This is a genomic window from Acidovorax facilis (assembly GCF_023913775.1).
Classification (GTDB): domain Bacteria; phylum Pseudomonadota; class Gammaproteobacteria; order Burkholderiales; family Burkholderiaceae_C; genus Acidovorax; species Acidovorax facilis.
The window spans coordinates 1-56,490 of the sequence record NZ_JAMXAX010000021.1 but is presented as its reverse complement, the minus strand read 5'-3'; the positions used below and the strand labels follow the sequence as shown (position 1 = coordinate 56,490).

The following is a 56,490-nucleotide window of genomic DNA, read 5'->3' as shown; positions in this document are numbered from 1 at the left end:
GCAGTATGAGCGCAACTCCGGCTACACATTGCAAGAGGTCCGTGGCAAGAAGCCGTCAGTGGTGTCCAGTGGCCAGACCCCGGCGCAGACCTACCAGGAGATGTGGTCCACGCTGCTTTCGGGCCGCTCGTGGCAAGGGCAGTTTGTCAACCGCCGCAAGGACGGAAGCCTCTACCACGACGAGGCTACGCTCTCGCCCGTGTTTGACGAGCGTGGCAAGCGCATTGCCATCGTCGGCCTGCACGAAGACGCCTCGGGGCGTATCCAGGCACAGAAGGAGCTGGAGCGGCGTGAGCGTCTGCTCAACGAGCTGCTGGAGCAGCAGACCGCCATCTTTGACAACGCGCCCCCCATTGCGCTGGTGGGGGACGGGAAGTTCCGGCAGTTCAACCCGGCGTTTGTGGAGCTGATGGGCAGCACGGCGTCCGAGCTGCTGGGGCTGGACGTCGGGGTGTTGCTGGGTGGGGAAGACCGCGCAAGGCAGTTCTACGGCCAGGTAGGCCCCGTGCTGAACGCCGGGGGCGCCGTGCGGCAGGTGTCGACGCTGTTTCGCCTGGATGGCCACAGCTTTGAGGCACGCATGGCAGGACGCAGCGTGCAAATGGAGGGGTTCAAGAACGCATCCCTCTGGGTGATCGAGGACGTCAGCGAGCAGCGCCGGGCCGAGATCGCCATGCAGCAGGCCAAAGACCGGCTGGAGCTGGCGCAGGAGGCCGGCAAGATCGGTGTGTTCGACATTGACCTGCTCACCTCCCAGGTGCTGTGGAGCGAGAAGCTGCTGGCGTTGCTCGGCCTGGCGCCGGGCACGGAGGTGCGCTCCCAGCGTGACTGGCAGGCGGTTTTGCACCCCGATGATCGCGCCCGCGCGGTGGCCGCCTTTTCGAGTGCCCTGGCGGGCGGCGAGACCCACCTTCGCGATTCCTGGCGCATCGTGCGGCCGGACGGTGAGGTGCGATGGTTCCTGTCGGCGGCCCGCATATTTCGCGATGGCGACGGGCGGGCGGTGCGGGTGGTGGGCGTCAACGTGGATATCCACGAACAAAAGCTGCTGGAACAGCAGGTGGCCGAGCAGCTGGATTTTCAGCAGGCACTGATTGACGCCATCCCCGTGCCGCTGTTCTACAAGGGCGCGGACGGCCGGTACATCGGCTTTAACCGTGCCTACGAGCAGGCCTTTGGGGTGCAGCGCGAGGCACTGATCGGCAAGACCGTGCGGGACCTGGCGTTCCTGCCCGAGACCGAGCGCGAACGCTTCGATACGGACGCGCAGGAGGCCTTGCACGGGGTCCAGTCGGTGCACAAGGAGGTGGACCTGCCGTATGCCGACGGAAAGGTGCACCACACGCTGTTCTGGCTGCACGGCTTCTCGCGGCCCGACGGCTCGCCGGGCGGGGCCATCGGGACCTTTGTCGACATCACCGACCGTCAGCGTGCCGAGCAGGACCTGCGCCGCGCCAAGGAGCTGGCCGAGGAGTCCACCGCACTCAAGTCCAACTTCCTGGCCAACATGAGCCACGAGATCCGCACGCCGATGAACGCGATCATCGGCATGTCGCACCTGGCGCTCAAGTCGGGCCTGACAGCACGCCAGCACGACTACGTGAGCAAGATCCAGCAGGCCGGCCAGCACCTGCTGGGCGTGATCAACGACATCCTGGATTTTTCCAAGATCGAGGCGGGCAAGCTCATGGTGGAGAAGCAGCCCTTTGTGCTCGACCGCATGCTGGAGAGTGTGTCTGACGTGGTGGGCTACAAGGCCGGTGCCAAGGGGCTGGAGCTGGTTTGCGATGTGGCGGCCGACGTGCCCCCCAACCTGGTGGGTGACTCGCTGCGCCTGGGCCAGATCCTCATCAACTTTGCCAACAACGCCATCAAGTTCACTGAAACGGGCGAGATCAGCATTGCCGTGCGGCTGCTGGAGGCAGAGGGCAACCGGGTGATGCTGCGGTTTGAAGTGCGTGACACCGGTATCGGACTTACGCCCGAGCAGATGGGGCGGCTGTTCCAGAGCTTCCAGCAGGCAGACACCTCCACCACGCGCCGCTATGGCGGCACGGGCCTGGGCCTGGCTATCTGCAAGAGCCTGGCGGAGCTGATGGGCGGCGAGGTAGGGGTGCAGAGCACCTATGGTCAGGGCTCCACGTTCTGGGTCACTGTGCCGCTCGAACGCGGTGCACCCGCGCGCGTGCTGCTGCCGCCCCCGGACCTCCGGGGCCGCCGTGTGCTGGTGGTGGACGACAACCAGACAGCGGCCACCGTGCTGTCCGACATGCTGCTGGCCATGGGTTTTGAGGTGGAGCAGGCCCACTCCGGCCTGGAGGCACTCGACCGGCTGCGCGAGTCCATGGCACGGCACCAACCGTTTGGCCTGCTACTGCTGGACTGGCACATGCCGGGCATGGACGGTGTGGAGCTGGCCGGCCACATCCGGGGCCTGGGCATGGCGCAGGTGCCCAAGATGCTCATGGTCACGGCCTACGGCCGCGAGGATGTGATGCGTGCCGCCCGCGTTCAGGGCATCGACACGGTGCTGATCAAACCCGTCAACGCCTCGCTGCTGTTCGACACGCTGATGCAGCCGCTGGAACACTCCACCTACAGCCCGCGCCGCGCGGTCACCCCCGCGCCCGCTGCTGACGAGCTGCCGCTGGAGATCCGGGGAGCGTCGGTGCTGCTGGTGGAGGACAACGAGCTCAACCAGATGGTGGCGGTCGAACTCTTGCTCGAAGCCGGTTTTGCCGTGGATGTTGCCGAGAACGGCCAGATCGCCCTCGACCGCATCGAGCGCAATGCTTATGACGTGGTGCTGATGGACATGCAGATGCCTGTCATGGACGGCGAAACGGCCACGCGGCAATTGCGCAGCAATCCGCGCCATGTCCACCTGCCCATCGTGGCCATGACGGCCAACGCGATGGAGTCTGATCGCCAGCGCTGTTTTGCGGCCGGCATGAACGACCATGTGGCCAAACCCATCGAGCCTGCGGCGTTGTGGGCCGCCCTGAGCCGCTGGATTCGACCCCGGCCGGGGCTGGGCAAACCGCCTGTGGAGGGGGTGCCCCGCGCAGCAGGCGCTGGTGCCAGTTCGGGTTGGGGGACTGATGGGATGGCGCCGGAGGGGGCTGACGCTGCGGTGGCAGCGGCTTTTCCCGCAGTTGCCGGGCTGGACACCCGCCTGGGTCTGCAGCGCGCCTTGGGCAAGCCGGGCCTGTACGCCGAGATGCTGCGGCGATTTGTGCAAGGCCAGTCGTCGGTGATTGCGCACCTGGAGCAGGCCATTGCCAGCGCAGATGTGGTGCTGGCCGAGCGGCTGGCCCACACCCTGCGCTCGGTCGCGGCCAACATTGGCGCGCAGGAGGTGTCGGCCCATGCACAAGCGCTGGAGCAGGCGTTGCGCAGTGGGGCGCATGCCGAAATGTCCGCGGGACTGACGGCCTCCCTGGGCGCTGCGTTGCAGCCCCTGCTGACGGGATTGCAGGCGTGGATGCAGGGGCAGCAAACGGGGCGGCCGGAAGGCCTGGAAACCCCTGCTGGGGCCGCGCTGCAGGGAGTGGGCGCCACGGCGGTCCTGCAAAAGCTGCGCACTCTGCTGGAGCAGGACGACCCTGCAGCCCCCGAGTTTTTCCAACACAATGTCCAGGTGCTCCGATCCGCGCTGGGGAGCAGCTTCACGGTGGTCGAGATGCACACCCAGAATTTTGATTTTGAGCAAGCACTGTCGGCAATGGCCGCCGTGTCAGGCCCCGAACACCCTGCCGTTCACACCCCTTGAGCGGCACAACACCCAGGAACTTCCATGGACAACGCGCCCTTTGCCTCCCCACAGGCCGCTCTTGTTGACAAGCCGATCGCCACGGTGCTGGTGGTGGACGACACGCCGGACAATCTCACCCTCATGGGCAGCCTGCTGCGCGAGCATTTCCTGGTGAAGGTGGCCAACCATGGCGAGAAGGCCCTGAAGATCGCGCAGTCCGACACCCCTCCCGACCTGATCCTGCTCGACATCATGATGCCCGAGATGGATGGTTATGAAGTCTGCCGGCGCCTGAAGGCTGCGGCGGCCACGCGCGACATCCCGGTGATCTTTCTCACGGCGCGTTCCGACACTGACGACGAGCGCGCGGGCCTGGCCCTGGGGGCCGTGGACTACATCACCAAGCCCATCAGTCCGCCCATCCTGCTGGCGCGGGTCAATACCCATCTGGCGCTCAAGGCCACGGCGGATTTCCTGCGTGACAAAAGCTCCTACCTGGAGCGCGAAGTGGCCATGCGCACGCTTGAGGTGCAGGCCATCCAGGACGTGACCATCATGGCCATGACATCGCTGGCCGAGACCCGCGACAACGAAACCGGTAACCACATTCGCCGCACCCAGCTGTACGTGAAGACGCTGGCCGAGCGGCTGCGCCACCACCCGCGTTTCGAGCCGGTGCTCAACGACCGCATGATCGAGCTGCTCTACAAGTCCGCCCCGTTGCACGACATCGGCAAGATCGGCATCCCCGACAGCATCTTGCTGAAACCCGGCAAGCTCACGGTGGAAGAGTTCGAGATCATGAAAACCCACACCACCCTGGGCCGCAACGCCATCGACGAAGCCGAGCGGCGCCTGGGCATGCGCGTGGCGTTCTTGAGCGTGTCCAAGGAGATCGCCTACAGCCACCAGGAGAAGTGGGATGGCTCAGGCTACCCGCAGGGTCTGGCGGGCGATGCCATCCCGGTGTCGGCGCGCCTCATGGCCGTGGCCGATGTGTACGACGCACTCATCAGCAAGCGCGTCTACAAGCCCGCGTTTTCGCACGACCAGGCCTGCAACACCATCATTCGCGGCAAGGGCACGCACTTTGACCCCGATATGGTGGATGCGTTTGTGGACATTGCGGAAGACTTCCGCAGCATTGCCCAGAAATACCCCGACCCTGGATAAAGGACAACCCCCTGAGCGACTTCGTCGCTTCCCCCTTCTCTCGAATTGCTGCGCAATTCGGGAAGGGGGACGCAGCCAGTGCACGCAAGTGAAACGCCGCACATTCGGCTTGGCGGCCCTTGCACGGCTGCACTGGTGTGCGTCTCGCCCGCTGCACGGTTCAGCTAGGAGATCTCACCATTGGTCATCGTGTGCTGGCCTAACTGCCGTGCGCGGTGGATGGGTTTAGAACGGCGCGTCTTCGCTCTTGGGGGCGTCGGCCTGTGGGGCGGCACCCGTGGTGTCGGACTCCACTTCGGCTGCAGCCTCGGCTTCAGCGCTGACGGGTGCATCTGTCGCAGCCGCCTGGCGCACAGCCGCCTTGTCGCCAGCGCTCGCAAACTTGCTGTATTTGCCCAGAATAGGCACCAGCTGGCCGTAGATGCGGGGGCTGCCGGCCAGGCACTCGCGCTGCTCCAGAAAGTCCGCTTCGCCCGTGAAATTGCCCACCAGACCACCAGCCTCGGTCACCAGCAGCGAGCCCGCAGCCACGTCCCAGATCGACAGGCCGGTTTCAAAGAAACCATCGGTGAAGCCCGCAGCCACATAGGCCAGGTCCAGCGCGGCGGCACCGGGGCGGCGCAGGCCGGCGGTGCGCTGCATCACGTCGGCCATCATGTTCAGGTAGCTCTTGAAGTTGTCGCCCGGGCGGAAGGGGAAGCCGGTGGAGATCAGGCAGTCCTTGAGCTGGGTGCGCTTGCTTACACGAATGCGGCGCTCGTTCAGGTAGGCCCCACGGCCCTTGGTGGCGGTGAACAGGTCGTTGCGCGAGGGGTCATAGATGACGGCCTGCTCGACCTTGCCGCGCACAGCCAGCGCGATGCTGATGCAGTACACGGGAAAGCCGTGGATGAAGTTGGTGGTGCCGTCCAGCGGGTCGATGATCCAGACAAATTCCGAATCCTTGGCGCCGTATTCGCTGCCCGACTCTTCGGCCAGGATGCCGTGGCCGGGGTAGGCCGTCAGCAGCGTCTCGATGATGATTTTTTCGGACGCGTGGTCCACTTCGGTCACAAAGTCGTTGATCTGCTTTTGCGAGATCCGCACCGATTCCACGTCAAGGGCCGCGCGGTTGATGATGGCGCCGGCGGCGCGTGCGGCCTTGATGGCCACGTTAAGCATGGGGTGCAGGTTGGACGACATAAATTGTGGTGGTGAGCAGGGCGCCGTGCGTCAACAATGAAGCGAGGCAGCCTGCGAATCAGGAGCGGTGCGATCCGACCCGGCGATGCGGGCGGCGACAATGAGGGCAGGATTTTACCCGCAGAGCCTCTTTTTCGCCTAACCGCTTGCCTTTTCCCTTGTCCTGCACCTGCCCATGAAGACCCGTTTTGTCCTGATCAACACCAGCCACGCCGGCAATGTGGGCGCTGCCGCCCGCGCCATGAAAACCATGGGTTTTGATGACCTGGTGCTGGTGGCCCCGCGCTGGGCCAACGTGCTGCGGCGCGAGGAAACCATCCAGCGTGCCAGTGGCGCGCTCGACGTGCTGGAGAACGCCCGCATCGTGGCAACGCTCGATGAGGCGCTGGACGGCATGAGCCACCTGTGCGCCACGGCGATGACTCCGCGCGACTTTGGGCCGCCTACGGCTGCACCGCGTGCCCATTTCGAATTGCTATTAAAACAAGAGCTGCTAGCGCTTGATGGAAAGGCGCTAGAGGTCAAAAACACCTCAAATCCAGAAGATCCATCGGCTGCGGCAGCCGGCCAGGCCGGTGTCGCCTTCCTGTTTGGCTCCGAGCGTTTTGGCATGACCAACGAGGATGTGTACCGCTGCCACGTAGCACTGTCGATTCCGACCAACCCCGGCTTTGGCTCGCTCAACCTCGGCGCCGCCATCCAGGTGATTGCCTACGAATGGCGCATGGCGCTGGGCGGGTTCCCGGTGCTGGATGCCACACCACAGCGCGCCCTGGCCGACGCCGCGCAGGTAGCGGGCATGCTGGGCCACTGGGAGCAGGCGCTTACCACCATCGGTTTTCTGGACCCCGCCGCACCCAAGAAGCTCATGCCCCGCCTTAACCAGCTTTTCAATCGCGCGCAGCTCAGCCCTGAAGAAATCCACATCTTGAGAGGTGTCGCCAAAGCCATGATCGAGGCCACAGAGGCGAAACGCTAGACTGTGCAGCCCATAAACACATAACCAAAAGAAACGAGCCACGATGTTCGCCCGCCTGCGCTCCGATATCCAGTGCATCCTCGACCGCGATCCTGCCGCGCGCAGCACGTGGGAAGTGATCACCTGTTATCCGGGCCTGCACGCGATCTGGCTGCATCGCCCCGCCCACTGGTGCTGGCACCACGGCCTGAAATGGCTCGGTCGCTTTATTTCGCATTTTGCGCGCTGGTTCACAGGCATCGAGATTCACCCCGGTGCGAAGATTGGCGAGCGCGTGTTCTTCGACCATGCGATGGGCGTGGTGGTGGGCGAGACCGCCGAGATCGGCGACGGCTGCACCATCTACCAGGGCGTCACGCTGGGCGGTACCTCGCTGTACAAAGGTGCCAAGCGCCATCCCACGTTGGGCAAGGACGTGGTGGTGAGTGCGGGCGCCAAGGTGCTCGGCGGCTTTGAAGTGGGTGACGGCGCGAAGATCGGCAGCAATGCCGTGGTCATCAAGCCGGTGCCTGCGGGCGCCACGGCGGTGGGCATTCCGGCCCGGATCATCCCGTCCAAAGCTGGCGAAAGCGCGGACGTGACCGAGCCGCAGCAGGCGCGCAAGTTCACGGCCTATGGCATCACGCAGGAGGACGATCCGCTCTCGCAGGCCATGCGCGGGTTGATCGACAACGCCTCGTCGCAGGAGCACCAGATCGCGCTGCTGTGGCAGGCCATCGAGAAGCTGTCCACCAACCCGCAGAACAAGGACTGCGTGCCGTGTGATGCTGCGCTCAAGGAGCAGTTCGAGGCGGGCAAGCTGAACGAACTGGTGGGCAAGTAGCGGCGTGCCTGCGCTGCCCTGTTTTATTTTGTTGCTATGAAAAATATAGCTGCTTGCGCTTATCGAGTAAGCGCTAGCGGCTCTATTTGCTTCAGATTCTGAAGTATCAAGCTGGGCGAGTTGCCCGCACAGCGCTCTTGGGGCGGAACGCTTTGCAGACCTCGTCCCGCGTTTCCAGATACGGCCCGCCAATCAGGTCCACGCAGTAGGGTACGGCCGCAAAGATGCCGGGCACGATTTGCTTGCCGTCGGCCTCCTTCAGGCCCTCCAGCGTCTCGGCAATGGCCTTGGGCTGGCCGGGCAGGTTGATGATGAGGCTCTGGTCGCGCACCACGGCCACCTGGCGCGAGAGGATGGCGGTGGGCACGAACTTCAGGCTGATCTGGCGCATCTGCTCGCCAAAGCCCGGCATCTCCTTGTGCGCCACGGCCAACGTGGCCTCGGGCGTCACGTCGCGCAAGGCAGGGCCCGTGCCGCCGGTGGTCAGCACCAGGCAACAGCCTGCGTTGACCAGTTCGATCAGCGCCGCGCTGATGCCTTCCTGCTCGTCGGGGATCAGGCGCGATTCGAAGGTGATGGGGTTGTGCAGTGCGCGCGTGAGCCAGTCCTGCAGCGCGGGCAGGCCCTTGTCTTCATAGACACCGCTGCTGGCGCGGTCGCTGATGGAGACGATGCCGATCTTCACCGGGTCGTGCAGGGCGGAAGGCTCACTCATCGCCGTGGTCCTCATCGATATCGCTGGCGTCGTCTGCACCCGTGCCGCCCAGGTGCTCGCGCACCAGCTGGAACAGCTCGCGGTAGGCGCGGCCCTTGCGCGGGGCCAGGCCTTGCGAGACCTGGACATTGGCCTCCTTGCCCGCAGGCTGTGCGTCCTTGCGGGCTTGGCGGATTAGCGCGCGCAACTGCTGCGTGTCGGTGGTGGGGTGCTCGGCCATCCAGGGGGCCAGCGCGTCATCGTCGGCAATCAGGCGGTCGCGCCAGTGTTCGGCCAGGTGCAACTGCATCTTTTCGGTGGCCGAGCCCTTGTGCTGCTCTTCCAGCGCCTGGCGGGCGGCCTGCACCAGCTCGGGTTCGAGCTTGCGCATGATCTTGCCCACGTACTGCATCTGGCGGCGCTTGCCTTCAAAGTTGGTGATGCGCTTGGCCTCCGCCAGCGCGTCCACCAGCTTGTCGGGCAGTCCCACCGCCTCGAACAGGTCGGCGCGCAAGCTCAAAAGCTCTTTGCCCAGCTCCTGCAGTTCGTCGCTTTCGCGCTTGAGATCGGTGCGGCTGGCATCGGGCGTGCCTTTGAGTTCGGCCTTGAGCTGAATGTCCATTTCGCTGCCTTCGGCAACGAACTGGCCTCGCACAAAGTAGCCTTTTTTGGGTTTGCGTGACATGGGTGGGGGCAAAAAGAGAAGCGGCGCAGAGCGCGCCACAGCGGCAAGTATCATAGCTGCCGCTATGAATAAACCCTCCACCCACGCCGCGCGCGCCCAAAGCGCGGCTGCCGCTGCGCCCGCGCCTGCCACCTCCCGCACCCCTGACAACGGCTTCAGCTACAGCCGCGCGTTCTTTGAAGACCTCGTGGACCGCGCCCTGGCCCATGCCAAAAAGCTCGGCGCCACCGACGCAGGCGCCGAGGCGTCCGAGGGCTGCGGCCTGTCGGTCAGCGTGCGCAAGGGCGAGCTGGAGAACGTGGAGCGCAACCGCGATAAATCCCTGGGCGTGACGGTGTACCTTGGCAAACGCCGTGGCAACGCCAGCACGTCCGATTTCTCGAACAAGGCCATCGAGCAGACCGTGCAGGCAGCCTACGACATCGCCCGTTTCACGGCCGAAGATCCCATGGCAGGCCTGCCGGACGCCGATGACATCGCCCCGGCCGACACGCACCGTGACCTGGACCTGTTCCACCCCTGGGCCATCACCAGCGAAGAGGCCGCTGAAATCGCCAAGGCCTGCGAGGCCGCCGCGCTCAAGACGCACCGCCGCATCACCAACAGCGAAGGCGCGGGCGTGTCGGCCCAGCAAAGCCACTTCTTCAGCGCCCACACACGCGGCTTTCGCGGCGGCTATGCCAGTTCGCGCCACAGCTTCTCCGTCGCACCCATCGCCTCGCTGCCCGGCCGCAACGCCGAGATGCAGCGCGATGCCTGGTACAGCTCCATGCGCGACGCCACCGAACTGGCATCGCCAGAGGCCGTGGGCCGCTACGCCGCGCAGCGCGCGTTGAGCCGCCTGGGCAGCCGCAAGATCCCCACCACGCAATGCCCGGTGTTGTTCGAATCCACCCTGGCCGCCGGCCTGCTGGGCGGCTTTGTGCAGGCCGTCAGCGGCGGCTCGCTGTACCGCAAGAGCAGCTTCTTGCTCGACTCGCTGGGCAAGATGGTCTTCCCCAAGCACATCGACATCCTGGAAGACCCCTTCATCCTGCGCGGCAAGGGCAGCTCGCCGTTCGACGAAGAAGGCGTGCGCGTGGCGCTGCGCAAGGTGGTCAAAGGAGGGCGCGTCGAGGGCTACTTCCTGTCCAGCTACTCGGCCCGCAAACTGGGCATGAAGACCACGGGCAATGCGGGCGGCTCGCACAACCTGGTGATGACCTCGCGCCTCACGCAAGCCAGCGACAACCTCGACGCCATGCTGCAAAAGCTGGGCACGGGCCTCTTTGTGGTGGAGCTGATGGGCCAGGGCGTGAACTACGTGACCGGCGACTATTCGCGCGGCGCGAGCGGCTTCTGGGTGGAGAACGGCAAGATCGCCTACCCGGTGCACGAGATCACCATCGCGGGCAACCTCAAAGACATGCTCAAGGGCATTGAGGCCGTGGGTGCGGATGCCTACAACTACGGCGCCAAGACCGTGGGCTCCATCCTGGTCAACCGCATGAAGGTGGCGGGGAGCTAACGCCTGGTCCGTAGCGCAGCCGCCGCAAAGGGCCGCGCTGATGCAAAAAAGGCCCTCGCGACGAGCGAGGGCCTTTTTGTTTTTTGAGCAGCTGTTGCGCTACTTGTTGCCTGCCCGCGCACCCGCCAGCAAGGCCTGCACCGCGGCCTGCAGCACGGGTGTCGCCTCCTCGCCGCTGAGCAGGCCTGAACTCACAAAAGCCCCATTGATGAGCACAGCCAGCTGGGCCGCCAGGGCCTCGGGCCGGGGCACGCCCAGCCGCTCTGCAATACCGTGCAGGCGGCCGCGCAGCGTCACCATGTGCTGCTGCGCCACGCGGCGGGCAGGGTGGTCCTGCTCGGCAAATTCGGCCGCCACGTTGATCTGCGGGCAGCCCCGGTAGTTGGAGCGGCCCAGCCGCTCGCCGATCCACTGCATGTGGGCCTGCAACTCGCCTGCGGGGTCCTCGGCATGCTGCGCCGCCACCGCATCCCACAGGCCCCAGAAGTCCACGTCTTCACGCTCCAGAAACGCCACGATGAGGTCGTCCTTGGTGGGGAAGTAGCGGTACAGGCTGGTCTTGGCCACGGCCGCTTCGGCCACCACCAGGTCCACCCCCACGGCGCGCACACCGCGTTGGTAGAACAGGCTCGACGCCGTGTCGAGGATGCGCTCGCGCACGTCCTGCACGGGCTCGCTGGAGGCCGTCGCAGCGCGCCGCGACGCGGGCCGTGATTCGGGCTTGGGGCGGGGGCCTGGCGTGGTTGCCGGGAGGGGATGGGAAAAAGAATGTGCAGCCATGCTTGACATGATACAGACCTGTCTGTAATCTTCAAAGAACAGACAGGTCTGTATCGTTAATTTTTCCCTCCACTTCTTTCCCGAAAGGTTCTCCATGACATCCTCTGTTTCTTCCATCGCGGTGTACGGTGCCAGCGGCCATACCGGCCAGTTTGTGGTGCAGGAGGCCTTGCGCCGTGGCCTGCGCGTGGTGGCTGTGGGGCGCAATGCCGTCCGGCTGGCTGCGCTGTTTCCCTCGGGGGTGGAGTGCCGCGTGGCGGCGCTGGACGACCCGGCGGCGCTGGTGCAGGCCTTTGCCGGTTGTGGCGTGGTCATCCACTGCGCGGGGCCCTTCATGGACACGGCCGCCCCGGTGGCGCAGGCCGCGCTGCAGGCGGGCGCCCACTACATCGATGTGACCGCCGAGCAGCCCAGCGCCCAGGCCACTTTTGCCGATCTGCAGGCGCCCGCCGTGGCTGCCGGGCGCGTGGTGGTGCCCGCTGCCGGTTTCTACGGTGGCTTGGCCGACCTGCTGGCCAGCGCGCTCGCCGCTCCCGGCCCCATCGACGAGATCACCGTGGCCATGGGGCTGGACCGCTGGTGGCCCACCGAAGGCACGCGTCTGACGGGCGAGCGCAACAAGGCGCAGCGCCAGGTGGTACAGGGCGGGCGCCTGGTGCCGCTGGTGCCCGCCGCCGACGTGCCCGACTGGACCTTTGCCGCGCCCCTGGCGACCTATGCCATGGTGGAACTGCCGTTCAGCGAGACCATCACCCTGGCCCACCACCTGCAGGCCGATACCATCCGCTCGCTCATCAACCGCTCGGCCCTGGCCGACATCCGCGATGCCAGCACCCCGCCGCCCACGGCGGTGGATGGCAGCGGCCGGTCGGCCCAGCGTTTTGAACTGGTGGTGCGGCTGGTGCAGAACGGCGTGGTGCGTACGGCCGGTGTGCGCGGCCAGGACATCTATGCCGTCACGGCGCCCCTGGTGCTGGAGGCCGCGCAGCGCCTGATGGCCCCGGCGTACCAGCGCAGCGGTGCGCTGGCCTTGGGCGAGGCGGTGGACTCCATGGACACGTTGCGGGCGCTGAACGGCCAGGCGCTCGAAGTCTTTGGCGATGTGCAGGTAGCCTGAAAAGCGGCTCCGAGTGTGTGTGCCAGCAGCAGTCCCTGCCCGGGAAAATCGGGCGGGTCGCCAGAACCCAAGGCGATATGCTTCGCGCATGCCGTTTGAGCGCCCGCACCCATTGCCCTCCAGCGCGCCCGCCGCGCCGTCGAAACAGACGTCGGGTGCGGCTATTGCGCCGCAGGACCCGACCCTGTTGCGCCGCCTGCTGCGCGCCAAGGACCGCATGGACGCCGCATCGCACGAGGCCTGGCCCGTGCAGCGGCTGGCCGAGGTCAGCGGGGTGTCGGAGGCGCACTTCGCCCGCTCGTTCCGGCAGGCGTTCGGCATTCCGCCCCACCGCTACCTGCTGACCCGCCGCATCGAGCAGGCCACCACGCTGCTGCGCGATACGAACTTGCCCATCACCGAGATCGCCTTTGCCACCGGCTGGGAGAGCCTGGGCACCTTCGGGCGCATCTTTCGCGACATCACGGGGATGAGCCCCAGTGGGGTGCGCAGGGAGGCCCAGGCCAATGCCACGCCACTGGACCGGGTGCCCGCCTGTGTGTTGAAAGCCGCACAGCGTCCCGACCTCACCACAGCAGTTTTGGAGAAGCGCCGCCGCCTGGCGGAAGGTACAAACCCGTCCTAGAGCCTGTTCAAGGTCTTTTTGGAGTCGCACAAGTACCTTGCCGGGATGGGATGCAAGGCGCGGTGGGCAGCCAATAGCTCGGCTATTGGCAAGCGCCGCAACGCCGCAGACCGCCCGGCAAGGCACTTGCCCGAAGGGTTGGAGTGAAATCGGGCGATTGGACGCCCCGGCTGCTTGCATGGGCACGAGCCCATGCGGCGCATCCGAAGCATCCACTCCTCCCGATTGCACTCCAATGCGATCTCCAAAAAGACCTTGAACAGGCTCTTAGCAACCAAGGAGATCTGATGACGAAGAACCAAGGCGTTGGTGTGGTGGGTGTGTATGTGGACGACCAGGACGAAGCGCTTGCGTTCTATGTGGGCAAGCTGGGGTTTCGTGTGCACACCGACGTGCGCAACGGCCCCTACCGCTGGCTGACGGTGCAGCACCCCGATCAGCCAGACTTTCAGCTGGGGCTGTTCACACCCGGCCCTCCCATCCACGATGCCGCCACGGCGCAGACGCTGCGCGCCATGGTGGCCAAGGGCGCCATGCCGCCGCTGGTGTTGCATGTGGCAGATTGCCGCGCTGCGTATGCCCGGCTGCGCGACCAGGGTGTGGAGTTCACGCAGGAGCCCGTGGACCGGTACGGCAATGTGGATGCGGGGTTTCGGGACCCGGCGGGCAATGGCTGGAAGCTGATCCAGCTCGCGGCCGGAGGTGCGCAATGAGCGCCGGCGTGGGCATTCGGCGGTTTCACCGCTGGGTGTCGATGGCGTTCACGCCAGGGCGTGCCACTCTTCAATTCCCCCACGCGCTGGCCGCGCAATTCGGATGGATGCGCGAAGGGGGGCGCAGCCCATAGTCATCCATGGGCAAGCCACGCGACAAAGCAGACGCCGCATTGCGGGGCCAGCCCGGAGGGAAAGCCAGCCAGGCCGCGCATTGCGTCGTTGCCCTTCGCTTGTGTAGCCAAGCTACACGGCACTCAGGGCGCCTAGCACTGCACGGCCTGGCTGGCTTTCGCGTGGGGGAATTGAAGGGTGACACGCCCTAGCCGTCATCGCCAATTTTGTGGTCCGTGCGCAGGGCGCGGGTAACCCGCCGGATTGGGTCACGTATGCACCTCTGCCGCCGCTGGCGCTGCTGCTATTGACGGGGCTGTACCTGTTTGTGCAGCCCTATTTGCGGCGGTCTGCGGTGCGGCGTGCCCCAGGCGCTCCAGTCTTACCACCCGTGTGATGGCGGGCGGCAAGCCCAGCTGTTACTCCCCAAAGTCCGCAAATTCGACCAGCAGTTGCAGCACGCCCTCCACCGCAGGTGAGGGCGGTGGCTGGTGGCGGTGCGCCACAGCCATGGGGCGCATGAGCGGCGGCTGCAGAGGGCGGATCTGCACATTGGGCGTGCCCTGCAGGTCCTTCACCTCCTCCATCGGCAGCAGCGCGGCGCACTGGCTGGCCACCGCCAGGCTCTTGAGCGCGCCGGGGTAGCTCAGCGCCAGGAAGGGGCGCGGGTGGTGGCCCGCCTGGCCAAACCAGTTGGCAATCAGCCCGTGCATTTGTGTGGCGGGCGCAAACGATGCCCAGCGGCGGGTGGCCAGCCAGTCAGGGGTTGCGAACGCGGGCGCCTCCCAGGCCGCAGGCAGCAGCGCCACCATGGGGTCGTTGCGCCAAGGGGTCTGGCGCACCTCGGCCAAAGGCGGCTGGGGACTGGCGATGATGCCGATGTCCAGCGTGCCGGCCTTGAGCCGCTGCATCGAATCGGCAGAGCCCACGGCCTCCAGCCGGATCTCCACACCGGGGCAGCGCACGGCCAGTGCCTCCAGCATGCGTGGCAGCAGGCGCGTGCTCACGCCCGCCGACACCCCCACACGCACGATGCCCTCGCGCCCCGAGGCGCGGCGGCGCACGCGCTCCATCAGGTCGTCGCAGGCAAGCAGCAGCTGGCGCCCCTCCTGCACCAGCACCTCGCCTGGGGGCGTCAGCTCGGCCTGCCGCCGACCCCGCACCACCAGGTCGGCCTGCAGGCGCGATTCCAGCTCCTTGATGTGCAGGCTGACGGTGGGCGGCGCCAGGTGCAGCGCCTGTGCGGCCGCTGCAAAGTTGCCCAGGTCGGCAATGGCGATCAGCGTCTGCAAGTGGTCCAGGTTGAAGTTACGCATCAGTTTTTATGAATTGAGGCTTCATTGAATTCAACTTTACAGATGGTAAGCCAAGCCTGAGCATGCGGGCCATGTTGCATCCCAACCGTCTGGACCCCGAAAGCACGACCCGCCTATCCCACGCCTGCCAGCCGCCGGGGGCTGTGCCACAGTATCCGGCCCCTGGGGGCCGCTGGCCCCGGCGGGTGCTGCGTCTGGGCGGGCGGTGGCTGCGGGCGCTGGGTGCCGCCCTGGTGCGGGCGGAAAAACACATCAGCGAGAACTTCCGGGTGCCGCCCCATGGGGGGTGACGGGGGCGGGCCTCCTCACTGCGTGCACTGGTGAGGCGGCGGGGATCGGCCTACACTGCTGCACCACCGGTCAGGCGGCCCGGACCGGGGCCTGGTGCGCACCAGGGGGCAAGGCCCAGGGCCGGATTGAGCGAAAGGACCTGGTATGTTGTCCGATGCTTCCGTAACCACCATGCTGCCTGTGATGGACATGGACCGTGCCCGCGCCTTCTACGAGGGTTGCCTGGGGCTCAAGCCCGGCGGGTTCCGGCCCGATGGCAAGTTTGTCTATGCCGTGGGGGGCAGCACGCTGGCGCTGTTCCCCAAGCCGGAAGGCACCAAGGCCGACCACACGGCCATCAGTTTCCAGGTGGCCGACATAGCGGCCACCATCGAGGCGCTGAAACGCGCGAAGGTGGTCTTCGAGGACTACGACTTCCCGGGCCTCAAGACCGTCAATCACGTGTGTGTGCTGGGCGCCGAGAAGGCCGCGTGGTTCAAAGACACCGAGGGCAACTACCTCTGCGTGCACGAGAACATTGCCACCTAGTCCGTTTTTTCAAGCAAAAAAGGCCGTTGCCGCGCGGTGGGTGTGCCTTTTAAGCTATTGAAATAGAAGCATTAGGGTGATGGCCATGGCTCAGTGCCCAGCCACCCGCGCGGCAATCGCCTCGCCCACCTGCGTGGTGCTGGCCGTGCCGCCCAGGTCCGGTGTGCGCGGGCCGCTCTTGATGACTTCTTCGATGGCCGCCACGATGGCATCGTGCGCCGCCCGTCCTGCACCCACGCCCTGCGTGAGGAAGTCCAGCATCAGTGCGCCCGACCAGATCATGGCGATCGGGTTGGCAATGTTCTTGCCATAGATGTCGGGTGCCGAGCCGTGCACGGGCTCGAACAGGCTGGGGAAGTTGCGCTCGGGGTTCAGGTTGGCCGAAGGCGCCAGGCCGATGGTGCCGGTGGTGGCAGGGCCTAGGTCGCTCAAGATGTCGCCAAACAGGTTGGTGGCGGCCACCACGTCAAAGCGGCCTGGCTGCAGTACAAAGCGGGCGGTGAGGATGTCGATGTGCTGCTTGTCCAGCGTGACCTCGGGATAGCCCTTGGCCACGTCGTCGGCGCGCTGGTCCCACCAGGGCATGCTGATGGCGATGCCGTTGCTTTTGGTGGCCAGGGTGACGTGCTTTTTGGGGCGGCTTTGGGCCAGGTCGAAGGCGAACTTCAAGAGGCGGTTCGCACCGTGGCGCGAGTAGACCGATTCCTGGATCACGATCTCGCGGTCGGTGCCTTCGTACATGATGCCGCCGAGCGACGTGTATTCACCCTCGGTGTTCTCGCGCACCACGTAGTAGTCGATGTCGCCGGGCTTGCGGCCGGCCAGGGGGCACGGCACGCCTTCAAACAGGCGCACGGGGCGCAGGTTGATGTACTGGTCGAACTCGCGGCGGAACTTGAGCAGCGATCCCCACAGCGACACATGGTCGGGCACGGTGGCGGGCCAGCCCACGGCGCCGAAGAAGATGGCGTCCATGCCCGACAGTTGCGCCTTCCAGTCGTCGGGCATCATTTTTCCGTGGGCGGCGTAGTAGTCGCAGCTGGCCCATTCGAATTCGTGCAACTGCAGTTCAAAGCCAAAGCGGGCGGCGGCGGCCTGGATGGCGCGCACTCCTTCGGGCATGACTTCTTTGCCGATGCCGTCTCCGGGCAGGACGGCGATGCGGTAGGTCTTGGTGGTGGGTGCGTTCATGGTGCTGGGTATGGTGGGGGCAGGGTAGAGGGAAGCCGCAGGTGGGTGCGGACGGTGTGTGCACTGCATTATTCCGAGCGCCATCAAAAACTACAATCCGTCAACTGTGGCTCCATCATTCACATATCGTGCATAAAAACCCAGCGGCCGACGACTTGCGCGTTTTCACGGCGGTGGTGCGCAAGTCCAGCTTTGGCGCGGCTGCTGCCGAGCTCGGCACGTCGCCCGCCTACGTGAGCAAGCGCATTCGCCTGCTGGAGCAGGACCTGCAGGTCAAGCTGCTGCATCGCACCACCCGCCGGGTGGCGGTGACGGAGGAAGGCGAGCGCGTTTTCCACTGGGCGCAGCGCATCCTGGACGACATGGAGCAACTCATGCAGGAGGTGGCCATCACGCGCAGCGAGCCGCGCGGGCTGCTGCGCGTGAGCAGCAGCTTCGGCTTTGGGCGGCAGATCGTGGCGCCTGCGCTGTCGCGTCTGGTGGAGCAGCACCCGGGGCTGCAGGTGCGGCTGGAGGTATTTGACCGGCTGGTGGATGTGGCGGGCGAGGGGTTTGACCTGGATGTGCGCGTGGGCGATGAGATCGCGCCACACCTCATCGCGCGCCGCCTTGCCGACAACCACCGCGTGCTCTGCGCATCGCCCACTTACCTGCAGCGCAAGGGCGCTCCGCGCACGGTGGCGGACCTGGCCGCGCATGACTGCCTGGTGATCAAGGAGCGCGACCACCCGTTTGGCGTGTGGCGCCTGCGCAGCGGCGCGCAGGAAGAGTCGGTCAAGGTGCGCGGCCCGCTGTCGGCCAACAACGGCGAGATGGCCGTGCAGTGGGCGGTGGACGGGCGTGGCGTGGTGCTGCGCTCGTTGTGGGATGTGGGCGCGCACCTGCAGATCGGGCGCCTTGTGCAGGTGCTGCCGCAATGGCAGCAGGAGGCCAATGTGTGGGCCGTGTTCCCGACGCGGCTGGAGCGGTCGGCCAAGGTGCGCGTGTGTGTGGAGTTTCTGCAGGAGCATTTCCGCTCCGGGTGGATGGCGCGGGATGCCGACGCGGGGGTAAGCACCCCGGTTTGAAGCAAAAATAGCTGCTACCGCCCGTCTGACAAGCGGTAGCAGCTATCAAAAAAATACTGACTGGGTGGTGGTGAGGGGGCGATCAGCCTGCCAGCGCAGCCTTCACAGCGGCCGACACCTGGCCCATGTCGGCCTTGCCCGCAAGGCGGGTCTTGACCACGCCCATCACCTTGCCCATGTCGCCAGGGCCTGATGCGCCGATTTCGGCCACGATGGCCTTCACGGCAGCCAGCGTTTCTTCGGCCGACATGCGCTCGGGCAGGTAGGCCTGCAGCACGGCCATCTCGGCCTTTTCCTTGTCCGCCAGGTCCTGGCGGCCAGCGCCTTCAAAAGCGGTGATGGAATCCTTGCGCTGCTTGATGAGCTTGTCCACGATGGCGACCACGGCGGCGTCGTCCAGCACGATGCGCTCGTCCACTTCCTTTTGCTTCATCGCAGCCTGCAGCAGGCGGATGGTGCCCAGGCGCTCGCTGTCCTTGGCGCGCATGGCGGTTTTCATGTCTTCGGTGATCTGGTCCTTGAGGCTCATGGCGGCTTCCTTTTTTGGGTTTCAAACAGGGACAAGGGTTTGCCAAAAGGCTTTCTGGCTAGGCGTCAACGCCGCAGACAGTAGTCTCGCTACGGCAAGGCGTTGCAACGACGCCAGAAAGCCTTTTGGCAAACCCGAAAAACAAAAACCCGCGCTTGGCGTCCCTAGCGCGGGTTCTGGGACCCAAGCAAAAGGCTCGGGGCCGAAGATGGATCAGTACATCTTCTTGGGCAGTTGCATGCTGCGAACGCGCTTGTAGTGGCGCTTCACGGCGGCTGCCTTCTTGCGCTTGCGCTCTGCGGTGGGCTTTTCGTAGAACTCACGGGCGCGCAGGTCGGTCAGCAGGCCGAGCTTTTCAATGGTGCGCTTGAAGCGGCGCAGTGCAACGTCAAAGGGTTCGTTTTCTTTTACGCGGATCGTAGTCATTAGCTAATGGTTTTCCAAATGGTGCCTGCAGAGGGGCTTGGGGAGATCGGGCCTCAAGTCCGTACAAAGCGGTTTCCCCGTCTGTAACTAGTATTTGGCCGACGGGGCATTGCCAGCAAAGCCGGAGATTATAGCCTTTGTGGCGCGGATGGGAAGTACCCCTGTGCAGCTCCCTGCGTCCCGTCCCGCGCTGCGGGACGCCGCCACTGGTGGCCTGGTTGGGCATGGGCCATGTGGCACTGCAGTGGGCCGCGCCCGAACAAGGACTGAGGTCGTTCTCACCGAAGGCATTGCCTCCGTCCATCCTCAGGCCGCGCAATGGCGTGGAAATTGCTTCACGTTGTAACAATCACCTACCACCGTCGGTGGGTTGCCCAGGTCATCCGCCCGGGTGGGCCTGCCGCCACAGACACCATGGCATTCATGCACCGCGTTTCGGGCTGGCTGGGCCGCCTCAGTGTGGGGCGCAAGCTCATGCTCATCTACCTGCTGGACCTGTCGGCGGTGATCTATGTGTCCAGCATCCTGATCCACGAAAAGTACGTGGCCATCGATTTCACACGCAAGGAGATCGTGGGCACCACGTATGCGGCGGTGCTGCGCGACGGGCTCATGGGGCAGTTTCTGGATGCATCCCAGCAGCCGCCGCTGGCGGGCGATGTGATTGCACGGCTGACGGGTGTGCGCAAGGCGTATGACGAGCAGTTGCGCACACAGGAAGTGGGCGAACGCTTCAGCATGGTGCTCGGGCAACTGGCCGCCAGGCCGCCGTCTGCAACGGATGCGCAGGTGCTGACCGGGATGCGCAGCCAGCTGCTGCGTGAGGGCCGCGAGCTGCTGACCACGGTAGGCAACCAGTCCAACCTGATTCTGGACCCCGATCTCGACAGCTACTACGGCATGTCGCTGGTGGTGCTGCGGTTTCCAGAACTGCTGCAGGCGGTGCACGACACGGTGGTGTTCTTGAACGCGGCGCAGACCGGGCGCGGTCCGCAGTGGTCCTTTGAGCTGCTCACGCTGGTGGGGCGGCTGGATGCTGTGATGCAGGGCATTGAGGCGGACTACAACCAGGCATTCATCGCAGGCTCGCCCGAAATGCGGGCCGCCTTGCAGGGTCCGCGCGAGGCGCTCCACCAATCCCTGGAGGGCTTCCAGGCGTTGTTGCAGGGTGTGGCGGCGGGGGAGTCGCGCCTGACCATGGCGCAGGTGGGCACGCAGCAGATGCAGGTGCTGGGCGCGCTGCGCGATGCCTGGACGGTGGGTATCGTGGACCTGGAGCGGCTGCTCAACCGCCGTGTGGATGGGCTCTTCGCTCGCATGTGGCTGCATTTAGGCACCGCGCTGGTGCTGCTGGGCTGCATCCTCTCCCTCGTGACGCTGGTGGCGCGGCAGATCGCCAAGCCGCTGCAGCAACTGGCGCGGGTGGCCGACGAGGTGCGCAAAAGCGGCGACCACACACTGCGCGCGCACTGGGTCAGCCGTGACGAGATCGGGCGTCTCGTCACGGCTTTCAATGAAATGCTGTCCCAGCTTGACCGCGACCGCGTGCTACAGCAGGAGCTGGCCGCCAGCGCGCGCGCGGCCGAGGCCCAGCGCGAGCTGGTCGAGGCCTTCCCCATCCCCATGGTGGTCACCTCGGTGCCCGAGCACGAAGTGCTGCACTCCAACGCCCCGGCTGCCCATTGGCTGGGTGACCGCAAGACCGACCCGTGGGCCGTGGGTCTGGAGCCCGGCGTGCGGGCGCGCTTCTTCCAGCGCCTGGCGGACCAGGGCTCGGTCGATGAGTTCGAGGTGCGCTGGAAGGGCACCGCCGAGCCTTCCTGGGCCGTGCTGTCGGCGCGGCGCCTGCAGTTCCAAGGGCGCGATTCGGTGCTCACCGCGTTCACGCCCATCAACGTGCTCAAGGTGATGGAGCAGCGGCTGGAGCTGTGGGCCAAGGTGTTCGAGGCCTCGTCCGAGGGCATCATCATCATGAACGCCGATCAGCAGATCATCAGCGTGAACAAGGCGTTCTGCCGCAGTACGCACTACGACTTTTACGAGGTCATAGGCGAGGACCTGGGCTTTCTGTTGGAAGAGTCGGGTGCCGAGCCGCTGTCGGCGCAGATCCACCGCACCATGCTCGACAAGGAGTCGTGGCAGGGCGAGGTGCGGTTTCGCCGCCGCTCGGGCGAGACCTATCCGGCCTGGCTCATGGTGTCGGCCGTGCGCGAGACCAAGGGTGGTACGTTGGCCAACCACATCGGCATCGCCATCGACATCACCGACCGCAAGCGCAGCGAAGAGCGCATTCAGTTCCTGGCGCACCACGACGTGCTCACCGAGTTGCCCAACCGTTCGCTGTGCGTGCAGCGTCTGCAGATGGCGCTGGCGCAGGCGCCGATCACGGGCGAGAAGGTGGCTGTGCTGTTCATCGACCTGGACCGCTTCAAGGCCATCAACGACACGCTGGGTCATCACATCGGCGATGGCCTGCTGCGCTCGGTGGCCGGGCGCCTCACGCAGGCCGTGCGCAGCCGCGACACGGTCAGCCGCCTGGGCGGCGACGAGTTCGTCGTGGTGATGCGCGACGTGGCCGGGCGCGAGGATGTGCAGCAGCTGGTGGAGCGGCGCCTGATTCCGCTCATCCGCCAGAGCCACCCGGTGGAAGGGCACGAGTTGAACGTGTCGTGCAGTGTGGGCATCGCCGTCTACCCCGAGGACGGCAGCGACATCGACGAGCTCATGCGCCGTGCCGACGCCGCCATGTACGAGGCCAAGACCACGGGCCGCGACATGGCGCTGTTCTATTCGGCCGAGACCGACCAGCGCGCGCTGGCCCGCCAGACGATGGAGCAGCAACTGCGCCGCGCGCTGGAGCGCCAGGAACTGAGCCTGCACTACCAGCCGCGCCTGTCCGCCAAGGGCGGCGGCCTGCTGGGCGTGGAGGCCCTGCTGCGGTGGAACAACGCCACCCTGGGCCACATCCCGCCCAGCGAATTCATCCCCATTGCCGAGGAGACTGGCATGATCCGCGCGATCGGCGGCTGGGTGCTGCAGCAGGCTTGCGAGCAATGGGTGCGATGGCAGGTGCCGCTGTCGGGCCCATCCGCGCGCGGGCTGGTCCATCCGCTGGCGCATGTCTCCATCTCGGTCAACCTCTCGGCCGCGCAGCTGGCTGACCCTCTGCTGGTCAGCGACATCGAGGCACTGCTGGCGCGCACCGGCATGCCGGCCCACCGGCTGGAGCTGGAGATCACCGAGTCACAGCTCATGGACAACGCCCACGCGGCCGAGCAGCAACTGGCCGCGCTCAAATCGCTGGGCGTGCAGCTGTCCATCGACGACTTTGGCACCGGGTATTCCAGCCTGGCCTACCTCAAGCGCTTTGACATCGACCGGCTCAAGGTGGACAAGTCCTTCGTGCACGACATGCTGAGCAACCCCGCCGACATGGCAATCACGCGCGCCATCATCGCGCTGGGCCACACGCTGGGCCTCAAGATTGTGGCCGAGGGGGTGGAAGACCTGGCCACGGCCCAGGTGCTGAGCGCGCTAGACTGCGAAGAGCTGCAGGGCTACCACTTCAGCCGCCCGCTGCCGCCCGAGGCGTTACACGCCTGGGCCCTGGAGCACGGCGTGCTCCAGGGCGCGTCGGTACGGGGGCTGGGTTTTGGCAGTACGCAGCCTGCACCGCTGTGGGGGTGACCCGGCCCTCAGCGCCCGTCCTCACCCATCAGGCAATTCGGATGTGCAGCGCTACGGCCAGTCCGACCAGGATGGCGCCCGGGGCCATATTGCCCAGCCACAGCGAGGTGCGTGAGGTCGAGCGGCCCGAGATGCGCGAGTCGGCTCGCAGGTAGGCATCGCCCTCATCAGTGCGCAGCCACCACACCATCACCGCGCCCCCGGCCAGTGAGCCCACGCCCAGCGCTGCGAGGATCGCGATGAAGATGTTTCCGCCAATGCTTGCTGCAGGGACGAGGGCAATTAGTGCGCCCACGGCCGTTGCGGCCGCTTGGTACTTTTCTGCGCGTTCGAATCCATCCATGCCGTGGCTCCCGCCGTATCACCGGTAAAGCGATGTGTTGTTGCCTGGAGTTTAGGTGCGCTGCCCCTCCCGATTGCGAACGGAGTGCTTCAGTGGCCCGCTGGCGGCAGCGCCTGCGCGCACGCCGCAGCGCTGGCCCAGGCCCACTGGAAGTTGTAGCCCCCCAGCCAGCCCGTCACGTCCACCACTTCGCCAATGAAGTACAAGCCGGGCTGCGTCTTGCACTCCATGGTCTGCTGCGACAGCGCCTTGGTGTCCACGCCGCCCAGCGTGACCTCGGCCTTCTTGTAGCCCTCGGTGCCCGTGGGCGTCAGCTCCCAGCGCGCCAGCTGCTCGGCCAGCCGTGCCAGGGCCTTGTCGCTGGCCTCGTTGATGGGGCGCTGCCAGTCGGCCTCGCGCTGCGCCCAGGCGTCGGCCAGGCGGCTGGGGACCAGGGTGGCCAGTTCGTTGGCGATCAGCTTGCGGGAGCGGGCCTTGCCCTGCGCCAGCGCGGCGGGCAGGTCCACCGTGGGCGCGAGGTTGATGGCCAGCGGCGTGCCTTCCTGCCAGTAGCTGGAGATCTGCAGCACGGCCGGGCCCGAAAGGCCCCGGTGGGTGAACAGCAGGTCTTCGTCGAAGGCCATACGGGTTTTCTTGGCCCCGGTGCTGATTTGCACCGGAAGCGCCAAGCCCGCGAGTTGCGCATACGGCGCCCAGCCCGTGCCATCAAAAGTCAGCGGTACCAGGCCTGGGCGGCGCTCGACAAGCGGGATGTTGAACTGCTGCGCCAGCCGGTAGCCAAAGTCGGTGGCGCCGATCTTGGGAATGGACAGCCCGCCCGTGGCAATGACCAGCGAGCGCGCCTGCACCGGGCCACGGTCAGTATCAATTTGATAGCTGGTAGCGCTTGATGGATAAGCGCCAGGGGCCAAAAACTTTATATTTTTGACCACACAAGGTTGCCAGTGCGTCACCTGGCCCGCCGCGCACTCGGCCAGCAGCATGGCAATGATGTCCTCGGCCGAGCGGTCGGCAAACAGCTGTCCCTTGTGTTTTTCGTGGAAGGCAATGCCGTGCTTTTGCACCAGCGCAATGAAGTCGGCGGGCGTATAGCGTGACAGCGCCGAGCGGCAGAACTGCGGGTTTTGCCCCACAAAGTGTTTGTGGGGCGCGGCGGGGTCCAGGTCGCGGTTGGTGAAGTTGCAGCGTCCGCCGCCCGAGATGCGGATCTTTTCGGCCACCTTTTCGGCATGGTCGATCAGCAGCACCTTGAGGCCCCGCTGGCCCGCCTGGCCCGCGCAGAACAGGCCGGCAGCACCGGCGCCGATGATGACGACGTCAAAAACAGGGGAAGTGTGGGACACAGTGATGAACAGGCAGCGGTGACAGGGCCGCCATTGTCGCCGCAGCGTTCATCGGGCCCTCACGCCATCACTGCCGGTACACCCCGCCAGAGCCCACCACCGCGATGTCCACGTAGTTCGAGCCGTGGTGGTTCTGTGGGCTGAATTGGTAGCTGTAGCCGCCCAGGTCAAGGTTGCCCAGGCCTTCCATGGCCTGGACCAGGCTGGCCCGGGTGACGCCAGGCCCTGCTGCGCGCAGGCCTTCAATCAGCACGCGCGCATCCATGTAGCCGGTGTAGCGGTCGTAGTCCACAGGCTTGTCGTGGCGCTTCATGGAGGCCTGGAAGTCCCGCGTGAGCGCAATGGTGGGCTTGGTGGGCGAGGGGCCGGTGCGTGCCACGGCCAGACCGCGCGCGTCGTCACCCAGCGCCTTGAGCACTGCGGAGCCTGCGCCCAGCGACAAGGTGTAGACCGGCACTCCCAGGTGCGCGCGGTTGGCCCGCACGTAGGCAACCACAGGCGGCCCCGCCGCCACCAGCAGCACGGCTTGTGGTTTCTGGGCGGCCAGGGCCTTGGCGGCGTCGTTGGCGTCTGCCCCGGTTGGCGCGATGGCATGCGAGCCGGCCAGCGTCGCGCCTTCGGCGGCAATGGTTTTTTCGACCAGCGGCAGCAGCAGCTTGCCAAAGTCGTTGTTCTCGTAGGCCACGGCAATGCGAGAGGTCTGCACTGCCACCAGGTTGCGCACAATCTTGACCAGCTCGTCGGCATAGCTGGCGCGTGTGGTGAAGAGGTAGGGATGCTGCTGCGCCCGGATGGCAGGGCTGCCCGTGTACACCGAGATCAGTGGCAGCTTGGCTTGCACCAAGTAGGGCAGCAGCGCCATCACTTGAGAGGTGCCCGACACGCCCAACAAGGCCAGCACGCCCTCCTTCTCGCTCAGCTGCCTGGCGTTCTCCAGCGTGCGGCGCGGATCGAACCCGTCGTCGAGCGTCACCAGGCGAATCTTGCGTCCGCCAATGCCGCCCTTGGCATTGGCGTCTTCCACTGCAGCGTCCTGTCCTTCATGGATGGGTGCAAGAAAGGGGGCCATGCCACCCGACAGCGCGGTAGACCGGCCAATGAGAATGTCGCCCTTGCCCGGAGCGGGTTGCGCCCTGGCGGACAGGCTGGCCAAGGCCGCACCGCCTGCCAGTGCCAGCACGAGGCTGCGGCGGCGCGCCTGGGAAAGCCGCTGGCTAACGGGCAAGGCAACGTGGGTTTTCATCAAACAGCTCCTCCTGGTCGTGGCCACCGTGGCCTCAAGGTGCGGCGATGGTAGGAGTGCGGTAGCCGCGCACCCACCGGGTTTTTACCGGGGGTGCGTCAAGTTAGGGACAGGCGTCTATCCCAATCCCTTTTTGAAACTGGAGCGGCTGCCCCCAGCCCTGGGGCACGCCTTGTTGGTGTCGGTCAAGGCCTCGATGCCACCAAGGAGGCTCTGAACCGGTCGTGCGCGGCGCGGTAGCATGTGGCATCCACCCGCCGAGGACTATTCCATGAAACCGATACGCTGTGCCGCCTGCGCCCTGGTGCTGGGCTTTCTGGCCCCGGCCTGGGCCGTCAACAAATGCACGGATGCCGATGGCAAGGTGTCGTTCCAGGATGGCCCTTGCCTGGGCCAGGGCGAGAAGATCGAGGTGAAGCCAGCCATGCAGGGCGCCACCCCTGTTCCACCTGGCCCCTCCACCGCGAAGGAGGGCGCCTTCGGCCCCACCTGGCAGCGCAAACACTATCTGCAGAACCAGGGCGTGCCGCAGGCGCGCGCGGCCCTCGAACGCAACCAGCAGGAATGCGCGGCAACGGCACCGGATGCTGCAGTGGCCCATGCAGGCCCCCTGCGGCGCAGCACCCTGGCACAAGGCTCCCAGTTCGCGCAGGAACGCGCGGCTGCAGCGGGCAAGGACAAAGCCGCGTGTGAGGCCCGAACCGAGGAGCTGCGCAACCAGCTCAAAGCGCTCGAAGCCGAACTCGGCAAGCTGTAGCCCTCCTCGGTGGGGGAGGGGGGAGGCGCCTCAGCCTCTCAGCCCTTCCAAGTGAACGGAAACTTGAACTGCTTCACAAACCCGTTGGGCACGTAGTCGCCCAGCACGCCGTAGTGTTCGGGCCAGAGCTTGGTGCTTTTGACGGCGGTGCCAAACAGGTAGTCCAGAAACGCAAAGTGCGCCGCGTAGTTCTTGTCCAGCGCCTCCTGGTCCTGGCTGTGGTGCCAGTGGTGGAAGTTGGGCGTGACGAGCACGTAGCGCAGCGGGCCCAGGCGCACGCTCACGTTGGCGTGGTTGAAAACGGCCTGGAAGCCCACGATGACGATGTAGGCGTCGATCACTTCCTTGCTGAAACCCAGAACGTAGATGGGCGCCAGCACCAGTGTGCGGGTGATGAGCAGCTCCAGGATGTGCTGGCGCGAGCCGGCCATCCAGTCCATGCTTTTCACGCTGTGGTGCACCGCATGCAGGCGCCACAGCAGCGGCACCTCGTGGTAGGCGCGGTGCGTCCAGTACTGCACCAGGTCGGCCACGAGCACGATGAGGAACAGCGCCACCCAGAAGTTCAGGCCCTGTACCCAGCCGCGAATACCGTCGTTGGCCGCCCAGCCAAAAAATTTGTGCACGATGAGGTTGGTGGCCAGGAGCACAAAGCCCACCACCATGTGGTTCACAATGAAGTGGTGGAAGTCGGTTTGCCACTCGGCGCGGAAGATGGGCTGGTCCTTGCGCAATGCAAATAGTTTCTCGATGAAGATGAAGATCAGCGAGCTGCCCAGCAGGTCGAGGATGAACCAGTCCAGGCCGATGTACGGTGTGTTGTCAGGGAAGTTCGGGTCCACCTCCACCTTGTGGCCGCCCAGGAACGCCGCCAGCGCCACCATGGCAAAGGCAAACGTGGCCAGCCAGCGCGAACGGTTGAAGAGGATGTTGACGAGGGAGATGCCCCCCGCGATGGCCATGGCGGTCAGCATGATGGTGCGAATCACCGTCACGTCGTAGCTCTTGCGCAGCTGTGGTGTCGTCAGGTACTCGGGGAAGTGGAAGGCCAGCACGCCCAGAAAACACAGGATGGCCAGCGTGAGTGCAATCACGCCCGACACCAGCCCGCGCCCGGTGCGCAGCGCGCCATGGCTCTCGGTGAATTCATTGAGCTTGTCGATTTCGAGCATGGTTTCCCCTCTGGCCTCGCGGCCTGCTTGGCTTTTTTGATGGGCCGTGATCTGGCTTGTGTGGCGCGAGTGTAGCGGCCCGCAGCGTTGCGCCTGCGACACGGGGGAGCCCTAAAATCGCGGCATGAACATCCCTTCACACCAACTCAGCATGACGGTGCTGATGTCCCCCGACATGGCCAATTTCTCGGGCAATGTGCACGGCGGGGCCATTCTCAAGCTGCTGGACCAGGTGGCCTATTCGTGCGCAAGCCGCTATTCGGCCTGCTATGTGGTGACGTTGAGTGTGGACCAGGTGATGTTTCTGCAGCCCATCCATGTGGGAGAGCTGGTGACCTTCCTGGCTAGCGTGAACTACACCGGTTCCTCGTCGATGGAGGTTGGCATCAAGGTGGTGGCCGAAGACATCCGCTCGCAGGTGGTGCGGCATGTGAACAGCTGCTTCTTCACGATGGTGGCAGTGGACGAGGCGCGCAAGCCGGTGCAGGTGCCGCCGCTGTCGCCTTCCACGCCCGACGAACGCCGCCGCTGGGATGCGGCACTGCTGCGCAAATCCTTGCGCAAGGAGCTGGCGGAGCGTTTCAGGCAGGTGCGCGAGACTGCTGGCGGGTAGGCCGGGAACCCGGAACAAAAAAGGGCCCCTGCATGGCAGGAGCCCTTGTTCAATTGGGGAAAAAGTTGCTTAGCGCGCGGCGCAGAAACCGAATTCGGCCGCTGCCCCGGGGGCGAGGGTCTTGTTCCAGTCCACGCCGGACGCGTTCAGGTTGCTGCCAGCCTGCGTCCATGTGGCATTCCAAAGATTGTTGATGGTGCCGCTCACGGGGATGGTGATCGCCCAGTTGCCAGCGGCGGTGCCCTGGTTGGTGACGCGGACCCGCTGGCAATAGCCTGCGTTCCAGACACTGTCCATCATCTCCTGCACCGAGAAGCCACCGGTAGGCGTCGGTGGGGTGGGCGTTGTCGGCGTTGTGGGGGTGGTTGGCGTCGTAGGTGTTGTTGGCGTCGAACCATCGCCCCAGAGGCGCTGCAGCAACTGGACCTTGTCGGTGCGCACGGTGGTCCAGTCATCGTCCAGAATGCCGCCGGTGTCGCCACTGTTGGGGTTCCACGACCAGTAGAAGCCGCTGCGCATGCCCTTGCCGACCATGTAGTCCACCAGCGCGTTCTGCCACTGCACATCCCGCGCATCGCCCCGGCCAAATTTGCCACCGAACTCGCCCAGCATGACGGCATAACCGGCCTGCACGAACTGGCCAAAATGCTGGTCCCAGATGGCCGGCATGTTGCTCGGGAAGTTCGAAGCATTGAAGTAAGGCTGCACGTAGACATCCGGCCCGTAGGTGTGCGGCGCCAGCAGCAGGCGGTTGGCGGGGATGTTCAGGGGCGTGCAGGCCAGAGGTTCTAGGTTGCCACCCCAGAAGTGCGCGTTGCTGCCCGAGCAGCTGGGGTTCTCGCCGATGCCTTCCACGGCAATCAGCCAATGGGGAGCCAGCGGCAATACGGCAGCGGCTGCGCGCTCGGCGGCGCGGTTCCAGTCGGTGGCGTTGTTGCCCGTGCCCCAGGTGGCGGCACCGTGGGGTTCGTTCTTGATATCGATGCCGATGACGCCGGGTACGCCTGCGTAGCGCTGGGCGACAAAGGTCAGATCACTGATCCATTGCTGTTCGCTGTAGCTCTGGGTGTACCAGAGTTCACTGATGGTCTGGCAATCGGGGGTGTGATGGTCCAGCAGCACATACATGCCACGGTTGCTCAGTTCCGTGACCACCTTGTCCATCACCTGGATGGCCGAGAGGCCCTGCAGGTCGGCATTGCGGCCGTAATCGATGCTGCTGGGCGGCGCCGAGCCGTGCAGGGTGGCGGGGCAGAACGGCAGGCGCACGGCGTTGAAGCCCTGGGCCTGCATTTGCGTGATCATTTCAGTCCAGTTGCGCGCCCACAGGCCATGCACCACATGGTTGTTGGTCTCAAAGCCAAACCAGTTGACGCCGCGCAGCTGGATGGCCTTGCCCGCACCGTCCAGCACCTTGCCTGCGTTGATTTCGTAGCTCCAGGCCATGCTGGTACTTGCCAGCAGGCAACCGGCCAACGCCAGGCTCTTGCACAGGGTGGTGATCTTCATGGCTTACGCATCTCCCGAAAGTGTTGTGTGTCTGGCGTGAAAGAGGACAGGCCCGCTACAGCCGGGCTACGGCCCGGTGGTGGGCTGAGTGTGGGCGCTCTGCCCATCGGCCACCGTTTCCAATGGCTGTCAATTGTAAGTGCCTGTTGCGCCCTTTTCAGGCTGCGCCACGGCTGCGTCCAGCCAGCGATACTGCCTGTAGCGAAAGGCCGTCTATTTCGTTGGTGATACCCGACAGTACGTTGGCCACCACCGCAAATTCCCGTCCGTGCTGGCCTGCGCGGGCGGCCATGACCTGGGCATTGAAGCTGACCACCTTGGCCTCGCGGGCCACGGTCTGGATAGACGCCACGATGCCCGCCAGTTCTTTCATGAGGGTTTCGGACTTGGCCTTGCCCACTTGATCGAACGCGGTGGTGGCGGTATTCAAGGCCTCCAGTGCGCTGTCGGTGGACTCCACCAGCCGCGCCAGCGCGTCTTCCACACGCGGGCTGTGGCGCTCTGCCAGGTCCAGCGTGGTGCCCACCTGCTGTGCAAACGCATCAATCGTGGCGCCAACGCCGTTAGGGCCGTGGTAGGTCTTGCGGATGATGTCGCCGTTGGCGGCATCCAAGTGACCGGCAGTGTCTACCAGCTTGGCTTGGCTGTCGGTGAACAGCGTCAATGAGCTGCGCGCCGCCTTCATGTGCAGATCGCTGCCGCGTGCGGCCAGCACCGTCTGCAACACCATGCGCTGCGACAGCATGCGCTGGCGTGCCGCCAGGTTGACCAGCGACATCTCGCCGTCACGGCTGGTTGAAGACCCGGCCTTGGGCGCCAAAGACAGCGTCGAAGAGGGGGGCGAAAAGGACGTCGAAGCTGGCATTGAGGAAGTGGCCATGCCGTTGCGGGTGGAGATGGGGAAGGCTGCCATGGTGTTCCTTGTGCTGATTGCATTCAGATACATCCGGTCAAGCAATACCCGGGCCAGTGTCACGCGTCGCAGCCGCTTTCGATGCGATGGATGCAGACGCACTGACGAGGTTTGGCCCGCGCCAGCTACCAGCCGCGCAAGGTGCTCTGGCACGTTGGCGGCAGGGAAGGGCGCGTGCGGTGCGGCGCTGGGCGCTCAGTACAACGCTGCGAAGCGCTCCACCATGCGCGTGGGGCCTGCCACGATGAGGTGGTCGCCCGGTTTGATTTCGGTATCTGCCTTGGCGTAGATGAAGTCGAGGTGGCGACGTTTGATGCCCACCACCGTAATGCCATGGCGTTTGCGCACGTCGGACTGGGACAATGGCTTGTTGTGTGTCTCCATCGGCGCCCGGGTTTTGGCAATGGCAAAGCCGTCGTCAAACTCGATGAAGTCGATCATCTTGCCGGTGACCAAGTGCGCCACGCGCTCGCCCATGTCCGCCTCAGGGTAGACGACATGGTGCGCACCCACCCGCTCGGCAATGCGGCCGTGCTGGGGGTCAATGGCCTTGGCCCAGATGTCCTTGAGCCCCAGCTGGCTCAGGTTCAGGATGGTGAGCACGCTCGCCTCCAGGTTGCCGCCGATGCTCACCACCGCATGCGCAAAGTCGGGCACGGCCAGCTGGCGCAGGGTTTCCAGGTCGGTGGCGTCGGCCTGCACCACATGGGGTAGCACGCTCGCCAGCGACTGCACCGTCTCGGCATCGCTCTCGATGGCCAGCACGTCGTGGCCCAGCTCCACCAGTGATTTGGCAACCCCGGTGCCAAAGCGGCCCAGGCCAATCACCACCACGCTGCCCGACAGGTTCTTTACGGCTTTATCCAACAATGGGTTTCTCCTCGGGGTAACGGTAGTTGCGGCGCATCTGGTTGGTGGCCAGGGCCACGGCCAGGGTGACCACGCCCACGCGCCCAATGAACATGAGCGCAATGATGATGGCCTGCGCCCCCGGCACCAGGTCGGCGGTGATGCCCGTAGACAGCCCCACGGTGCCGAACGCTGAAATCACTTCGAACAGCACTTTTTCCAGCGGTAGCGGCGTGAGCGGCAAGATGAGCAAAATGGCCAGTCCCACCACGGCCGCGCTGAGCACCAAGATGGTGATGGCCTGGCGTTGCACCGAATCGGCGATGCGACGGCCGCGAAACTCGACGTCGCGGTGCCCACGGATTTCGTTCCACACCACCAGTACCAACACAAAAAACGTGGTCACCTTGACGCCCCCGGCGGTGCCCGCGCTGCCCCCGCCGATGAACATGAGGATGTAGTGCAGCGCCAGTGATTCGGTGCTCAGCGCTCCGATATCGACTGCATTGAACCCTGCCGTGCGTGCCGATACCGAGGTGAACAGTGCCACCAGCCCCTTGTGCGCCCAGCCCATGGGCCCCAGCGTTCCCGGATTGTCGAACTCGGCCAGAAAGATCACCACCGTGCCCAGTGCGATCAACGCCAGCGAGCCCCACACCGTGAGGGCGGTGTGCATGGACCACAGTGGGCGTTTGCGTCCGCGTTCGGCCAGCAGCTCGTGCAGCACAGGAAACCCCAGGCCTCCGATGATGATCGCCAGCATCAGCGGAGCCAGCACCAGCATATCGGACGAGAACCGCACCACGCTGTCTGCCCAGGTCGAAAAGCCCGCATTGTTGAAGGCCGATATGGAGTGGAACATGCCTTGCCAGGCAGCCTCTCCCCAGGGCATGCCATAGCCCAGTGCGAACCGCAGGCCCAGGGCCAGCGCCATCAGCAGCTCGACGGCAACCGTCACTTGGAGCACGATCTTGGCAACGCTCTTTACGTCCCCCAGCGCCAGCGAATGGGTCTCTGCCTGCAGCAGCAGCCGGGTGCGTATGCGCATTTGCCCACTGATGAGCAGCCCCATCAGCGTGGCCGACGTCATCATGCCGAAGCCGCCCAGCTGAAACAGGCCCATGATGAGGGCCTGGCCCGTGCCGCTCCAATAGGTGCCGGTGTCCACCACGACCAGCCCTGTCACGCACACGGCAGAGGTGGCGGTGAACAATGCCGTGAGAAATGGCGCGCTCTGCCCCTGGGCGTGCGAGAGCGGCAGCATGAGCAAGACCGTGCCGGCAGCGATGACGGTCAGAAAAGACAGCACCAGAACCGCTGCGGGGTGCACGACACGTTGGTTCAAACGAATTCCTGGGCGGGTGGCAACAATGCGCGGCCCGTGAGGGTCGGGGCTTGGCGAAGACTCTCTTCAGAGTCTGCGCGCGGCGATGCTATCAGCTTTGGATAGATCGCTCGCCTGCTGCGGCGCTGTGGAGCCGGCCGGTGCCGCGCACAGCCGCAGGCACCCCCACGTCGTCAGACAGCGCGCCGCGCCCGGGGTGCTTCGGATTTTTCTGACGTGGAATGCATCGCGTCCTGCGACGCCAGCGCCACACCCCGCACCACATCCCCCACAACGATCACCGAGGGGCTGGCGAGCCCGTCGCGCGTGATGGTGGTGTGCAGTGCGCCCAGCGTGGTCACGGCGTGGCGCTGCTGGGGCAAGCTGGCATGCTGGATGATGGCCACGGGCGTGCTGGCGGGCAGGCCGGTGAGCAGCTCCTGCTCGATGGTGGCGGCGCCACTCACACCCATGTAGATCACCAGCGTGAGCTTGGCGTCGCGGGCCGTGGCGGCCAGTTGGCGCCAGTCGGTGCCCGCATCGCCGGGCTTGGCGTGGCCGGTGACGAACACCACGCCGTGGGCATGCTCGCGGTGGGTGAGCGGCGCGCCCAGCGAGGTCAGGCCCGCCAGGCCCGCTGTGATGCCGTTGATGACGGTGACCGGCACGCCTGCCGCGCGCAGGTGCTCCACTTCTTCACCACCCCGGCCAAAGATGAACGGGTCGCCGCCCTTGAGCCGCACCACGTTCTCACCCTCGTTCACCGCCATCAGCATCAGCTTCTCGATGAAGGCCTGGGGCGTGCTCTTGCAGCCACCACGTTTGCCCACGTAGACGATGCGGGCCGTGGGCGACGCGTGCGCCACGATGGCGTCGCTCACCAGGTCATCCACCAGCAGCACGGTGGCGGCCTGGATGGCCTTGAGCGCCTTGATGGTGAGCAGTTCCGGATCGCCGGGGCCAGCGCCCACCAGCGTGCAGCTGCCTCCCGTTCCGAGGTGGGGCTTGGAAGGGGGCAGGGTGTTGGTGTGCGTGGGGCGGCTCATGGGGATGTCTCCGAATTGGTTTGTTCCGCAAGTCGCAAGATATGTTCCACCTGGCGCTCAATCGCAGGCGGAATCGGCAACTCGCCCGCCAGCACGCAGCGGGTGTAAGTGGCCGTTGTGGACACGTCGATCTCGGTGGGTAAGCCGGGCACCTCGCTGGCGGTCCCGGGCTGCTGTGATTCCAGCACCGCGTGCACGCCGTGCACAAAACCGTCGTATCGCGGTGTGCGGCGCGGATCAGTAGCGACCTCGCCCTCCAGCCCGCGCGAGAGCAGCGCGCTCACGCCCAGTGTGCGAAAGGTGGTCTGCAGCACCTCGAAATATTCAGGGTGTGTGTACGCAGTGACCACCACCGACGGCCCCGCGCACGGGCTCATCAGCTTGACCACGCTGTGCCCCGGGTTGCGCAAGCCCACCACCTCGCGCACTGAGAGCAGGCGCGCCAGGCCTGCGTGCAGGTGTTGGGTGTGGATATGGCGCACGGTGCCGTTTGCTATTTTTTCAGGAGCTGTTAGCGCAGGTACATCAAGCGCCAGCAGCACATCGGATGCCAAAATGCGCCGCGCCTCGGTGCGCATGCCGTGCAGCAGCACGGGCAGCCCCTCGCGCGCCAGCAGCAGCGCCAGCAGCGGCGTCAGCACCGGCAGCTTGCGCGCGCCGTTGTAGCTGGGCAGCACGATGAGGGGGCGGTCGGTGGCGGGTAGCAGGGCCAGGCGCTGGTGCGTGGCATCCAGAAAGCCGCACATCTCTTCGGACGTCTCGCCTTTGATGCGCATGGCCAGGCAGAACGCGCCGATCTCCAGGTCGCTCACATGCCCGTCCAGCACTTGGCCGAACAGGTCGGTGGCCTGCTCGCGCGACAGTGGCTTGGCGCCGCGCGCGCCGCGGCCGATTTCCTTGATGTACTGGGCGATGGCCATGGTCTTTGGTGGCGGGACTTGTGAAACAGGGCTTCAGCGTCGTTGTTTCGGCTTGCCGTACAGGCGTACTGCCTGTGCCGAAAGCGCCTGGCTGCAGCCCTGTTGCACAAGTCCTGGTGGGGTTTGTTGGTTTGAAGGCTATTTTCTCGCAACCCAGAGAACTTTTGGTTATATGGTGGCCTGCGCCAGGGGCTTGGACGCCAGTGGCCCCGTAGCGCGCACCATGCGCGTGAGTTCGGGCAGGCACGAGCCGCAGTTGGTGCCGCAGCGCAGCTTGCCCTGTAGTTGCGCCAGGCGGTCGTCGTCGGTTCCGTGGCAGTGCGCCAGCTCGGCGGTGATGGCGGTGTCCGTCACGTTGAAGCAGGTGCACACCGATTTTCCGCGCGACTGCACGGCCACGGGGGCTTTGGCGCCGGGCACGAGCAGCAGGCGGCCATAAGTCTGCGCGGGCAATTCTTCCTGCAGCAGGGTCTTGAGCCAGCCCTCGGCGCTGGTGTCGCCCGCGAGCACGATGCCTTCGAGCGTGGTGCTTTCGCCTCGGCGCATCAAGCGCGCGGCGCGGCGCTGGCCGCGTTTCTTGTCGGCATAACGCAGCGTGTCGGTCGAGGCCAGGCCCATCAGAGATTCGATGCGTTCCACAGTGGCGTCGGGCGGTGCCTCGTGCGCGGCGGCGCGCAGCAGCACACCCACGCGCTCACGGCCGGGTTCGCCCAGCGGTGTGTTGTTGCTGAAGGGAACGCAGCTCGCAAACGGAAACTGCGCCATCAGCGCGGACAGCGCCTCGCGCGTGGCCTGGGCGCTGTCGGCGGGCAGCCAGGCCATGGCCAGCAGCGTCCAGGGCAGCTCGGCCTTGAGCACCTTCACGGCCGCGTGCTTGAGCTCGGGCTGCTTGGACGTGGGGCAATAGGCCGAGGTGGTGAGCGCGTTCACGCCTGCCAAGCGCTCGCCGGTGGACGAGCAGCCGCTCAAAAATTCGCTGCCCCAGTGCATGGCCATGAACGCCTGCGACAGGCCCACGGTGGTGTCGGCCTGCGCGGGCACCACGATGGTGCCGCGCTTGCTCGTCACGTAGACCAGGTCGCCGTTCTTCAGGCCGCGCCGCTCCATGTCCTGTGGGTGCAGTTGCACGCTGGGCTCGGCCACATGGCCGAACAGGCGGCCCAGGGTGCCGGTGCGCGTCATGCCGTGCCACTGGTCGCGCAGGCGGCCGGTGGTCAGGCTGAAGGGGTAACGCGACTCGCGCTGCTCGGCCGTGGGTTGCCAGGCGTGCGCGGCAAAACGGGCGCGGCCATCGGGGGTGGGGAACACGCCGTCTTCGTACAGGCGGGCCTTGCCCGTGGTGGATCCCTCAGGCAATGGCCACTGTTGGGGGCCTGCAGATTCGAGCGTCTCCCACGACAGACCAGTGATGTCCAGGTCGCGTCCGCGGGTGCTCTCGCGGTGCTCATTCCACACAGTTTCGGCGCCTTGGTCGGCGTCGTCAGTGGTGTAGGGGAACAGCGTGGGCTGGCCGGGGCGCAGGCGGGCCTCCAGCTGGTGCGCAAACTGCACCGCAATGGCCCAGTCGTGGCGCGCCAGGCCGGGTGCGGGCACGGCAGTGCGCACGCGCGAGATGCGGCGCTCGCTGTTGGTCACCGTGCCGGTCTTTTCACCCCAGGTGGTGGCGGGCAGCAGCAGGTCGGCATAGGCACAGGTGGCGGCGGTGGCAAAGGCTTCTTGCACCACCACAAACTCGGCGCGCTGCAGTGCGCGGCGTACGGTGGCCTGGTCGGGCATGCTCTGGGCGGGGTTGGTGCAGGCAATCCACAGCGCCCGGATTTCGCCATCGGCGGCGGCCTGGAACATCTCCACGGCCGTCTTGCCCGGCTTGCTGGGCACATCGGCTACGCCCCACAGTGCGGCCACCTCGGCGCGGTGCTGCGGGTTGGCCAGATCACGGTGGGCGCTGAGCAGATTGGCCAGACCACCCACTTCGCGCCCGCCCATGGCGTTGGGCTGGCCGGTCAGGCTGAAGGGGCCCGCGCCGGGCTTGCCGATTTGCGCGGTGGCCAGGTGCAGGTTGATGAGCGCTGCGTTCTTGGCCGTGCCGCTGCTGCTCTGGTTCAGGCCCTGGCAGTACAGGCTGAGCGTGGCTTTGGACTGCGCAAACCACTTGGCGGCGGTGGTCAGATCGGCCACGCTGATACCGCAGGTCTGCGCCACACGCTCGGGTGTGTAGTCGCGCACCAGGGCCTTGAGCTCGTCAAAGCCCGTGGTGTGCGCAGCGATGTATTCGGCGTCCGTCCAGCCCTCCCACAGCATCAGGTGCAGCATGCCGTTGAACAGCATCACGTCGCTGCCGGGCTGGATAGGCAAAAATAGGTCGGCCATGCCGGCGGTGTCAGTGCGGCGCGGGTCGGCCACGATGACCCTCATGCCGGGGTTGGCGGCGCGCGCATCTTCGATGCGGCGGAACAGGATGGGGTGCGCCCAGGCCGCGTTGCTGCCCACGATGAACAGGCACTGCGCGTGTTTCACATCGTCGTAGCAGGCGGGCGGCGCATCGGCGCCCAGGGTCTGCTTGTAGCCCGCCACGGCGCTGCTCATGCACAGGCGCGAGTTGGTGTCGATGTTGTTGGTGCCGATCAGGCCCTTGGCCAGTTTGTTGAAGACGTAGTAGTCCTCGGTGAGCAACTGGCCACTCACGTAGAAGCCCACGGCGTCGGGGCCGTGGTTCTGGATGGTGTTTGCGAATTTTTCGGTGGCCAGGTTCAGCGCGGCGTCCCATGGCAGGGGCTGGGGAGCATCGCTGCGTTGCGCGCGGTGCAGGGGCTGTAGCAAGCGGGTCTGCAGCGTGATGGGGCTGCTGGCCGTGAGGTGCAGGGTCGAGCCCTTGGTGCACAGGCGGCCAAAGTTGGCGGGGTGGGTGGGGTCGCCGCGCACGCCGGTGATCTGCGCGCCATCGGATTCGATGATCACGCCGCAGCCTACGCCACAGTAGGGGCAGGTGGATTTCGTTTCTTGCATGGCGTGGATTCCAGATGTTTTGGGCTCTAGCGCTTGATGGAAAAGCGCTGATAGCTATGTATTTAATAGCTTTGGTGTTCGATGGACGTTGCGGGGTGATCAGGCCGCCAGGCCGCGCCGCGCCGGCCCTGCTACGGGGCGCGTCAAATCGACCGCATGCTCGTCCAGCTCCAGGGCATCCAGATACACCGCGCCATCTTCCACCTTCACGGCGAACTTGGGCGTGCAGCCTTCGTCGGGAGCCGATGCCTGCCCATCGCACAACCCAATCGTCCAGTTGTGCAGCGGGCACGCCACCTGCGTGCCAAACACAATGCCCTGCGACAGCGGGCCGCCCTTGTGAGGGCAGCGGTCGAGCAGTGCGAACACGCCCCCGGCGTCGTTGCGGAACACGGCCACATCCAGGCCCTGTGGGCGCGCCACACGGCGCGAGCCCAGCACGGGGATGTCGTCCACGCGGCAGATCAGCTTCCATTGCGGGGTGGGGGTCGTGGTCATCGTGGTTCCTTCGGTGTCTTTGGATGTTGTCGGGGAGCCTGCCAGGGGCATCGTGGGGCGGCTCGCTATTTTTTTGAAGAAGTCTCGGGTGGGCTCAGGCCGCCAGCGCCGCATACATGCCGGTCACGCGGTCCATGCTGGAGAGCAGGTTTTCGCTGGCCACGTACACCTCGGCCACTTGGCGGTTCACGTTGCCGCCGCCCTGCATGCGCTGCAGCGCAGCGTCAAAAAACACCCACTGGCCGTCGGCCAGCTGCAGTTCCTGGCGGATGCGGTTGGTGGCCTGGGGGGCATTGCGCAGCAGCTCGGTGGCTGCGATGAATTCACTGCGGGCCTTGGCGATTTCGGTGGTGGCGGTGGACGCGTCCACCGGCAGCATGGCGGCCAGGTAGAACTTGGCCATGCGCTGGCTCAGCATGCGCTGGCGGCCTGCAATGTTCACCAGGTGGCCCACAGGCTTGCCCGAGGCTGCCTCGTACTGCGTGGTGCCCAGATGGGCCAGGGCCAGCACCTTGGCATCGGCCTGCAGCATGGCGCTGGCATTGTCGGTGGACGATGTGGCGGCAGCCAGCGTGGTCTTGTGGGCGGCCCAGGCGGTTTCCAGCTTGGTGTACGTTTCGCGGATGGTGGGCGAGGGCGCATAGGCCTTGAGTTCTACCAGCTGGCGCTCGAACAGCGCGATGGACTGCTCCATCACCTGGCGTGCCGTGGGCGTGTCGGCCTTGTGGGCCAGGGCCAGCCAGGCCTTGCCCACACGCTGGCTCAGCATGCGCTGGCGCCCAGCCTTGTTGATGGCGTCGTTGAGGTCGGTGATCTGGGCGTGGGCGTTGCCCAGCGGGGCCAGGGCGCTGCACGCGGCGGTGCAGCTGGCGGCGGTCAGGAGGGTTCTGCGGTCCATGGTGGGGTTCTTTAGGGGCTCGGGCGATCAGGTGTTCATCAGGCGCCCAAAGGGGCAAACTGGCGCGTGTCCACCGCCGCCTTGTCAAACTCGAACCACGGGTCGGGCTCGCCGTCCAGCGCAAACTGCAGCTGCTCCCACAGGGCCTTGCGGCCTTCGTGGTCGTCGAGGATGCGCTTTTTCACGTAGTCCAGGCCCACGCGGTCCACGTAGTGCACGGTGCGCTCCAGGTACCAGCCTTCCTGCCGGTACAGCTCGCAGAATGCGCCGGTGTACTCCAGCACTTCTTCCGACGTCTTGAGCTTGGTGAAGAAGTGCGCCACCTCGGTCTTGATGCCGCCGTTGCCGGCCACGTACATTTCCCAGCCGCTGTCCACACCGATGATGCCCACGTCCTTGATGCCGGCCTCGGCGCAATTGCGCGGGCAGCCGCTCACGGCAAATTTCACCTTGTGCGGTGCATACATGCGCCACATGGCGCGCTCCAGATCCTTGCCCATCTGGGTGCTGTCTTGTGTGCCCATGCGGCACCACTCGCTGCCCACGCAGGTCTTCACGGTGCGCAGGGCCTTGGCATAGGCATGGCCGCTGGGCATGCCGATGTCCTTCCACACGTTGACCAGGTCTTCCTTCTTCACGCCCAGCAGATCAATACGCTGGCCGCCCGTGACCTTGACGGTGGGGATCTTGTATTTGTCCACCGCATCGGCAATGCGGCGCAGCTCGTCGGCCGTGGTCTCCCCGCCCCACATGCGCGGGATCACGCTGTAGGTGCCGTCTTTCTGGATGTTGGCGTGGCTGCGTTCGTTGATGAAGCGGCTTTGCGGGTCGTCCTTGGCTTCTTTCGGCCAGGTGCTGATGAGGTAGTAATTGACCGCCGGGCGACAGGTGGCGCAGCCGTTGGGCGTCTTCCATTCCATGAACTTGAACACCTCGGCAATGCTGACCAGCTTGCTGCCGCGGATCGCGTCGCGCACGGCCTGGTGGCCGTGGTCGGTGCAGCCGCACATGGCCTTGGTCTTGGGCGTGGCGCTGTAGTCGCCACCGGCGGTGAACATGATGATCTGTTCCACCAGCCCCGTGCACGAGCCGCAGCTGGCGCTGGCCTTGGTGTGCTTGCGCACCTCGTCCAGCGTGAACAGGCCTTTGTCCTTGATGGCCTTGCAGATCGCGCCCTTGGTCACGCCATTGCAGCCGCACACCTCGTCGCTGTCCTGCATGGCGGCGGCTTTGCTCTGGCCCTGGTGGCCGGTGTCGCCCAGGTGCGATTCGCCAAACATCAGCTTGTCGCGGATGTCGCTCACGCTGCGGCCGTCGCGCAGCAGCTTGAAGTACCAGCTACCGTCCACAGTGTCGCCATACAGGCAGGCGCCCACGAGCTTGTCGTCCTTGATGACGAGCTTTTTGTACACGCCACCGAAGGGGTCGCTCATCACGATCTCCTCGGTGTCGTCTCCTCCTTGAAAGTCTCCGGCCGAGAACAGGTCGATGCCCGTCACCTTGAGCTTGGTGGACGTGAGCGAGCCCTGGTAGCGGCCGATGCCGAATTCCGCCAGGTGGTTGGCCAGCACCTTGCCCTGCTCGAACAGCGGGGCCACCAAGCCATAGGCAATGCCCCGGTGCGCGGCGCATTCGCCCACGGCATAGATGCGGGCGTCGGTGGTGGTCTGCAGCGTGTCGCTGACCACAATGCCGCGGTTCACGTGCAGGCGCATCTTTTCGGCCAGGGCGGTGTTGGGGCGGATGCCCACGGCCATCACCACCAGGTCGGCGGGCACCTCGGTGCCGTCCTTGAACTTCACGCTGGCCACGCGGCCTTCGGCGTTGCCCACCAGCTCCTGCGTCTGCGCCTTCATCAAGAACTGCATGCCGCGCTCCTGCAGCGACTTTTGCAGCATCTTCCCGGCCACGTCGTCCAGCTGCCGTTCCATCAGCCAGTCGCCCACATGCACCACGCTCACTTGCATGCCGCGCTTCATCAGGCCGTTGGCGGCCTCCAGGCCCAGCAGGCCGCCGCCGATGACCACGGCATGCTTGTACGTGGCGGCCGCGTCGATCATGGCCTGTGTGTCGGCGATGTCGCGGTAGGCCAACACGCCCTGCAAGTCTTTGCCGGGGATGGGCAGGATGAAGGGGTTGGAGCCTGTGGCGAGGATCAGTCGGTCGTATTCGGCGGTGACCACCGTGCCATCCTTGCTGGTGGCGCTGACCACGCGGCGCACGCGGTCCACGTCGGTCACCGTAAAACCGGTGTGCAGCGTGATGTGATTGTCGGCATACCAGGACCAATCGTTCAGAATGATCTCGTCGATGGTCTGCTCGCCGGCCAGCACGGGCGAGAGCAGGATGCGGTTGTAGTTGGGGTGGGGCTCGGCCCCAAACACCGTGATGTCGTAGAGATCCGGGGCAATCTTGAGCAGCTCTTCCAGCGTGCGCACACCGGCCATGCCGTTTCCTACCATCACCAGCTTGAGCTTTTTCATCGTGACTCCGTCGGTTCTATCGCCTGGGCGATTCGAAAAACAAAAAAGGCGTCCACACGATGCCGTTTCGAATTCCTGTCGAAACCGCATGTGCGGACGCCTTCGTCCGGGCAATCCACCCCTGCGCCATTGCACGGGTGGATTGCGTGACCCTGTGGGGTCGTTGCTGGAGTTAAGCAATGCTTGTGCCAGTCGATTTGCACTGAGGTGGGGCGGCTTCTGGGGGTGTTTTGAGACCCGCGTGTGGGGGGTGGTGCAGTGCTGCCCCGGCTCTGCGCAGGCGCCACGGGGGTATGCCCTTGTCTGGCGCGGGGCGCACCACCTTGGGCACGGAACCTGCAAGGAGCTGGTGCATGACTTTTGAACTGGATTTCGGCCACACCTCGCAGGCTGGGCGCAAGGAGGTGAACGAAGACTTCGCCGCGCTCGTGCTGGGCCAGGGGCGCGACCGTGAGCGCGGAGCCATCGCGGCCATCGCCGACGGCGTGAGCACCGGCGGCAATGGCCGCGAGGCCGCCCAGACTTCAGTGAACACGCTGGTGAACGACTACTTCGCCACGCCCGACACCTGGGACACCACGGTGGCGCTGGACCGCATCCTGTCCGCACACAACGGCTGGCTCGCCTCCATGAACCGGCGCCGCCAGCCTGCGGTGGGGTTGACCACGCTGACCGCGCTGGTGCTGTGTGGCCAGTCCTACACGCTGGCCCATGTGGGAGACACGCGCGCCTACCTGGTGCGCGAGGGCCGCCTGCAGCAGCTGACCACCGACCACGTCATGGCGCAGCACGATCTCAGGCACCAGCTCACCCGCGCCATGGGCCTGGACGACCACGTGGTGGTGGACTACAGCCAGGGCGAGCTGCGCAGCGGCGACCTGTTTGTGCTGCTGTCGGACGGCGTGCACGGCAGCGTGCCCGAGCGCGAACTGCGCCAGCTGCTGCGCCAGGAGATACCGGCCCAGGCGCTCACCGACGAGCTGGTGCAGGTTGCCCTGCGCCGTGGCAGCAGCGACAACGTGACCGCGCTGGTGGTGCGGGTGCAGGGCGCGCTGGAGGCCACGCTGCAAGACGAATCGCGCCGCGCCCAGGACCTGCCCGTGCTGCCCCTGCTCAAGGTGGGCGACACCGTGGATGGCCTCACGGTGACAGCCATCGTGGCCGACAACGGCATCCACCGGCTGTACCAGGTGCGCGACGGGGCCACGCAGCGGCTGTATGCCCTCAAGACCCTGCTGCCCGCGCGCGCCCACGACGCCGAAGAACGCGCCACGCTGGCGCACGAGGCCTGGGTGGCGCGGCGCATGCAGTCGGGCCAGGCCGCCGCCCATCTGGCGCGGCTCAACGACTGGCCGGTGGGAGACGGCGGCTTTGGCGATGGCGCCGCAGCCAGCGCGTTTTACCTGCTGTACGACTGGCATTCCGGCGACACGCTGGGGCAGCGCCTGCGCCATCGCCAGCACCTGGCCGTGGGGCAGGCTGTGACGGTGACCGTGCAGGCCGCGCGCGTGCTGGGCTGGCTGCACCGCCAGGGCGTGGTGCACCGCGACATCAAGCCCGACAACCTGCACCTGGGCGACGACGGGGTGCTGCGTGTGCTGGACCTGGGCGTGGCCCTCTCAGGCCGCGAGCCCGAGGCCACACGCCGCCTGCACGCGGGCACCCCCAGCTACATGAACCCCGAGCAGTGGCCGGGCTACGAACGCAACGGAGACCCGTCCGGCCAGTTGCCCGATGCGGGCAGCGACCTGTTTGCGCTGGGTGTCACGCTGTACCAGCTGCTCAGCCAGGGGCGCCTGCCTTATGGCGAGGTGGTGCAGTACCAGCTGGGCCGCTACCACCGCGACCCCGTGGCCCCCAGCCGCCACAACCCGGGCGTCCCCATCTGGCTCGACCAGATCGCCTTGAAGGCCGTGGCCCGCAACCGCACGCAGCGCTTCGAAACGGCGGAGGAGCTGCTGCTGGCCCTGGAGCGCGGTGCCTCCCGGCCCTTGTCGGCCTCCGGCCCGCAGCCGCTGATGCAGCGCGACGCCACCGCCTTGTGGAAGATCGCGCTCGCGGTGAGCGTGCTGGTGAATCTGCTGCTGATTTACTGGTTGCTGTTCCTGCCCCGGTAAGGGCCGGTGGTGGTGATTTGCTACTGAAAATATAGCTGCTGGCGCTTATGGGGTGAGCGCTGGTGCCTGTTTTTGCTTGATTGCAGAGCGTCGAGGTGGTGCGCGGTCTCTGAAACCGGCGCGGCCCCCGCCGGGATGCCGGGCAGGGGCCGTTCGCGCGGTCCATGCCCCCACACCACGGGGGCAGGCAGGAAGCCGCAACGCCTCAGGAAGAAGTCCTGGCCCGTCCGCCGCGTTCGGCCCAGGTCCGCGTCCAGCGGATCTGCATCACGCGCAGCAGCAGCAGCATGGCCAGTGCACACACTGCGATGCCCACAAAGCCCCACAGGTACGTGCCGGTGTACTGGCGCGAAATGCCCATGCCGTTGGGGATAAGGCCACCGCCCAGCGCGCCGATCTCGCCGATCATCGAGCCCGCCACCGCCGTGGTCAGTGGCCAGCGCAACGGCACCAGCTGGAACAGTGCGCCGTTGCCAGCGCCCAGCGCTGCAAAACACACCAGGAACAGCAGCATGGTGATGGGCAGTGAGTTCTCTGCCAGGCCGCACAGCACCATGCTCACGGCCGTGATGGCGAGCACACCCGTCAGTGTGTTGACGCCGCCCCAGTGGTCCGACAGCCAGCCGCCAAACACGCGCAGGGCCGCGCCCAGAAAGGCCGCCATCATCGTGAGCTGGCCTGCCTGCACCTTGCTCACGCTGAACTGGTCGTAGAAGTAGCTGGGCAAAAAGGCGGTGAGGCCGATGAAGCCGCCAAACGTCACGGCGTAGATCAGGCTGAAGGCCCAGCCGTCCTTTTCGAACAGGCAGGCAATGTGTTCACGAAAGCTGCTGTGGGCCGCAAGGTCTGGAGGTTCTTTGGCGTAGATGGCCATCACCAGCGCGGGGATGGCCACGCTCACGGCGGCAAAACCATACACGGCCTGCCAACCGAACTTTTGCGCCAGCGCGGGGGCCAGCAGGGCGGCCACCGCCGTACCCACGTTGCCGGCACCCACGATGCCCATGGCCAGGCCCTTGTAGCGCGGCGGAAACGAGCCCGAGCCCAGCGACAGCGCCACACCAAAGCTGGCTCCCGCCACACCCAGCAGAATGCCCATGGCCAGCAGGTCGTTGTAGGTGTGCACGAACAGGAAACCGTAGCCCATGGCCAGGAAGATGCCCGCCATCTCGACCAGCGTGGCGTTCTTGCGGCCGATGTACTGCGCCAGGATGCCCAGCGGAAAACGCATGAGCGCACCCGCAAAGATGGGGATGGACAGCATCATGCCCATCTGCGTCGGCGTGAGCTGGAAGGCCTCGCGGATGAAAGGAGCCATCGCGCCGTTGATCACCCAGATTGCGCACGAGAAGCCGAAATAGAGGAACGACGACCACAGCGTGGGGGCGTGGCCTGACTTGAGAAATTCTCGAAATTGAAGCATGGCGATCTTGCGCAAAGAGGCTGCAGTGCTGTTGCCAGCACACCCGCAGCCGGGCAGAAAACAAAAAGACGCCAACACGGGCTCTGCGGGCTTGGTTGTTTGCCAGCCCCAGCACACCCCATGAAGACGCCAACGTCTTGTTCGCCCAATCCGCCGTTGCACCGGGCTACCACGCAGCCTGCGTTGGCTGCACGGGAGTCAAGCAATGCTTGTGCCAGCGAGTTGTGGCATCGCATGGGGGGTAAAAATTTGGTTTCGCTTTTTGCTGCAAATGCTTCTTGCTATAAAAAATATAGCTTCTTTTCCAGAATCACTGAATTGGTGCGCGGTCATTTGGGGAGAAGGCATGGGTTTGGTGCAAGGCATCGTTTTGGGGATTGCTTGACGGTGGTCATGCCTCGCGCATTCAATGTTTCCCAATAGCCCAACTCAGGCATAGCATGAAAGTGGCATTTTGAATCGCTGAGTTCTCCGGTGGAGCACGAGGCGCCTCCTGGAAAGGGTTTCCCTATGCGCGTCAATCTCCCGATCAGCAGCCAGGAATATGCCTTTCCCAAAGGCCAGACGCTGGTGTCCACCACCGATCTCAAGGGCCGCATCCTGTACTGCAACCCGATGTTCATCGAGGTCAGCGGCTACGAAAAGCAGGAGCTTCTGGGCCAGCCCCACAACATGATCCGCCACCCGGATATGCCCGAAGAAGCGTTCCGGGACATGTGGGAAACCATTGCCAGTGGCAATCCGTGGTCGGCGCCAGTCAAGAACCGGCGCAAAGACGGTACGTTTTACTGGGTGATGGCCAACGTCACCCCGCTCATGCAGGGCGACCAGCCCACGGGCTACATGTCCGTGCGCACCGAGGCCACCCGCGACCAGATACAGGCCGCCGACCAGCTCTACCGCCAGATGCAGGCCGAAAAACAGGCCGGAACCCTGGTGCACGTGCTGCGCGAGGGGCAGATCGTCAAGAACACGCCCTGGGGGCGCATGGCCCGCGCAGTGCAGCTCGGGCCGCTCGGCAAGATTATGCTGTGCACGCTGCTGCTGGTGTTCGCGTCGTGGGGGGCTGCGCTGCTGGGCGGGCACACCATGACCGTCGCGGCGGGCGCAGCCTGGCTGGGCGTGGTGCTGCTGGCCCTGGGCATGGCGGTGTACCTGCACCGGGCCACCGTGGCGCCGTTGTCGCAGATGCTGCGCTGGGCCAACCGCATGGCCGCAGGCGACCTTACCCAGAAGATTGCGGCGTCGCGCAGCGACACCGTGGGTCAGCTGCAAAAGGCGCTGGCCCAGCTCAATGTGAACCTGTTGTCCATCGTGCGCGATGCGCGCCAGGAGAGCGAACACATGCAGCTATCCACCCGCGAGATCGCGCAGGGCAACCAGGACCTGTCGGAACGCACCGAAGCCCAGGCCAGCAACCTGGAGCAGACGGCGGCGTCGATGGAGGAAATCACCGGCACCGTCAAGCAGACGGCCGAATCGGCCCGCCAAGCCACCGTGCTGGCCACCCAGGCCACCCAGATGGCTGAGCGCAGCAGCGAAGCCGTGGACGGCGTGGCCAGCACCATGAAGCAGATCCAGACTGCCTCCGGCCGCATCCGCGAGATCACCCAGCTCATCGACTCCATTGCGTTTCAGACCAATATCCTCGCGCTCAACGCCGCCGTGGAGGCCGCGCGTGCGGGTGAGCAGGGGCGAGGGTTTGCGGTGGTGGCCTCCGAGGTGCGCAGCCTGTCGCACCGTACGCTCTCTGCCGCCAAGGAAATCCGGCAGCTCATCGACGACTCGGCCACCAAGGTGAGCGAAGGCCACGCAAAGACCGACGCAGCGCAGAAGACCATGACCGAATCGCTGGAGCTGGTGCGCCGCGTGAACACGCTGATCGGTGAAATTCACAGCGCGTCCAACGAACAGCTCAGCGGCATCTCTCAGGTCAACGCCGCTGTGGCGCAACTGGACACCATCACGCAGCAGAACGCCGCGCTGGTGGAGGAAAACGCCGCCTCGGCGATGCAGCTCAACGGGCAGGCGCAGACGATGACCGAGACGGTGCAGGTGTTCCGCATCGATGCGTCGGCGCCCAGCCAGGCGCGGGATGCGGTGGCGTTGCGCAAGGAGATGAAGGCTGGCAAGGGCGCATCGTCGTCCAGCCGCGCCTTGGCGGTCTGAGCGCCAAGGGATTTCACGCAGTCTTGGAACCTGGCACGGTGCCATCACCATTGCCACCGTGGAACGGCTTCGCAAGGCCACAGGTGGCGTCCCCCTGGGGGAAGACGCGAAGCGGCCCAAGGGGCTTATGTACTTGCCCGCACTGTCAGCTCAAACCCCAGATTCACTGAATTTTTCTCCGGCATCTCGCCCCGCATCAGCGTCAGCAGCATCTGCGCACTGGCCTCTCCGATGGCCGAGCGCGGGGTGCGTACGGTGGTCAGCGGCGGCAGCATCTGGTCGCTGCCTGCCAGATCGTTAAAGCCGGCGATGGCCACGCGGCCAGGCACGTCCAGACCCAGACGCTGGGCGGCCAGCAGACCACCCTGCGCGAGGTCGTCGTTGCAGAAGAACACGGCGTCCACGCCAGGGCGGGTGCGCAGCACCTCTTCCAGCAGCTCTGCGCCCAGGCGGATGGATGAAGGCTGCGGGCTGAGCAGCTCCAGCCGGGGGTCGTACATCCCCGCCTCGCGCAGGCAACGGCGGTAGCCTTCGGCGCGCTGCATGGTGCGTGGGTCCAGCTGGGCGGCAACGAATGCGATGTTCTTGTGGCCGCGCGACAGCAGGTGGGTTGTCATCGCATGGCCTGCGTCCTGCTGTGAAAAGCCCACGCAGAACACGCCGGGTGCGGGCGTCATTTCCATCAAGTGCACGCAGGGCACGCCGCTGGTGGCAATCATGTGGCGGGCGGCCTCGGTGCGGTCAAAGCCCGTGACGAGCAGGCCCGCAGGGCGGTGGGCCAGGTAGGTGCGCAGTAGCTGCTCTTCTTCCTGCGGGTCGTAGTGCGTCACGCCAATCAGGGCTTGGTAGCCGTGCGGGAAGAGGGTGCGGTGCACGGCCTCCAGCACGTCTACAAACAGTGCGTTGGACAGCAGCGGTACCAGCACCGGCACCTGCACACTGCGCTGCGAGGCCAGTGCGCGGGCGGCGGGGTCGGGCACGTAGCCCAGTTGTGCGGCGGCGTCTTTCACACGCTGCACCAGTTCTTGCGCCACGCCGCGCTCGCCGCGCAGGGCACGGGACGCGGTGATGGGGCTCACCTCGGCGGCCTTGGCCACGTCGTTCAGCGTGATGCGGCCGCTGGAGCGGCGTCTTGTCTCGGGTTTGTTCAAGGGTTAACCCTCATGGGGGTTGAGATTGATCTGGTTAGGATAGCGCTGTCCAAGCGATGGAGCAAGGCGATGCCCGCCATTTTGGATGAAGTTGAAGAACTTGCCACAGTTTGTGCGGCATCCGGGAGCGGATGCCTTTTTTACGGATTGCTTGGATAGCGCTACCAATATGAGTGTTTTGCCGTCAACGGTTTATCTGGTGGTCATGGGTGTGGCTGGATGTGGCAAGTCCAGCCTCGGCGCTGCGCTGGCGCAGGCCGAAGGGCTGCCCCTGATCGAAGGGGACGACCACCACAGCCCGGCCAGCCGCGAAAAGATGCGCCAGGGTATTGCCCTGACCGACGAAGACCGCGAGGGCTGGCTGGCCACGCTGGGGCAATTGCTGCAGGCGCACCCGCACGGCGCGGTGCTGACCTGCTCTTCGCTCAAGAAGGCCTACCGAGACCGGCTGCGCGGCGCCTGTCCGGGGTTGCGGTTCGTGTTCCTGGAGATCGACCGCGCCAACGCAGGCCAACGTGTGGCGGCGCGCGCGGGCACCCATTTCTTTTCCAGCGCGCTGGTGGAAAGCCAGTTCGCCACGCTGGAGTCACCGGTGGGCGAGGCGGGCGTGTTGCGGCTCGATGCGCTGTTGGATCTGGCCACGCTGCAGCAACAGGCTTCGGCCTGGATCGCCGCCCAGGAGTCTGCATGAATTCCCCCGCACAACAAGCGCAACTGCAGCCGTCGCTCAGCCGGTTCGCCAGGATCTCCCAGCTGCTGATGGCCAGTTGCCTCGGCGTGATGGCCGTGGCGGTGTTCATCAACGTGGTGCTGCGCTACGGCTTTGGCAGCGGTGTGGCGGCCAGCGAAGAGCTGTCGCGCCTGCTGTTTGTCTGGATGGTTTTTATCGGTGCCGCAGCGGCCTACCCCGCCGGTGAGCACATGGCTTTTACCAGTCTGGCGGGCCTGTTGGCAAAGCGCCCGGTGGCCTTTGGCCTGTTGACGGCCGTGATCCGGCTGCTCGTGATCAGCGCAAGCGCCATGTTGGCCTGGGGCGCCTGGCAGCAGGTAGTGGTGGGCATGGGCAGCCGCTCCGTCGTCATGGCCTACCCGGCGGCGTTGCTACCACTGCCGGCCTTTTTGTGCGCGGTGGCCATCGGAGTGATGGCGGTCATCGAGTTGATTCAACGCAAGCCGCTGGACCTCGGTCACGGCGCCGAGGTGGAGTAAGTGATGATGGCCATGGGACCCGAAGCGCAGGCTTTTATCGTTTTTTCGCTGGGCATGCTGGTGCTGATGGGCACCGGCATGAACATGGGCCTGGCCCTGGTGCTCACTGGCGCTGGCATGGCCTGGGTGCTGGATTTTTTCGACACGCAATTGCTCGCGCAGAACCTCGTGGCCGGGGTGGACAGCTTTCCGCTGCTGGCCGTGCCGTTCTTCATCCTGGCCGGTGAGCTGATGAACTCAGGCGGCATCAGCCGTCGCATCATCGACATGGCGCAGGCATGGGTGGGGCATATCCGGGGCGGGCTGGGCTATGTGGCCATCGGCGCTGCGGTGCTGATGGCCAGCATGAGCGGGTCGGCCCTGGCCGACACGGCCGCGCTGGCCACCATCCTGCTGCCCATGATGCGCCAGCAGGGCTACCCGATGAACACCTCGGCAGGGCTGATCGCCTCGGGCGGGATCATTGCGCCCATCATTCCGCCGTCCATGCCGTTCGTGATCTATGGCGTGACGACCAACACCTCGATCTCGGCGCTGTTTGTGTCGGGCATCGTGCCTGGCTTGATGATGGGCGCGGGCCTTATCTTTGCCTGGCGCTGGGTGCTGCGCGGCTTGGATCTGCCCAAGGGCGAACCCTTGCCCGCCAAGGACCGCTTGCGCGCCACGGCACGCGCCTTCTGGGCCATGCTGATGCCGCTCATCATCATAGGCGGCATGAAGACGGGGGTTTTCACCCCCACCGAGGCCGCCGTGGTGGCCGCGTTCTATGCGCTGGCGGTGGCACTTTTCATCCACCGCGAGATGAAGCTGGCGGACATCTATGGCGTACTGGTGCGTGCGGCCAAGACGACTTCCATCGTGATGTTCTTGTGCGCCGGTGCCCAGGTGGCCAGCTACATGATCACGCTGGCCGACCTGCCCAATGTGCTGACCAGCTGGCTGGGCCCGCTGGTGGAGAACCCGCGCCTGTTGATGGCCGTGATGATGATCGTGCTGGTGCTCATCGGCACGGCGCTGGACCTCACGCCCACCATCCTGATCTTTGCGCCCGTGATGCTGCCCATCGCCGTCAAGGCGGGGATCGACCCGGTGTACTTCGGCTTGATGTTTGTGCTCAACGGCGCCATCGGCCTCATCACGCCGCCCGTGGGCACCGTGCTCAATGTGGTGGCCGGGGTGGGGCGCATCTCGATGCACAGCGTGATCAAGGGCGTGAACCCGTTCCTCTTCACCTACGTGCTGATCCTCGCGCTGCTGGTGGCGTTCCCGCAGATCGTGACAGCCCCTTTGGTGTGGATGAGGTGAGATGAAGCACCCCCTGAGTCGCTTCGCGCCTTCACCCCTCTCTCGCCTCGCTGCGCGATGCGGGAGGGGGACGCCGCCAGCGCGGCGGGGCGGCCCTTGCGCGGCGGCCGCTGGTGCGGTGTGTGCCAGTTCGCCCACCTCGCCTCTTTGATTCTTTTTCCCGTGCCTTTCTTTTCCTTGCCAATGGAGACAACCATGAAAACTTTCCGCCGTACCCTGCTCGCCGCCCTGTCGGTGGCCGCCATCACCTGCTCGTTCCAGGTGGCTGCGCAAGACTTCAAGCCGCGCATCATCCGTTTTGGCTACGGCCTCAACGAAGTGTCCAACCAGGGCCGTGCCACCAAGCTGTTTGCCGAAGAGGTCGAAAAAGCCTCAGGCGGCAAGATGAAGGTGCGCGCCATCGGCGCCGCCGCGCTGGGTTCGGACGTGCAAATGCAGCAGGCGCTGATCGGTGGCGCGCAGGAGATGATGGTGGGCTCCACCGCCACGCTGGTGGGTATCACCAAAGAAATGGCGATCTGGGACACGCCCTTCCTGTTCAACAACGCCAAGGAAGCCGACGTGGTGCTGGATGGCCCCGTGGGCCAGAAGGTGATGGACAAGCTGCAGGAAAAGGGCCTGGTGGGCCTGGTGTACTGGGAGAACGGCTTTCGCAACCTCACCAACAGCAAGCGCCCCGTCAACAAGCTGGAAGACATGGACGGCATCAAGCTGCGCGTGATGCAGAACAACGTGTTCCTCGACAGCTTCAAGACCCTGGGCGCCAATGCCGTGCCATTGCCGTTCTCCGAACTCTTCACCGCGCTGGAGACCAAGACGGTGGACGGCCAGGAGAACCCCTACAACACCATCCTGTCGAGCAAGTTCTATGAGGTGCAGAAGTACCTCACCGTGACCAACCACGTCTACAGCCCCTGGATCGTGCTGGTGAGCAAGAAGTACTGGGACGGCCTGTCGACGGCCGAGCAGAAGGTGCTGCTCGACGCTGCCAAGAAGAGCCGCGACTTCGAACGCCAGGACACGCGTGCCGAGGCCGACAAGGCGCTGGCCGACCTGAAGGGCAAAGGCATGCAAGTGAACGAGCTGCCCGCCGCCGAAGCCAACCGCATGCGCGAAAAGCTCAGCGCCGTGAACGCGAGCATCGCTGCCAATGTGGGTGAAAGCCTGTGGAAGGATGTGCAGGGCGCCGTGGCGCAGGCACGGGCTGGCAAGTAAACCAACGCTTGTTGACGGGGCTCAGCCCCGGCAATAGAAAAGGCCGAGGCCCCATGCGGGGCCTCGGCCTTTTTGCATTTGCAATTCAGGGTCTGCGCCACAGCGCAGACCCGGCAAATTACAGCGAACCGATTTCGCCGGAAGAGATCTTGCCGGTGCGCAGCGCGTCCACAGCCTGAGCGTTCACTGCATTGCGGTCAGCCGTGGAGGTGTAGACCAGAGCACGCGAACCGACGGGGATGGCGCCGCTGGTCTGGGGCACGGTGGAGGCTTCAGCCATCACTTCAGCGCGGGTGCGGCTGGTTTCGAACTTCGTGGCGAATTGCGATGCATCGGCTTCGTCAGCCTGGGCACCGAAGGACGCGAAAGCGGCAACAGCAGCGATGGAGAGGAAACGTGCGGTCTTGTTCATGGTGAAACTCCTGTGAAATTCAAAAAATGGGGACGAGGTGTCTGGAATACGTGAAGCGCGAAGCCGTGGATTCAAAAAGGTGAATCAACCGCCTTCAGCGGGGCCCACGCGGCCAGTGCGCATGGCTTGTGCGGCAGCTTCGGCACGCACTGCAGCGCGGTCTACCGTGGACTTGTAGGTCACCACGCGGGAGCCTGCTGGCTCCTGGCTGCGCATTTGGACTGCGGCGGCGGCTTCGGCAACCACTTCGGCACGGGTGCGGTTCGTGTCGAATTTCAGGGCAAATTGCGAACCATCAGCTTCGTCAGCCTGGGCACCCAAAGAAGCGAAAGCAGCCACAGCGGCGATAGAGAGAAAACGTGCAGTCTTGTTCATGATGAAAGTCCTTGAAGTTAAAAAAAGCGTCTCAAAAAAGCCGGAGCGAAGATCAAAAGCAACGTGCTTCGCACCGGGTTCGGTGAGTCGCCTTGCGGGTTCGGCTCATCGATGGGATGAACTGTACGCCGCACGTGGATGAAGAAAAACCAGCTGGTCGCAAACTAACTGTTCCAGTTTTGGAAACAATCTAGACGCTTGTTTCCTGCCTGTGGCCAATGAGAAGAATCTCAGGCCCGCAGCCGGTCGCAAGCGATCGATCCGAGGCAAGAAGGGTGGGCGTTGATTCCTTTGGAAGTGCGTTGGACATGGGCTGTATCGTGCCCGGCCGGCGCTGCGGCGTCGTCTCGTCGCCGTTTCGGTTCTTTTCAGTTTGTTTCGGGTTCGGCCGAATGCAACAGGGTCGAAACATATGCATCGCTGTTGCCACACCGGGCCCAAAAGCGGGATAAATCGGGCTTGCGCGGCTTGCGCCCGTTGGGCTTATGGGCTGAAATCTCTCTGTACCTGTTCCAGGTGTTACGAGGGAGGTTCCATGACCGTAGTCGCCAAAATTCTTCAGTCCAAACCGGACGCCACTGTCCACACCATTGCGCCCACGGCGTCGGTGTTCGATGCGCTCAAGCTCATGGCCGACAAGGGCATCGGCGCCCTGGTGGTTACCGAGGGGGATGCCATCGTGGGCATCTTCACAGAGCGCGATTACGCGCGAAAGATCGCCCTGCTGGGCCGCACGTCAGCCGCCACGCTGGCGCGCGATGTGATGACCACCTCGGTACGCTTTGTGCGGCCCGAGCAGACCAGCGAGCAGTGCATGTAGATCATGAGTACCGGCCGCCTGCGCCACCTGCCCGTGGTGGACAACAACGGCAAACTCGTGGGCATGATCTCGATCGGGGACTTGGTCAAGGACATCATCTCCGAGCAGAAATTCATCATTGAACAGCTGGAGCAGTACATCACCGGAAGCCATTAGAGGACAACCCCCTGAGGCGCTGCGCGCCTTCCCCCTTCTCTCGAATTGCTTCGCAATTCGGGAAGGGGGACGCACCCAGCGCGGCGGGGCGGCCCTTGCGCGGGTGCACTGGTCTGGGAAAGCGAGCTTGCGGAGGCTTTGCCCTTGGCGCACACCAAAAAAGGGCTCTGACCGTATCTGGTCAGAGCCCTTTTGATTTGCCGTGTTGTCGGGCCTGGAGCCTAGCGGTTCAAGCGGCTTTTTCGACGTGCCCCTGGCGGGTGTAGAGGAAGTCGATCACTGCCTTGCGGTGGTGCACGTACTGCGGGTCTTCGGCCAGCTCCACGCGTTTGCGGGGGCGGGGCAGGTCTACCGACAGCACCTCGCCAATGGTGGCTGCGGGGCCGTTGGTCATCATCACGATCTTGTCGGACAGCAATACGGCTTCGTCCACGTCGTGGGTCACCATGACCACCGTGCTCTGGGTGCGCGCCACGATCTCCAGCAGCTCGTCCTGCAGCTTGGCGCGGGTGAGGGCGTCCAGCGCGCCAAAGGGCTCGTCCATCAGCAGCACCTGGGGCTCCATGGAGAGTGCCCGGGCAATGCCCACGCGCTGCTTCATGCCGCCAGAGATTTCACCGGGGCGCTTTTGCCCAGCGGGCGTGAGGCCCACCAGGGCCAGTACGGCGTCGGTGCGGGCCTTGAGCTGGGCCTTGGTTTCCTTGCCGCCAAACACGCGCTCCACGGCCAGGTAGATGTTGTCGAAGCAGGTGAGCCAGGGCAGCAGCGAGTGGTTCTGGAACACCACGGCGCGCTCGGGGCCGGGGCCCTTGATCTCCTTGTTGGCACACAGCAGCGCACCGTTGGTGGGCGTGGTCAGCCCGGCGATCAGATTCAAGAGCGTGGACTTGCCGCAGCCCGAGTGGCCGATCAGCGCCACGAACTCGCCCTTGGCAATCGTCAGGTTGATGTCGCGCAGCGCGGGGAACAGGCCCTTGGCCGTCTTGAAGGTCTGCTCGACGCCGTGGACTTCGATGAACTTGGTGCTCATGGAAGGGTGTGTGGATGCTGCCGTGGTGGTCGTGTTCATGCTTTCACCTCTTCAAACGTAAATGCGGTGGCCAGCTTGATGAGCGCAAACTCCAGCACCAGCCCGACGATGCCGATCACAAAGATGGCGATGATGATGTTCTTGACGTTGAGGTTGTTCCACTCGTCCCACACCCAGAAGCCGATGCCCACGCCGCCGGTCAGCATCTCGGCAGCTACGATCACCAGCCATGCGGTGCCCACGGCCAGGCGCACGCCGGTCAGCATGTAGGGCAGCACGGCGGGGAAGAGGATCTTGGTGGCGATCTTCCATTCGCTCAGGTTCAGCACGCGGGCCACGTTCATGTAGTCCTGCGGCACACGCTGCACGCCCACGGCGGTGTTGATGATCATGGGCCAGATGGAGCAGATGAAGATGGTCCAGATGGCGGCGGGGTTGGCGCCCTTGAACACCAGCAGACCGATCGGCAGCCACGCCAGAGGCGATACCGGCCGCAGCAGGCTGATGAGCGGGTTGAACATGCGCGACAGGAAGTTGAAGCGCCCGATCACGAAGCCCGCCGGAATGCCCACCAGCGCCGCCATGCCAAAGCCCACGGCCACGCGCTCCAGCGACATCAGCACATTCCAGCCCACGCCCTGGTCATTGGGGCCATTGCGGTAGAACGGGTTGCTGAAGATTTCCAGCGCCTGCTTCCATGTCTCCACCGGATTGGGGATGCTGCCGCCGGTGGTGGTGGATACCATCGCCCACAGACCGATGAGCAGGCCCAGGCCACAGAGCGGCGGCAGCACCGTCATCCAGAAACTGCGCGACAGGGCCGCCCAGTCGCGACTGGCAGGGGCGGGGCTCGCCGTTGTTTCGGCTTTGGACTGTTTTTGGCTTCTGGCGGTTGCTGGAGAAGCGCTGATAGCTACATTATTCATAGCGTTCTGTGCAACCACGGGGGCTGCATCCAACGGGGAGTGAAAGACGGCACTGACCATGGTGTTCTCCTTGGCAGGGTGGGC

The 56,490-nt window shown here is 65.2% G+C and carries 48 protein-coding genes and 1 pseudogene (1 of these 49 only partly in view); 21 read left to right on the top strand and 28 right to left on the bottom strand.

Going from position 1 to position 56,490, the window contains the following annotated elements:
• Both NFX52_RS09330 and NFX52_RS09325 read left to right on the top strand, forming a co-directional pair.
• Window positions 1–3,772, top strand: the 3' portion of a protein-coding gene (locus tag NFX52_RS09330) for a PAS domain S-box protein (protein WP_055400170.1). The gene continues 1,130 nt to the left of window position 1, outside the view; only the last 3,772 of its 4,902 coding nucleotides appear in the window; the start codon falls outside the window, past its left edge; its stop codon occupies window positions 3,770–3,772.
• A gap of 24 nt (window positions 3,773–3,796) precedes the next feature.
• Complete coding sequence (locus NFX52_RS09325) at window positions 3,797–4,927, top strand: response regulator (protein WP_055400172.1); 1,131 nt, start codon at window positions 3,797–3,799, stop codon at window positions 4,925–4,927.
• Between the two features lie 225 nt (window positions 4,928–5,152).
• Here NFX52_RS09325 and NFX52_RS09320 read toward each other — a convergent pair whose 3' ends face one another.
• A complete protein-coding gene (locus NFX52_RS09320; RefSeq protein WP_055400174.1) occupies window positions 5,153–6,109 on the bottom strand; it encodes an inositol monophosphatase family protein in 957 nt (318 codons plus the stop codon).
• Between the two features lie 175 nt (window positions 6,110–6,284).
• Between NFX52_RS09320 and NFX52_RS09315 the strand changes: the two genes are divergently transcribed.
• Together NFX52_RS09315 and cysE are read left to right on the top strand one after the other, a co-directional pair.
• Window positions 6,285–7,088 (top strand): RNA methyltransferase, encoded by an 804-nt coding sequence (locus NFX52_RS09315; protein ID WP_055400176.1) that lies wholly within the window; start codon window positions 6,285–6,287, stop codon window positions 7,086–7,088.
• A gap of 43 nt (window positions 7,089–7,131) precedes the next feature.
• Window positions 7,132–7,911 (top strand): serine O-acetyltransferase, encoded by a 780-nt coding sequence (gene cysE, locus NFX52_RS09310; RefSeq protein ID WP_055400178.1) that lies wholly within the window; start codon window positions 7,132–7,134, stop codon window positions 7,909–7,911.
• A gap of 106 nt (window positions 7,912–8,017) precedes the next feature.
• Here cysE and mog read toward each other — a convergent pair whose 3' ends face one another.
• Window positions 8,018–8,626: a molybdopterin adenylyltransferase gene (gene mog / locus NFX52_RS09305; protein WP_055400180.1), complete on the bottom strand. Its 609-nt coding sequence runs from the start codon at window positions 8,624–8,626 to the stop codon at window positions 8,018–8,020.
• On the bottom strand, window positions 8,619–9,290 hold the full coding sequence (gene yjgA / locus NFX52_RS09300; RefSeq protein WP_055400276.1) for a ribosome biogenesis factor YjgA: 672 nt from the start codon (window positions 9,288–9,290) through the stop codon (window positions 8,619–8,621). The genes mog and yjgA overlap by 8 nt, the downstream gene beginning before the upstream one ends.
• Window positions 9,291–9,354: 64 nt before the next feature.
• Between yjgA and pmbA the strand changes: the two genes are divergently transcribed.
• Window positions 9,355–10,797 (top strand): metalloprotease PmbA, encoded by a 1,443-nt coding sequence (gene pmbA, locus NFX52_RS09295; protein WP_055400182.1) that lies wholly within the window; start codon window positions 9,355–9,357, stop codon window positions 10,795–10,797.
• 99 nt (window positions 10,798–10,896) lie between these two features.
• Here pmbA and NFX52_RS09290 read toward each other — a convergent pair whose 3' ends face one another.
• A complete protein-coding gene (locus NFX52_RS09290) occupies window positions 10,897–11,577 on the bottom strand; it encodes a TetR/AcrR family transcriptional regulator (protein WP_082437535.1) in 681 nt (226 codons plus the stop codon).
• A 94-nt stretch (window positions 11,578–11,671) separates the two neighbouring features.
• Here NFX52_RS09290 and NFX52_RS09285 point away from each other — a divergent pair, with 94 nt between their 5' ends.
• The 3 genes from NFX52_RS09285 (at window position 11,672) to NFX52_RS09275 (ending at window position 14,032) form a co-directional block, all read left to right on the top strand.
• Entirely contained in the window at window positions 11,672–12,694 is a 1,023-nt protein-coding gene (locus NFX52_RS09285) for a saccharopine dehydrogenase NADP-binding domain-containing protein (protein WP_207401930.1), read from the top strand.
• Window positions 12,695–12,782: 88 nt separating this feature from the next.
• Complete coding sequence (locus tag NFX52_RS09280; protein WP_082437536.1) at window positions 12,783–13,319, top strand: helix-turn-helix domain-containing protein; 537 nt, start codon at window positions 12,783–12,785, stop codon at window positions 13,317–13,319.
• Between the two features lie 287 nt (window positions 13,320–13,606).
• Window positions 13,607–14,032, top strand: a complete 426-nt coding sequence (locus NFX52_RS09275; RefSeq protein WP_055400187.1) for a VOC family protein — start codon at window positions 13,607–13,609, stop codon at window positions 14,030–14,032.
• A gap of 533 nt (window positions 14,033–14,565) precedes the next feature.
• On the opposite strand, the gene NFX52_RS09270 is transcribed toward NFX52_RS09275, so the two are convergent.
• Window positions 14,566–15,462 carry a LysR family transcriptional regulator gene (locus NFX52_RS09270; protein ID WP_055400189.1) on the bottom strand — a complete coding sequence of 299 codons (897 nt, stop codon included), beginning with the start codon at window positions 15,460–15,462 and terminating at the stop codon, window positions 14,566–14,568.
• Window positions 15,463–15,533: 71 nt separating this feature from the next.
• On the opposite strand from NFX52_RS09270, the gene NFX52_RS09265 reads away from it, so the two are divergent.
• On the top strand, window positions 15,534–15,752 hold the full coding sequence (locus NFX52_RS09265; RefSeq protein ID WP_156358798.1) for a hypothetical protein: 219 nt from the start codon (window positions 15,534–15,536) through the stop codon (window positions 15,750–15,752).
• Between the two features lie 145 nt (window positions 15,753–15,897).
• Entirely contained in the window at window positions 15,898–16,281 is a 384-nt protein-coding gene (locus NFX52_RS09260; protein WP_055400193.1) for a VOC family protein, read from the top strand.
• 90 nt (window positions 16,282–16,371) lie between these two features.
• Here NFX52_RS09260 and NFX52_RS09255 read toward each other — a convergent pair whose 3' ends face one another.
• Window positions 16,372–17,472: a tartrate dehydrogenase gene (locus tag NFX52_RS09255; protein ID WP_055400195.1), complete on the bottom strand. Its 1,101-nt coding sequence runs from the start codon at window positions 17,470–17,472 to the stop codon at window positions 16,372–16,374.
• 128 nt (window positions 17,473–17,600) lie between these two features.
• Between NFX52_RS09255 and NFX52_RS09250 the strand changes: the two genes are divergently transcribed.
• A complete protein-coding gene (locus NFX52_RS09250) occupies window positions 17,601–18,539 on the top strand; it encodes a LysR substrate-binding domain-containing protein (protein WP_199731156.1) in 939 nt (312 codons plus the stop codon).
• 82 nt (window positions 18,540–18,621) lie between these two features.
• On the opposite strand, the gene NFX52_RS09245 is transcribed toward NFX52_RS09250, so the two are convergent.
• Together NFX52_RS09245 and rpsU are read right to left on the bottom strand one after the other, a co-directional pair.
• A complete protein-coding gene (locus NFX52_RS09245; protein WP_055400197.1) occupies window positions 18,622–19,068 on the bottom strand; it encodes a GatB/YqeY domain-containing protein in 447 nt (148 codons plus the stop codon).
• Between the two features lie 213 nt (window positions 19,069–19,281).
• Complete coding sequence (rpsU, locus tag NFX52_RS09240) at window positions 19,282–19,494, bottom strand: 30S ribosomal protein S21 (RefSeq protein ID WP_005799779.1); 213 nt, start codon at window positions 19,492–19,494, stop codon at window positions 19,282–19,284.
• Between the two features lie 414 nt (window positions 19,495–19,908).
• On the opposite strand from rpsU, the gene NFX52_RS09235 reads away from it, so the two are divergent.
• On the top strand, window positions 19,909–23,181 hold the full coding sequence (locus tag NFX52_RS09235) for an EAL domain-containing protein (RefSeq protein WP_082437538.1): 3,273 nt from the start codon (window positions 19,909–19,911) through the stop codon (window positions 23,179–23,181).
• 28 nt (window positions 23,182–23,209) lie between these two features.
• Here NFX52_RS09235 and NFX52_RS09230 read toward each other — a convergent pair whose 3' ends face one another.
• The 3 genes from NFX52_RS09230 to NFX52_RS09220 all read right to left on the bottom strand — a co-directional run bounded on the left by NFX52_RS09230 (window position 23,210) and on the right by NFX52_RS09220 (window position 26,110).
• Complete coding sequence (locus NFX52_RS09230; protein WP_055400198.1) at window positions 23,210–23,524, bottom strand: hypothetical protein; 315 nt, start codon at window positions 23,522–23,524, stop codon at window positions 23,210–23,212.
• 89 nt (window positions 23,525–23,613) lie between these two features.
• Window positions 23,614–24,867 (bottom strand): BaiN/RdsA family NAD(P)/FAD-dependent oxidoreductase, encoded by a 1,254-nt coding sequence (locus NFX52_RS09225; protein WP_055400200.1) that lies wholly within the window; start codon window positions 24,865–24,867, stop codon window positions 23,614–23,616.
• A gap of 67 nt (window positions 24,868–24,934) precedes the next feature.
• A complete protein-coding gene (locus NFX52_RS09220; RefSeq protein WP_055400202.1) occupies window positions 24,935–26,110 on the bottom strand; it encodes an ABC transporter substrate-binding protein in 1,176 nt (391 codons plus the stop codon).
• 271 nt (window positions 26,111–26,381) lie between these two features.
• On the opposite strand from NFX52_RS09220, the gene NFX52_RS09215 reads away from it, so the two are divergent.
• Window positions 26,382–26,867, top strand: coding sequence for a DUF4124 domain-containing protein (locus NFX52_RS09215; RefSeq protein ID WP_055400285.1), 486 nt, complete (start codon window positions 26,382–26,384; stop codon window positions 26,865–26,867).
• A 38-nt stretch (window positions 26,868–26,905) separates the two neighbouring features.
• On the opposite strand, the gene NFX52_RS09210 is transcribed toward NFX52_RS09215, so the two are convergent.
• Window positions 26,906–28,039, bottom strand: coding sequence for a sterol desaturase family protein (locus NFX52_RS09210; protein ID WP_055400204.1), 1,134 nt, complete (start codon window positions 28,037–28,039; stop codon window positions 26,906–26,908).
• A gap of 124 nt (window positions 28,040–28,163) precedes the next feature.
• Between NFX52_RS09210 and NFX52_RS09205 the strand changes: the two genes are divergently transcribed.
• Window positions 28,164–28,652, top strand: a complete 489-nt coding sequence (locus NFX52_RS09205) for an acyl-CoA thioesterase (RefSeq protein WP_010459986.1) — start codon at window positions 28,164–28,166, stop codon at window positions 28,650–28,652.
• A 69-nt stretch (window positions 28,653–28,721) separates the two neighbouring features.
• Here the strand turns inward: NFX52_RS09205 and NFX52_RS09200 are convergent, their stop codons facing one another.
• The 10 genes from NFX52_RS09200 to nirB all read right to left on the bottom strand — a co-directional run bounded on the left by NFX52_RS09200 (window position 28,722) and on the right by nirB (window position 42,098).
• Window positions 28,722–30,161, bottom strand: a complete 1,440-nt coding sequence (locus NFX52_RS09200) for a cellulase family glycosylhydrolase (protein WP_055400206.1) — start codon at window positions 30,159–30,161, stop codon at window positions 28,722–28,724.
• Window positions 30,162–30,318: 157 nt separating this feature from the next.
• Window positions 30,319–31,074 (bottom strand): methyl-accepting chemotaxis protein, encoded by a 756-nt coding sequence (locus NFX52_RS09195; protein ID WP_369801390.1) that lies wholly within the window; start codon window positions 31,072–31,074, stop codon window positions 30,319–30,321.
• Between the two features lie 195 nt (window positions 31,075–31,269).
• Complete coding sequence (locus NFX52_RS09190; RefSeq protein ID WP_055400208.1) at window positions 31,270–31,944, bottom strand: potassium channel family protein; 675 nt, start codon at window positions 31,942–31,944, stop codon at window positions 31,270–31,272.
• Window positions 31,934–33,268 (bottom strand): TrkH family potassium uptake protein, encoded by a 1,335-nt coding sequence (locus NFX52_RS09185; RefSeq protein WP_055400210.1) that lies wholly within the window; start codon window positions 33,266–33,268, stop codon window positions 31,934–31,936. The genes NFX52_RS09190 and NFX52_RS09185 overlap by 11 nt, the downstream gene beginning before the upstream one ends.
• Window positions 33,269–33,441: 173 nt before the next feature.
• Window positions 33,442–34,293, bottom strand: a complete 852-nt coding sequence (cobA, locus tag NFX52_RS09180) for a uroporphyrinogen-III C-methyltransferase (RefSeq protein WP_055400212.1) — start codon at window positions 34,291–34,293, stop codon at window positions 33,442–33,444.
• Window positions 34,290–35,213 carry a DNA-binding protein YbiB gene (ybiB, locus tag NFX52_RS09175; RefSeq protein ID WP_055400213.1) on the bottom strand — a complete coding sequence of 308 codons (924 nt, stop codon included), beginning with the start codon at window positions 35,211–35,213 and terminating at the stop codon, window positions 34,290–34,292. Before ybiB ends, cobA begins: the two co-directional genes overlap by 4 nt.
• A 168-nt stretch (window positions 35,214–35,381) precedes the next feature.
• Window positions 35,382–38,219, bottom strand: coding sequence for a nitrate reductase (locus tag NFX52_RS09170; protein ID WP_055400215.1), 2,838 nt, complete (start codon window positions 38,217–38,219; stop codon window positions 35,382–35,384).
• A gap of 99 nt (window positions 38,220–38,318) precedes the next feature.
• Complete coding sequence (gene nirD, locus NFX52_RS09165; protein ID WP_055400217.1) at window positions 38,319–38,717, bottom strand: nitrite reductase small subunit NirD; 399 nt, start codon at window positions 38,715–38,717, stop codon at window positions 38,319–38,321.
• A gap of 94 nt (window positions 38,718–38,811) precedes the next feature.
• Complete coding sequence (locus NFX52_RS09160; RefSeq protein WP_055400219.1) at window positions 38,812–39,615, bottom strand: type IV pili methyl-accepting chemotaxis transducer N-terminal domain-containing protein; 804 nt, start codon at window positions 39,613–39,615, stop codon at window positions 38,812–38,814.
• Between the two features lie 38 nt (window positions 39,616–39,653).
• Window positions 39,654–42,098 (bottom strand): nitrite reductase large subunit NirB, encoded by a 2,445-nt coding sequence (gene nirB, locus NFX52_RS09155; RefSeq protein WP_055400221.1) that lies wholly within the window; start codon window positions 42,096–42,098, stop codon window positions 39,654–39,656.
• Window positions 42,099–42,451: 353 nt separating this feature from the next.
• Between nirB and NFX52_RS09150 the strand changes: the two genes are divergently transcribed.
• On the top strand, window positions 42,452–44,215 hold the full coding sequence (locus NFX52_RS09150) for a bifunctional protein-serine/threonine kinase/phosphatase (RefSeq protein ID WP_055400223.1): 1,764 nt from the start codon (window positions 42,452–42,454) through the stop codon (window positions 44,213–44,215).
• A gap of 205 nt (window positions 44,216–44,420) precedes the next feature.
• On the opposite strand, the gene NFX52_RS09145 is transcribed toward NFX52_RS09150, so the two are convergent.
• The gene (locus NFX52_RS09145) at window positions 44,421–45,638 is read right to left on the bottom strand and encodes an MFS transporter (protein ID WP_029413424.1); all 1,218 of its coding nucleotides are present in this window, start codon (window positions 45,636–45,638) and stop codon (window positions 44,421–44,423) included.
• 510 nt (window positions 45,639–46,148) lie between these two features.
• Between NFX52_RS09145 and NFX52_RS09140 the strand changes: the two genes are divergently transcribed.
• Window positions 46,149–47,807, top strand: a complete 1,659-nt coding sequence (locus NFX52_RS09140; RefSeq protein WP_055400225.1) for a methyl-accepting chemotaxis protein — start codon at window positions 46,149–46,151, stop codon at window positions 47,805–47,807.
• A 125-nt stretch (window positions 47,808–47,932) separates the two neighbouring features.
• Here NFX52_RS09140 and gntR read toward each other — a convergent pair whose 3' ends face one another.
• Entirely contained in the window at window positions 47,933–48,958 is a 1,026-nt protein-coding gene (gene gntR / locus NFX52_RS09135; RefSeq protein ID WP_055400227.1) for an HTH-type transcriptional regulator GntR, read from the bottom strand.
• A gap of 205 nt (window positions 48,959–49,163) precedes the next feature.
• Here gntR and NFX52_RS09130 point away from each other — a divergent pair, with 205 nt between their 5' ends.
• The 4 genes from NFX52_RS09130 to NFX52_RS09115 all read left to right on the top strand — a co-directional run bounded on the left by NFX52_RS09130 (window position 49,164) and on the right by NFX52_RS09115 (window position 52,687).
• On the top strand, window positions 49,164–49,649 hold the full coding sequence (locus NFX52_RS09130; protein WP_055400229.1) for a gluconokinase: 486 nt from the start codon (window positions 49,164–49,166) through the stop codon (window positions 49,647–49,649).
• Complete coding sequence (locus tag NFX52_RS09125) at window positions 49,646–50,167, top strand: TRAP transporter small permease (RefSeq protein WP_055400231.1); 522 nt, start codon at window positions 49,646–49,648, stop codon at window positions 50,165–50,167. The genes NFX52_RS09130 and NFX52_RS09125 overlap by 4 nt, the downstream gene beginning before the upstream one ends.
• 12 nt (window positions 50,168–50,179) lie before the next feature.
• Window positions 50,180–51,472, top strand: coding sequence for a TRAP transporter large permease (locus tag NFX52_RS09120; RefSeq protein WP_055400289.1), 1,293 nt, complete (start codon window positions 50,180–50,182; stop codon window positions 51,470–51,472).
• Between the two features lie 195 nt (window positions 51,473–51,667).
• On the top strand, window positions 51,668–52,687 hold the full coding sequence (locus tag NFX52_RS09115) for a TRAP transporter substrate-binding protein (RefSeq protein WP_055400233.1): 1,020 nt from the start codon (window positions 51,668–51,670) through the stop codon (window positions 52,685–52,687).
• Window positions 52,688–52,805: 118 nt separating this feature from the next.
• Here NFX52_RS09115 and NFX52_RS09110 read toward each other — a convergent pair whose 3' ends face one another.
• The gene (locus NFX52_RS09110; protein ID WP_055400235.1) at window positions 52,806–53,099 is read right to left on the bottom strand and encodes a hypothetical protein; all 294 of its coding nucleotides are present in this window, start codon (window positions 53,097–53,099) and stop codon (window positions 52,806–52,808) included.
• An 84-nt stretch (window positions 53,100–53,183) separates the two neighbouring features.
• Complete coding sequence (locus NFX52_RS09105; protein WP_055400238.1) at window positions 53,184–53,474, bottom strand: DUF4148 domain-containing protein; 291 nt, start codon at window positions 53,472–53,474, stop codon at window positions 53,184–53,186.
• Window positions 53,475–54,009: 535 nt separating this feature from the next.
• Here NFX52_RS09105 and NFX52_RS09100 point away from each other — a divergent pair.
• Window positions 54,010–54,450 (top strand): annotated as a pseudogene (locus NFX52_RS09100) (CBS domain-containing protein).
• 229 nt (window positions 54,451–54,679) lie between these two features.
• Here the strand turns inward: NFX52_RS09100 and NFX52_RS09095 are convergent.
• Both NFX52_RS09095 and ntrB read right to left on the bottom strand, forming a co-directional pair.
• Window positions 54,680–55,519 (bottom strand): ABC transporter ATP-binding protein, encoded by an 840-nt coding sequence (locus NFX52_RS09095; protein WP_055400240.1) that lies wholly within the window; start codon window positions 55,517–55,519, stop codon window positions 54,680–54,682.
• Window positions 55,516–56,466 carry a nitrate ABC transporter permease gene (gene ntrB / locus NFX52_RS09090; protein WP_055400242.1) on the bottom strand — a complete coding sequence of 317 codons (951 nt, stop codon included), beginning with the start codon at window positions 56,464–56,466 and terminating at the stop codon, window positions 55,516–55,518. The genes NFX52_RS09095 and ntrB overlap by 4 nt, the downstream gene beginning before the upstream one ends.
• Window positions 56,467–56,490 lie beyond the last annotated feature (24 nt).

Excerpts from the sequence above, each read along its gene's own strand:
- NFX52_RS09320 (WP_055400174.1), bottom strand. The coding sequence starts at position 6,109 with ATGTCGTCCAACCTGCACCCCATGCTTAACGTGGCCATCAAGGCCGCA.
- NFX52_RS09220 (WP_055400202.1), bottom strand. The coding sequence starts at position 26,110 with ATGAAAACCCACGTTGCCTTGCCCGTTAGCCAGCGGCTTTCCCAGGCG.
- NFX52_RS09245 (WP_055400197.1), bottom strand. The coding sequence starts at position 19,068 with ATGAGCCTCAAGGACCAGATCACCGAAGACATGAAAACCGCCATGCGC.
- NFX52_RS09140 (WP_055400225.1), top strand. The coding sequence starts at position 46,149 with ATGCGCGTCAATCTCCCGATCAGCAGCCAGGAATATGCCTTTCCCAAA.
- NFX52_RS09095 (WP_055400240.1), bottom strand. The coding sequence starts at position 55,519 with ATGAACACGACCACCACGGCAGCATCCACACACCCTTCCATGAGCACC.
- NFX52_RS09270 (WP_055400189.1), bottom strand. The coding sequence starts at position 15,462 with ATGCGTAACTTCAACCTGGACCACTTGCAGACGCTGATCGCCATTGCC.
- NFX52_RS09210 (WP_055400204.1), bottom strand. The coding sequence starts at position 28,039 with ATGCTCGAAATCGACAAGCTCAATGAATTCACCGAGAGCCATGGCGCG.
- NFX52_RS09325 (WP_055400172.1), top strand. The coding sequence starts at position 3,797 with ATGGACAACGCGCCCTTTGCCTCCCCACAGGCCGCTCTTGTTGACAAG.
- pmbA (WP_055400182.1), top strand. The coding sequence starts at position 9,355 with ATGAATAAACCCTCCACCCACGCCGCGCGCGCCCAAAGCGCGGCTGCC.
- yjgA (WP_055400276.1), bottom strand. The coding sequence starts at position 9,290 with ATGTCACGCAAACCCAAAAAAGGCTACTTTGTGCGAGGCCAGTTCGTT.
- NFX52_RS09125 (WP_055400231.1), top strand. The coding sequence starts at position 49,646 with ATGAATTCCCCCGCACAACAAGCGCAACTGCAGCCGTCGCTCAGCCGG.
- nirD (WP_055400217.1), bottom strand. The coding sequence starts at position 38,717 with ATGACCACGACCCCCACCCCGCAATGGAAGCTGATCTGCCGCGTGGAC.
- NFX52_RS09195 (WP_369801390.1), bottom strand. The coding sequence starts at position 31,074 with ATGGCAGCCTTCCCCATCTCCACCCGCAACGGCATGGCCACTTCCTCA.
- NFX52_RS09235 (WP_082437538.1), top strand. The coding sequence starts at position 19,909 with ATGGCATTCATGCACCGCGTTTCGGGCTGGCTGGGCCGCCTCAGTGTG.
- NFX52_RS09230 (WP_055400198.1), bottom strand. The coding sequence starts at position 23,524 with ATGGATGGATTCGAACGCGCAGAAAAGTACCAAGCGGCCGCAACGGCC.
- NFX52_RS09130 (WP_055400229.1), top strand. The coding sequence starts at position 49,164 with ATGGGTGTGGCTGGATGTGGCAAGTCCAGCCTCGGCGCTGCGCTGGCG.
- NFX52_RS09170 (WP_055400215.1), bottom strand. The coding sequence starts at position 38,219 with ATGCAAGAAACGAAATCCACCTGCCCCTACTGTGGCGTAGGCTGCGGC.
- NFX52_RS09115 (WP_055400233.1), top strand. The coding sequence starts at position 51,668 with ATGAAAACTTTCCGCCGTACCCTGCTCGCCGCCCTGTCGGTGGCCGCC.
- NFX52_RS09285 (WP_207401930.1), top strand. The coding sequence starts at position 11,672 with ATGACATCCTCTGTTTCTTCCATCGCGGTGTACGGTGCCAGCGGCCAT.
- NFX52_RS09120 (WP_055400289.1), top strand. The coding sequence starts at position 50,180 with ATGGGACCCGAAGCGCAGGCTTTTATCGTTTTTTCGCTGGGCATGCTG.
- mog (WP_055400180.1), bottom strand. The coding sequence starts at position 8,626 with ATGAGTGAGCCTTCCGCCCTGCACGACCCGGTGAAGATCGGCATCGTC.
- NFX52_RS09150 (WP_055400223.1), top strand. The coding sequence starts at position 42,452 with ATGACTTTTGAACTGGATTTCGGCCACACCTCGCAGGCTGGGCGCAAG.
- nirB (WP_055400221.1), bottom strand. The coding sequence starts at position 42,098 with ATGAAAAAGCTCAAGCTGGTGATGGTAGGAAACGGCATGGCCGGTGTG.
- NFX52_RS09145 (WP_029413424.1), bottom strand. The coding sequence starts at position 45,638 with ATGCTTCAATTTCGAGAATTTCTCAAGTCAGGCCACGCCCCCACGCTG.
- NFX52_RS09160 (WP_055400219.1), bottom strand. The coding sequence starts at position 39,615 with ATGGACCGCAGAACCCTCCTGACCGCCGCCAGCTGCACCGCCGCGTGC.
- NFX52_RS09255 (WP_055400195.1), bottom strand. The coding sequence starts at position 17,472 with ATGAACGCACCCACCACCAAGACCTACCGCATCGCCGTCCTGCCCGGA.
- ntrB (WP_055400242.1), bottom strand. The coding sequence starts at position 56,466 with ATGGTCAGTGCCGTCTTTCACTCCCCGTTGGATGCAGCCCCCGTGGTT.
- NFX52_RS09290 (WP_082437535.1), bottom strand. The coding sequence starts at position 11,577 with ATGGCTGCACATTCTTTTTCCCATCCCCTCCCGGCAACCACGCCAGGC.
- NFX52_RS09205 (WP_010459986.1), top strand. The coding sequence starts at position 28,164 with ATGAACATCCCTTCACACCAACTCAGCATGACGGTGCTGATGTCCCCC.
- NFX52_RS09315 (WP_055400176.1), top strand. The coding sequence starts at position 6,285 with ATGAAGACCCGTTTTGTCCTGATCAACACCAGCCACGCCGGCAATGTG.
- NFX52_RS09105 (WP_055400238.1), bottom strand. The coding sequence starts at position 53,474 with ATGAACAAGACTGCACGTTTTCTCTCTATCGCCGCTGTGGCTGCTTTC.
- NFX52_RS09265 (WP_156358798.1), top strand. The coding sequence starts at position 15,534 with ATGTTGCATCCCAACCGTCTGGACCCCGAAAGCACGACCCGCCTATCC.
- NFX52_RS09280 (WP_082437536.1), top strand. The coding sequence starts at position 12,783 with ATGCCGTTTGAGCGCCCGCACCCATTGCCCTCCAGCGCGCCCGCCGCG.
- cobA (WP_055400212.1), bottom strand. The coding sequence starts at position 34,293 with ATGAGCCGCCCCACGCACACCAACACCCTGCCCCCTTCCAAGCCCCAC.
- cysE (WP_055400178.1), top strand. The coding sequence starts at position 7,132 with ATGTTCGCCCGCCTGCGCTCCGATATCCAGTGCATCCTCGACCGCGAT.
- NFX52_RS09260 (WP_055400193.1), top strand. The coding sequence starts at position 15,898 with ATGTTGTCCGATGCTTCCGTAACCACCATGCTGCCTGTGATGGACATG.
- NFX52_RS09215 (WP_055400285.1), top strand. The coding sequence starts at position 26,382 with ATGAAACCGATACGCTGTGCCGCCTGCGCCCTGGTGCTGGGCTTTCTG.
- ybiB (WP_055400213.1), bottom strand. The coding sequence starts at position 35,213 with ATGGCCATCGCCCAGTACATCAAGGAAATCGGCCGCGGCGCGCGCGGC.
- NFX52_RS09200 (WP_055400206.1), bottom strand. The coding sequence starts at position 30,161 with ATGAAGATCACCACCCTGTGCAAGAGCCTGGCGTTGGCCGGTTGCCTG.
- NFX52_RS09275 (WP_055400187.1), top strand. The coding sequence starts at position 13,607 with ATGACGAAGAACCAAGGCGTTGGTGTGGTGGGTGTGTATGTGGACGAC.
- NFX52_RS09110 (WP_055400235.1), bottom strand. The coding sequence starts at position 53,099 with ATGAACAAGACCGCACGTTTCCTCTCCATCGCTGCTGTTGCCGCTTTC.
- rpsU (WP_005799779.1), bottom strand. The coding sequence starts at position 19,494 with ATGACTACGATCCGCGTAAAAGAAAACGAACCCTTTGACGTTGCACTG.